The sequence below is a fragment of the Nitrosospira multiformis genome, assembly GCF_003050865.1.
In the GTDB taxonomy this organism is placed as follows: Bacteria; Pseudomonadota; Gammaproteobacteria; order Burkholderiales; family Nitrosomonadaceae; genus Nitrosospira; species Nitrosospira multiformis_E.
Window position 1 is genome coordinate 1 of record NZ_QAOK01000015.1, and the last position, 57,671, is coordinate 57,671.

Genomic DNA, 57,671 nt, shown 5'->3' on the forward strand with positions numbered 1-57,671 from the left:
ATCCATGCCGCACCTCCCTTCGTGCAGCTTATTATTTTCGCAGCTAAAGCTGACCGGCTAAAGCCGGTGGTTTAAACCTTGGGATGGAAAATTAAAAGGTGTTGCAAGCCTCAATTCCTGGAAGTCCATTTGTGATCATCTGGAAATAAAAACGGCAGGAGATTCTGCACGGAGAAGGCTTCAAAAATGGGTTGAAAGCAATCAGCCGTTATGGCCGCGAGTACCGGATACAGGTAGTTATGGCCTGTGACGTCATTTTTGCACCTGAATACTGCTGCTGAGGCAGGGTGAGAGTGACTTGCCCACCGGCGGTGATTAGGGGCGTTAATATACAGAGCCTACTATCGGGATTTTTTTCCCTGTGATATGTTCGATTAAGCGACTATCTGGAATCAATAGCGGCGATAATCAACTGACGCCCATAAGCCAGTATCCCTGGATCAGAGGAATAATTGTTGTTGTCGTCATGTCTTCCTTTCTCCTTTTTGACCGGGTTCCACCATGTTTGTCGATTCCCATTGTCATCTTGATTTTCCCGATCTCGCGAGCAGGCTGGATGAATTGCTGGCCCGAATGCGGGAAAATGACGTCAGTCATGCACTCTGCGTGAGTGTCAATCTCCAGGATTTTCCCCGAGTCCGCGCTCTTGCCGAGAACCATCCCAATTTATACGCCTCGGTCGGCGTCCACCCCGATTATGAAAATCTCGCCGAACCGCAGGCGGCACAATTGGCGTCTTTGGCTGATCATCCAAAGGTGGTGGCGATAGGTGAGACCGGACTGGATTATTTCCGCCTCAAGGGCGATCTCGAATGGCAGCGGGAGCGTTTCCGTCAGCATATCCGCGCTGCCCGCCAATGCTCGAAACCCCTCATCATCCACACGCGTGAAGCCGCTGCCGACACACTGAGGATCATGGCGGAGGAGGGTGCGGACAAGGTGGGGGGAGTCATGCATTGCTTTACGGAAAGCTGGGAAGTAGCGCGGCAGGCGATGGAAATGAATTTCTATATATCGTTTTCAGGCATTGTCACGTTCAAGAATGCCGTTGCGTTGAAGGATGTGGCCAGAAGAATCAGCCTGGACAGGATATTGATAGAAACGGACTCACCCTATCTTGCTCCCGTGCCGCATCGTGGCAAGACAAACGAACCCGCGTTTGTGAGAAACGTCGCAGAAGAAATAGCGGCGCTACGCGGCATCCCTATCGAGGAAATCGGCAGGATCACGACCGATAACTTTTTCAACTTGTTCAAGGCGGCCTGAATTATGAGTTCATCCAGAAAATTATTTATGGCTGGTCTGGTGCTTGCTGCCAGTCTCTCTCAGCAGCCTTATGCAATGGGTGGGGTTTATGAAGATTTGCGCTGGGCGGCTGAAGACAATAATACATCCGATATCAGCAAACTGCTCGCAAAGGGCGCTGATCCGAATACACCCGACGAGCAGGGAAATACGCTTTTAATGGCCGCTGTCCGTCATAAAAATGCCGATCTTGTCGATCTGCTCGTTCAGGCCGGCGCCCGACTCAACCTTCGCAACCGCTATGGCGAAACAGCGATCATGCTCGCAAGCCTGCACGGTCTGGAAGATATTGTCCGAAAACTGTACATCAAGGGAGCGGAAATCAACCATGAGGGATGGAACCCGCTGATTTATGCCGCAACAGGAGGCCACCCCCGGATCATCCAGCTCTTGCTGGAAGGAGGCGTGCCGATCAATTCCACATCCGATAATGGAACAACTGCGCTTATGATGGCCGCAAGAGGCGGGCATGTTGAAGCCGCAAGAGTTCTTCTGAAAAACGGCGCCGACCCCAATCTAAGGAATGAGTGGGACAAAACCGCGTTGCAGTGGGCGTTGAGCAAAAACCACAGTAACGTGGCAGAATTATTGGAAGCAAGCGGAGCAAAGGAGTGAGCCGTGGGAGTCATCGACTTCAATCACTATAATCTGCGTGCCCCACGAGAATTGCTCGATAGCCTCAAGGCTTTTTATTGCGATGTAGTGGGACTCGCGCAGGGTTTTCGCCCTCCGCTCGACAGCTTCGGGTACTGGCTTTATGCCGGCGATAAATGCGTACTTCATCTGAGTGAAGCGGCCGTGGATGAAGTGCGGCATACTCATATATCGACTACTTTCGATCATGCCGCATTTACCTGCACTGGACACCCTGAAATGGAGACACGGTTGAAGCAGCACGGCATCCTGTTCAGAAAAGGCCAGGTACCTGCGCTGGGCATTACTCAGTTATTTTTTAAAGATCCCGCTGGAAACGGCATCGAGCTGAGCTTTACCGATCAATCCGCAGAATAGATCCCGGAATTTTTCCCTGCAGTTTCAATTTGCGGAATAAGCGGGCAGACGAGAATCAAGCTATCGTTGCAAGAGGAAACAGAAGAAGAGGGAGGCGTTCATCCGTAACTATTGATCCAGCCAGGAATACTATGAATCTCGTCATTCCAGACCTGATTCTGAATCCAGTAAACCGGAATCCAGCCCAAACCAATAATGGCGTGCTCTGAACGTTACTAGATACCGGCTTCCGCCCGGGACGGCGTTTGTACTGTTTGCTCGCCGACTCAATAATCAAAAAATGAAATGAACAAACCGCTACACAATAAAGTCGCTATCGTCACGGGCGCATCACGCGGTATCGGTGCCGAAATAGCGCGCACATTAGGAGGTGCGGGCGCAAATGTAGTCGTGAACTATACTAAAAATAAGGAAGCGGCCGAGGCAGTCTGCACCGCGATCCAGCAGGCAGGCGCAGAGGCAATTACCATCAAGGCGGATGTCAGCAATTCAGCTGAAGTTTGCAGGCTCTTCGATGCCGCAATCGAACGTTTTCAGCGCCTGGATATCCTCGTCAATAACGCAGGCATGCTCCTGTCCAGAAAAATGTCTGATATCAGCGACGACGAATTCGACCGCGTTCTGGATGTCAATGTGAAAGGCGTTTTTTATGCTCTGCGGGAAGCTGCTGTCCGGCTCGAGGATGGAGGCCGCGTGGTGAATTTATCCAGCACTGTTACACGATTGATGCTTCCCAATTATGGCGCCTATGCGGCCAGCAAGGGTGCTGTCGAACAACTCACGCGCGTCTTCGCAAGAGAAGTTGGGGATCGCGGCATCACTTCAAATATCGTTTCGCCAGGGCCGGTCAATACGGAAATGTTCACTACGGGAAAAAGCGAAGAAACGATAAAACGGATGGCAGCGATGTCTTTCCTGGGGCGCGTAGGAGAGCCGGAAGATATAGCGCGAGTTGTCCTTTTTCTGGTGAGTGAGGAGTCCGGCTGGGTTACCGGACAGAACATCAGCGCCAGTGGAGGCGCGGCATAAAATCTGTTTCTCTGGTTGGAGATCCGGCACTGCAAATTGATTCTCCCGGGATCGTCGGCGCTTTTCATTCTCGTGCGCAACGCGCAACCGGAAAAGGTTCTGGCGGAGCTCACCGACGTTAAAGGTAAAGTCCTGCGAACGTCACTGTCTCCCGAGCAGGAGAAAAAACTCCAGGAAGCCCTGGCAGATTCGATACTCCCCTCACAACATAGCTGAGACGTAGAAACGTAGGGTGCAATAAGCAAAGGGCATTGCACGTCTATTGGGGAATTTTGACGGTGCCCGATTCACCGGCAGTATCAAGCGGCATCACGCTAAATCCTGCCAATTTGACAGGACCTGTCCTTCTCATCGCTGCCCCCAATTTACTGCGCACACAGTTACCTCGGTTTATGCCCCTCAGACCCCTCAATCATGCACAACCTGGATATACCCCCTATTTTTTAGTGTAATGGAAATATACCCCTGGCATTAACGTGAAACATGTAGATGGGAGAGAGGAGGGCCGGCTGAAGCGATTTCGGTTTACTATGAAGGGTTAAAAGGAGGAAGGATTCTGGAAGCTATAACGAACGCGGATGATTCCGTCACCATTGCTATTCATCTTTTGGCGTCAGTTCTGTCGGGCGGCGCTATCGGTCTTGAGCGAAGCCTGCACGGGCACCCCGCCGGTTTCAGAACGCATGCACTGGTTTGCCTTGCATCCAGTCTGCTGATGCTGGTCACGCTCTATCAGTGGAAGTGGCTGCCGCCAAACATAACAATCGAGGCCGTGCGAATGGACCCTACCCGAATGGCCCAGGGCATCATGACGGGTATCGGTTTTCTTGGAGCCGGAGTTATTTTCAAGGAAGGCCTGAGTGTTCGCGGCCTGACCACTGCCGCTTCCATCTGGATTACAGCCGGTATCGGCATACTGATGGGTATAGGCTTTTTCCTTCCCGGTATTTTGGGAACCCTGTTGACCCTCGGGATACTTTCGCTTTTCCGTCTGATCGAAGATCGGGTCCCGCGGCAATCATACGCTCAGTATCACGTAAGCTTTGACCGCCATAAGGTGATGCCGGAAGACCAAGTTCGTGCCCTGGCGATCGACCATGGGTTTGAGATTGCAACCATGAGTTACCGTATTACCCGAGCGGGCTTGTTCGAGTACCGCATGGATGTCAGGACGACGAAGGTCGGCAGAGCTGCGGGGCTTGCAAAAGCACTGCAAAATATCGAATCTGTACGTGAGTTTCGTGTCTCGACCACAGGTACATAGGGTGCCATAAACGTTCCCTTGTAGGAGAGATTGAATTCCGCTTTGAATCGTCAACCAACCGCAGGAGTTTCCCATGCAGCTGAACCCTTATCTCAATTTCAACGGTCAATGCGAGAGCGCTTTCAAGTTCTATGAAAAATGTCTCGGAGGGAAGATCACAGCAATGCTTACCTTCGGAAGTTCACCCATGGCGGAACAAACTCCGCCGGAATGGCATGACAAAATCATGCACGCGCGCCTGACGGTAGGCGAGGCTGTCCTGATGGCCTCGGACGCGCCGCCCGGACATTATGAAAAAACCAAGGGGATGTCGATAGCCCTGAATACGGACAAACCGGAAGAAGCCGAACGCATATTCGCGGCATTGTCGGAAAATGGAACCGTGCAGATGCCGATCCAGTCCACCTTCTGGGCTGCCCGGTTTGGCATGCTGGTTGATCAGTTCGGCATACCGTGGATGATCAATTGTGAGTAAAGACAATGAATTTCGTCCCCATGCCATTCGTCCTGAACTCCTTCTGCAAGCCCGGAACGGGCTTGCGGGGGTTCGAAGATACCGTAGAGGGTGGGGACAGTTACTCAAAGGCGCGCTAAAAGCTCAGGAAGATATTCCAATCACCCGCGCGCCAGATTGAATTCGGAAGAAACGCGGTTTGACTAACCCGGAAGCACCATCTATGTTTATTTCAGGACATCCCGAATAGCCGCGTCGCCGACTTCTGCCGGCTACTTGATAAGAGCAGCGAACAAGGAACCGGATATGGCAACCAAGTACCTCAGCAATTACTACAGCTATAAATTTGTCCCCCAGGTTCTGAAATTCGGGGTAATCGAAGTTGATCCTAAAGCAGCGCTGGAAAAACAGGTGCAGGAGCATCTCGCGAGTGGCCATCGCTATTTTTTCCAGGATGAATTTCAGAATGCGCTCAACGAGTATCAGACTGCCTACTCCCTGCTGCACAAGTTTCTTCATCCGCAATTTCCGGTGGGCGTTACTGCAATCGCAACTGTTGTTCTGAAGCCCCTGCAATTGACTGAAGCAATGGTTGCTGCCACTGCGCAGGTAGCGAAATACCGTGCCGCCATCACCGCCGGACCTATCGTCGCAACTGGAACCCCTCCGCGAGAGGTCTCCTCGGTTGTACAGAAATTCAGCGGTACAGGCAGCACGGCTGTCACCCCGCCTGCAGCCGTTCTTTACGAACAGGCTGCTGTATATCTTCAGGCGGGAGCAACTTCCGAAGCGCAGCCCATCATCCAGCAGGCACTCGAACTCAATGGGGGACGGGATCTGGAACTGGAATCCAACCTGCTGGTGGCATCCGGCGTTGCTGGTGTTCAACGGGGCGAATTTGACAATGCCCGGGATAATTTCGCGAAAGCGTTCGAATTGGCAAGGCGCGTGAGCGCAGCGCCCGGGACTGCGCCGGGGGCAGCGGGACCGGGGGTAACCGGTATACCGGGAATCACGGATGTAGCGGGAGAGGGAGCTGCAGCGGCTGTACCGCCCACCCGAACTGCGGAATTGGGCGCAATCAGCAATAACATCGGCGTGGTTTCAGCCTTGACCGGCGATGCGCGTAGCTCTGGCGCGGCTTTCCAGGCGGCGGGAGATTCAGTTCCGCTTTCGTTTGGAAGAATGCTTACACAACCGCTCAACCCCGGTACCGCCACTGCAATACAGAGGCCGATGGGCAGCGAAGGGCTCGGCTTCATCCTTAATTCACCCTCCGGTTCGAGTCAGTACATGAATGTGTCTCCCGCTGTTTCTGCCGCAAGCGCCGCACAGCAGTTCGGGGTATTCAAGGGAGACCAGATCGTGAGTGTCGATCTTCAGGGCGATGCGGTTGCAAACCTTACCGCAACCCTCTACCAGCCGCGTATCACCGCTACGGCACTCACGGAGCTCGCCACTTTCGAAATTCTTGAAACCAATTTCATCGCCTACATCCCTCATACCTACGGCTTCACCATTCCATTGAGCCTCGGTGACTGCCATCTTGAACTGGGCGATTATGAGGAAGCCATCAGTTGGTACGAAAAGGCGCGGGATTATACATATCTCAACCAGGCTATCGAGGCGCCCATGGTCTGGCTGAAACTCGCCAACGCCTATCTCCGCTGGGGACATTTCCTGTTTGAGGAGGGCCAGAAGGCCGACGCGAGAACGCGGTATGAGCAGATCGTGCGCCTGACCGACCCCATCCTCGATCCGGCTTCGCCCCTGTATAAATCACCCGTTTTCGACGGCCTTGCGGCACAGGCGCAAGCGATTCTGGACGCGCCGCAGCCGCTTGATCCTGAGGTGCACAACCCTTCGATTGCGTCAGTCGTGCTGCTGGCCAAGCTCAACATCCAGAATATCCAGGATGGCATCGACTTCCCATTGCTCAGCCTGGCACGCGAGCAGGTCCCGGTATTCCGCTTCGATTATCTGCAGAACGCCGCGCGTTATTTCGCGGAACATGCGATTCAGGCGGAACGGACTTATATCAATTTCAAGACCAGCGCCGAGCAGGAGGAATTCCAGCGCGCCATGTTGCAGAATGCGGTCGACCTGGAGGCCGCCAACGAACAGCTCGAGATCAAGAAAGTCGAGATTGCGCAGGAGCAGAAGGAGGCCATCGAGGCCAACCAGGCCTATGCGAACACACAGCTTGAAAACGCCCGGGACCTGAAAGAGGAATACGCGGATGTAAGCCTGGAGGAGATGGCGCTCGATGCAGAGATCACATACGTAGGCGCGCCTACCACCGAATATGACTTCTCGGGTTATGAGGAGTATGGAATCTCGAACGGGACCCATCGCGTCGATGAGGTGCTGCGGACCTTGACTCGCCGGCGCCGCGAGATATCGCGCGATTTCGAACTCAACAACATGGACCGGCGCATCAGCGAGCTGGAAGCAGCAAAGAGGGTCGCCGATGAGCAGGTGGATATCGCTACCAAACAGAAAGAAGCTGCCGATATCCAGAAGAACATCGCCACCCTGCGCAAGCAGCAGGCCGAGCAGCAACTGGCGCTGTTCGATTCGCAGGAATTCACGCCCGATCTGTGGAATCGCCTGGCAAACGAAATTCGCCAGATTTCCCAGTCATACCTCAGCCAGGCCATCGTCATAGCCCGGCTGATGGAGCAGGCATACGAGTACGAGGTCGGCAAGGCCGTGAATATCATCAAGCCATCGTATAACCGGAATGATCTGGCGGGCCTTCTGGCTGGTGATTTCCTGCTGCGTGATATTGACTCATTCACCTTCATGCGGATCATTCTCGGCGAGAAAAAGCAACCCATGAAGGAAATCATTTCGCTGGCAGATCGCTACCCGGTCCAGTTCCTGCGCGATTTCCAACGCACGGGGACCATGGGTTTCCGCACGGAGTTGAGTGATTTCGACCGGAATTATCCCGGCGCTTATCTCCAGCGCATCAAGGGTGTCGAGGTCATTATCGAAGGATTGATCGGCAGGGGAGGAATCCATGCCAGCCTCACCAACACGGGGCTCTGCCTTTCGCGCATGCGCAATGGCGGCATCAAAATGCGGCTGCTGCAACCGGAAACGCTGTTGCTGTCGCAATACCGCATTGCCGCCGACGCGGTAATCTTCACGCCCGATGTGGAAATGCTGGCTATCTTCGAACATAGCCCGGTCTCGACCTCATGGGTGTTCGAGCTCAATCCTGCTGCCAACGACATCATCCTGAACTACATCACCGACATCAAACTTGTGATCTATTATGAGTCGTTCTTCGATCCGAACCTCAAACTCAGGGTGCTTGAAGAGCTCGCAGTCACACAGGTCAATGCCGGACGCCGTACTGTCGCGCTTCGGTACGAGCTTTTCGACGAGTTCTTTGCGTTCCAGGATGCCGGTGAAGTGACGTTCACGCTTCGATCGACCATGCTGCCTTTCTATCACCTCGATCCGCGCGTGCGCGAACTCACGTTCCTGATCGAAACGGAGGAGGGCGTTTCTGCCGAAAATCTGACCGTCATCGTGTCTGCCGCGGATGGTACGACCGCCACCCAGTCCACTACAGCGGATGGCGCACTTTCGACAGGCGGATCCAGTCCGCTCAATGCATTCATTGGCAAGCCCTGGTTACAGGAGTGGAAGATAACCATTCCGGTCGCCCAGAACCAGGCTCGTTTCGATGCCGGTTTCGAATGGTCACAGGTACAGAACATTGTAATGACGACAGAGTACGAGTTCACCCCTCGCCGCATTCCGGGGCAACCATACCTTCTCCTGCTCGACCGCTTTGATGCCGATACGCTTGCAAATTTCGATGTAGTCGATGATCCGCAGGCGACAGTGTCTGCGCCGTCGCAGTGGGTTTTCAATACCGCAGCGCAGCGCATCGACCAAACGTCAGGTATACATGGAGGCGCATTCGAGCCCGGCGCCACGGGCCCCGAAAAACCGGGCACTTACCTGGTGCGCAAAACCACGACGGAACTCCCGGCGATTCAAAATCATATCGTTGCAGTGGATGGCAGTTCCGAGGATAACGGCGGTATTGGCGTCGTATTCCGCTGGCAGGATGTGGACAATTTCTATTACTTCCTCATGGATGGGCAGCGCAACTATCGCCGCATGGGCAAGAAGGTGGGCGGCGTATTCCAGGAACTGGATACGGCGGCCCTCGATGACACGCATGGGTATGAAACGGGTATAACCCACTCGCTGAGAATTCGCTTCAGCGGATCGGAGATGAGGGCCTATCTCAATGATGAGCAAATCCTTCTCGGGCAGGATGCCTCGCTGCCGAATGCAGGGCGTGCCGGTCTTTTCTGCTGGGGCAGCGCAGGCGCACACTTCGACAATTTCCGGATTGTCGCTCTCTGAAACCATGGACCTGAGGGGGTAGGCAGTGGCCAATAAATCTCCGGTCGAGCGCCAGGCCACTTCCAATCCCGCCGGGGGCGGCGACATGCGGGGTCTGGGCGAGACTTTCCAGCCTGACTTGAATTCAGGGGTCGGCAACTATCGGATTCCACTCGATCTGTTGCCCGGCATCCGTAATTTCCAGCCGAGTCTTGCGCTTGGCTACAGCACCGGCGCCGGCAACAGTCCCTGGGGTCTCGGCTGGTCCCTGCCTTTTGCCACCATCAGCCGCCGCACTTTTCGAGGCACTCCATCCTATACGGAAGACGACACATTCCTGTTCGCCGGGCAGACAGAACTTGTGCCCATCGGTCCTGACACTTTCCGGGCTTCGATCGAGAATGGGTTCGAACAGTTCAGCCGAACGGACAGCGGATGGCAGGTTACAGAGAAGTCCGGCATACGCCATACCTTCGGCACAACCGCTGAAAACCGCATCGAGTTTGACGATAACGGGACTGCACGCGTATTCGCGTGGCTGGTCGAGCGTACTGAAGACACTACGGGCAATGCCATCACCTACCGGTATCGCAGTGAACAGGGGCAGCGGTATATCGAGGAGATCCGCTATGCCATCTATGTCATCCGGTTCGAATATGAGGTCAGGCCCGATGCGTTCTCCGATTTCCGCAGCGGCTTCGAACAACGCACCACACTGCGTTGCACGCGGATCACGCTCCATGTCGAGCCCCTGGGGCCCGCCGCTGTGCGAAGCTGGTCACTCGCATATGACCTGGCGCCGCTGTCCGGGCTGTCGCTTCTGCGTTCGGTCACTTTCTCGGGCAATGATCCTGCAACGGGAGAATCAGCATCGCTTCCGCCGCTCCAGTTTTCCTATACGGAGTTTACCCCCTCCAGCCGCCGCCTGAGAAAGTTCACGGCTGAGATCGGCGCCGCCCCTCCCGGTCTCGACCAGCCCAACCTGGAATTGATCGACCTGGATGGACGGGGCCTGCCCGGCGTCCTGTCGATCGAAAACGGCATCGCGCGATACTGGTCCAATACCGGCCAGCTCAGGTGGGAACCACCCCGTTCCTTGCCGCAATTCCCGGCTGTGTTCTCCACGGCGGAAGATCGTGTGCAGTTTGCCGATATGGACGGAAATGGCGCAGCCGATGTGCTTGTCGGCAGCGGGACGCTCAGCGGCTTCTATCGTAACGAGGGAACCGGCGCTTTCGATGGATTCAACCAATACATCCGCTCACCGCAGCTTGCCTTTGAAACAGGCGGACTGCAGTTGATGGATGTCAATGGTGACGGGCTCGTCGATGCAGTACACGACGGGCGCACCGGTTTGCAGGTCTACAACAATCGCGGGGCGACAGGCTGGGAACCCCCGCGACTGGTACCAAAGGACGATCTGCCGACACCCGTTCCCAATCTTTCCTCCGGTGATCCGCGCATGCGGCTGGCTGACATGAATGGCGACAAGATACCGGATGTAGTGCTGTTCAGCAGCGGCTATTTCGAATACTGGCCTTCTCGCGGCGGCGGTCACTTCTCCGAATCGCGCAAAATGACTGCCGCACCGAGATTCCCTTATCCGTTCGATCCGGCCCGGGTGTTCATCACCGATATCAACGGAGATGGGCTGGCCGACGTCGTTTTTGTCGGTTACGACGAGGTAACCTACTGGATCAACCAATCCGGAAATGCGTTCAGTCCTCCGCAGACCATTCGTTACACCCCACCCACTTCACGCGCCGATACCCTGCGGGTCGCAGATATGAGCGGGACCGGAACGGCCGGGCTTTTGTGGACCAGCCCATATCCCGACTATCGCTATCTCGACTTTACCGGCGATGTGAAACCATGCCTGCTTGGCCGCATCGACAACGGTCTGGGCCGCGTTACGACTATTGAATATGCGAGCTCGACCGCTGAGGCAAGGCGCGATCAGGAGCAGAGAGAACCGTGGATGTCATTTCTTCCGTTTCCCGTACAGGTCGTATCCGCCGTTACCATCGACGACTCGATCAGCGGCCTGCACAACGTGACCCGTTACCGGTATCACGAGGGTCACTACGACGGATACCGCCGCGAATTCGACGGATTCGGCCGCTCGGAACAGATCGAGGAAGGGGATGCGTCGATTCCTTCCTGCCGAACCGTTTTTCACTACCATACCGAAGCTTCCGGGAAGCCCTCCGAGCCAGATCCGGAGCTGCGTCGCAGCCTGAAAAGAAAGCTGTTCCGGGTGGAGGTTTTCGGCGAAGATGCGGGTCCGCTGGCCTCGGCTCCCTACCGGGTCGAAGAAAGCCGGTGGGTGGTGCGAATCGAGCAGACGCTGTCCGATGGCCGTCGCGTGCTGTTTCCCTTCGTCGAAGAGACGGTCACATCGACATTCGAGCGCCAGTCCGCAGCCCGCATCGAACGAAGGATGTTCTCGTTCGATGCTTCCGGAAACGTCACAGGCGAGGAGCGGAGGGGAGAAGGAGGGGAGGGGGTTCCGTTGCTCGCGACGACTGGGGCCGAGTACGCACAGGACCCGACCGGCCGCGTCCGCGATCATGTGGCGCGTATCGTCCAGCGCGACGGTGATGGCAATCTGCTGAACGAGCTGCGGCATTACTATGACGGCCCCGCCTTCGAGGGCTTGCCTCTTGGCCAGGTTACCAAAGGATTGCTCACACGTACGGAGAAGGTTGCCCTGCATAAAAGCACGGCTACTTCCGTGTATGGTACTCATGAACCGGATTTGCCGGCACTGGGATATCGCGATGGAGAGGACCAGGATGGCGAACCTGCATGGCTATATGATCATAAACGACTCAGCCTCGATGAGCGCGGCAATGTCGTGGTCAGCCGGGATGCACGGGGGAACGACACGACCTACACCTTTGATGAGTTCAGATTGTTTGCGACCTCGATCATCGATGCGAAAGGTTTCATTGCAACCGTCGAGCATGATCTTCGCGTTGCAAGACCCAGACGCATGGTGAACCCCAACGGCGGAGTGACCGAGTCGCGCTATGACCCTCTGGCGCGCATTGCCGTAGTCGCCGTGCCTGGAGATACGCTTGCCCTTCCCAGCGTAACCTATTCTTACGAAACTTCAGTGCTGCCAGCGCTGCGTAGCACGCGTTATCGCGTGATTTCCGGGGATTCCCGCACCATCGCGGTCAATGAGTATCTCGATGGAGTCGGCGCGTTGTATCAGCGCCGCACAGAGCATGATGGCGCCATGGTTTCGGTGAGCGGGCAGGCCGTGACCAATGCACGGGGAAAAATGGCGGAAAAGCTGGAATCCTTCTATGCCGAGGGATTGGAGTTTGAATCATATCCGGCTGATCCTTCCGCACCGCGGCGCCGCTTTTTCTTCGATGCACTCGGTCGGGCAATTCGTACAGTGCACCCCGACGGGGGTGAATCAAGCGCGGAATACCGGCCGTTCGATACGCTTTTCTCCGATGGCGGAGATAACGATCCCGTAGCGGAAGTTTCGTTTGGAACGCCCCGGCGTGAACTCTACGATTCCTGGTACCGCCTGGTCGGAGTGGAAGAGCGCGACCAAAGTACGATCCGCACGACCCGCTATGAGCTCGATGGTGCAGGGCGCTTGCGGCAGATCACCGATCCCCGCGGTATTATCCTCAGCCGTATCACCCGCGATCTCACCGCGCAGGAGATCAGGATCGAACATGTGGACGCGGGCAACCGCCTGCTGGCCTATGATGCCTCCGGAAATCTCGCGCTTCAGGTGGATGCCGCAGGTGAGTCGATCAACCGGACCTACGATGAGTTGAACCGCATCACTGCCACCGCGTATGGAGGAGTAGAGCCGGAGCAGTATTTCTACGATGCAGGGAGCGGCGCAAACCTGACAGGCCGGTTGGCGCGGACCCTTGATCCCGCCGGTGAGACCGCTTACAGCTACGATGAGCGTGGCAATGTCACCCTGCGTTCCCGGCTGGCGCCCGGCCAGACCGAAGCCCTCGCGCTGAATTACACATTCGACAGGATCGGCCGCATGACCCGCGTGGGCTATCCCGATGGGGCCATTGTCGATTTCGAACACTATTCGGGATTCCTGCTGCGACGCATTCCCGGCGCAGTCGATACTATCGAATATACCGCCGCAGGGGTTCGAACCGCACTCCAGTATGAGAATGGTGTGCGGACGGAATACGGCTACGACCCGGCTTCTCTGCGGCTGCGGGAGCTTCGCACTCATCGGCCGGAGACGGGCGCGGTCTATTTTCATACCCGGTATGACATCGACAAGGTGGGGAATGTGGCGGCAATCGAGGATTTGCGGGCCGCAGCAGCCGGATTCGTGCGGACGCAAATCTTCGGGTACGACGCATTCAACAATCTTCTGGAGGCTTCCAGCCCCGATCCGACCGCCGGCTACTCGCACGTCTATGAATATGACCAGGCAGCGAACTTCCTTCGCAATCCTCTGATCAGCTCCAATCCGCTCTTCTACGAGAATGGAGGCAACAGCAACCGCCTGAGCGGCCACAATGATGGTATCAATGCCGTTACCCTGTTCGGGTACGATGCGAACGGCAATGTCACTTCCATGCCTGGGCGCACCCTGACCTTCGATGCCAAGCAGCAACTCTCAGGGGTGCAGATTGCAGGCGGCGCGGATGTGGTTTTCTTCTATGACCACAAGGGCGTGCTGAGCCGGCGCGAAGCAACTTTGGGGGGGTCGACCGAGACGACACATTACATGGATAACCTGTTCGAGTCGCAAACTTCGCCGGGCAGCGGGTCCACCCAGCGCTGGATACTCGCAGGCGACCTGCCGGTCGCCTGCGTTGCGGACGGAACGACTGTTTTCATACATAACGACCACCTGGGCAGTGCCGTCATCTATACCGATGCGGGTGGCAATCTTCTGACGGAAACCGCTTTTCATCCATTCGGCAGCGTGATCGTGGCTCCCTCCGGCGCACTTCCGCCGGCTTTCGCGACCAAAAAGCTCGATGCGGACATCGGGCTGTACTACTTCAACGCGCGCTGGTACTCGCCGCTAATGGGCCGCTTCATCTCACCCGATCCGCTCTATCTTTACCAGCCGGAACAGGGATTGCAGGAGCCGAAGCGCTTGAACCCGTACGCGTACGCGGGCAACAACCCGGTACGCTACGTCGATCCGAGCGGACTGGGCTTCTGGGACGTGCTGGGTGCCATTGTCATCGCCATTGCCGTGGTGGTGGCCGTGGTAGCCGTTTCCGTGCTGACTTTCGGAGTAGGCATGGCCATCGGCTTTGGCACGCTCCTGGCTTATGCGGCGGTGGCGGGGCTTGCAGGCGCGGCCATTGGAGCTGTCGTGGGCGGCATCGCCTATGGAAGCTGGGAAGGTGCGTTGCGCGGTGCGCTGATCGGCTTTACCGCAGGCGCCAACGCAATGATCGGCGGCATGATCTTCGGCCCGATCATCGGTGCGGCACTGGGTATCATCACCTTTCTGGCAGTTATCCCGCCGGTAGCGAAGAGCGATGTCTACCAGGGGATACTCGGCTGGACCAGCTACCTGATGCCCATGAGCTGGCCGGGCCACGCCATCGGCCTCGTCTTGTTCGCCCTGAACGTCGTCGGTTATCTCGTCACTTTCGGCCAGGTGGACCGGTTGCGAATCCGTGACATGCAGGTCGACTGGAAAACAGGCAACATTTTCACAGTGGGCGGATGGGTCGGTCAACTGGATGGCAGGGCGTTCAATTTTGGCGCTTTCAGCTTCGTGAATACTGCGCGCTATGTGGGAGGAGAGATTATTCCAGCCACATTCGAGCATGAATCCGGGCACATGTTGAGTAATGCCGCATTTGGATTCTTCCAGGCGACCCGGGTGTTCGAAGGGAATGGGCTGGACAGTTTCTGGGAACGCATTGCCGAAAGCAATGTGCCGCCCGGCCTCCGGGGCACTGATCCTGTAACGCCGGAACCGGATCGCCCTAAAATTCCGCAATGGGGTTAAACAGTTAGCGAACTCCCGAAGGCCGTTAAATGCGGCCAGCTCATCGGCATTCTTTACCCATCTATGAGTATCAAGTGTCAAGATTTGGTGTCGATCCACGTCCGTGTGCCGCTGTATACCCAACTTTTGCACAAGCTTGACGTGCCTTGTTTTTGCTTTCCGCGACAGTGCTTAAATTGCTCCTGTCTTCAAAACGATTTTTCCGATATGGGCGCCTGATTCCATCAGTGCGTGCGCCTCGGCAGCTTCCTCCAGCCGGAACGTTTTGAATATTTGCGGCTTTATTTTTCCCTGATGCAATAACGGCCAGACCTGCCGTTCCAGTTCCTGCGCAATCTGAGCCTTTTCAGCCACGGTGCGAGATCGCAGGGTCGAGCCGGTATGCGTCAACCGCTTTGCCAGCATAGGCATCAGGTTTAGTTCCCTGGCGGCGCCGTTCTGGATACCGATCTGGATAATACGGCCATTGAGCGCAGCCGCCTTGTAGTTTCTCGCCACATAGTCTCCGGCGACGATATCGAGAATGACATCGACTCCTTTGCCATCCGTAAACTTCCGGACTTCCTCGACGAAATCCTGCGTGCGGTAATTGATGGCGAAATCAGCGCCCAGGGCAACGCATGCCCGGCATTTTTCCTCCGAGCCTGCCGTTGTCAGGATAACGGCGCCGAAAGCCTTGGCCAGCATTGTGGCGGTGGTGCCAATGCCCGAAGTGCCCCCATGAATGAGTACAGTCTCGCCCGATTTGAGCTTGCCGCGCTGAAACAGGTTGGTCCAGACGGTAAAAAAGGTTTCCGGCAATGCCGCTGCCTCGATCATGTCAAGGCCCGATGGTATCGGCAGGGCGTTGTTTTCGTGCACCGCGCAGTATTCAGCATAGCCACCCCCTGCAACAAGCGCGCAAACCTTTTCGCCCAGCTTGAATCGGGTTGCGCCTTCGCCTGATCCAACAATTTCCCCCGCGACTTCAAGCCCGGGTATTTCCGAGGAGCCTGGAGGGGGAGGGTAAAGCCCCCGGCGCTGCAGGATATCGGGACGATTTACCCCGGCTGCTGCCACCTTGATCAGGATTTCACCGGGGCCAAGCTTGGGAACCGGATGGGACGCAGGCGCCAGCACCTCCGGTCCTCCCGGATGGTGTATTTCAATTACCAGCATCGTTGGCCGATTGTCGAGTTTGAAAGCGTTGCCAATACCTGCTATAGATTAACTGTTCCAATTTTCCGTTGGTGTTTCGATGTTTTTCACAAAGGAGATGAACATGAAAATTCTCATCGTTCTGACATCCCATGATCAACTTGGCGACACTGGAAAGAAAACCGGCTTCTGGCTGGAAGAATTCGTTGCCCCCTATTATGTGTTCAAGGATGCAGGAGCGGAAATCACGCTGGCTTCGCCGAAAGGCAATATGCCACCGATCGACCCGAAAAGCGATCTCCCGGAAAACCAGACTCACCTGACGCGCCGCTTCCGGACAGACGGCGCCGCACAGGCTGAGCTTGCGCATACGAAAGAGCTGACCTACATCTCGGCAGCCGATTACGATGCGGTCTTTTATCCCGGAGGGCATGGCCCGATGTGGGAGATGCCGGATAACCGGCTATCCATTTCACTGCTGAAGGATTTCATAGAAGCCGATAAACCGATTGCCGCAGTGTGTCATGCTCCCGCTGCGTTGGTCAACGTGTTGGGAAAAGACGGGGAGTATCTGGTCAAAGGGATGCGCGTGACCGGTTTTTCAAATACCGAGGAAGAAGCGGTCGGCCTGACCTCGGTTGTTCCATTCCTGCTGGAAGATCGGCTGAGGGAGCGCGGCGCCATATACAGCAAGGCAGACAACTGGATACCCTACGTCAAAGTCGACGATAAGCTGATAACCGGTCAGAACCCGGCTTCTTCCAGGCCTGCGGCGGAAGAGCTGCTGCGAATGCTCCATGTCGTCGCCGCCTAGAACTGCGGAACTGCCGGACATCCACCGGCAGGAGTCTATCGAGAGGGCAGGCAGGAGAAGCGCTCCCTGCCAACCAGGAAGCAAGATGAACAGGAAAGGAAATGCCGGCGTGGACAAAAGTGAATGGTATTTTCAGGTCGGCTATGTGGAAATATTGTATGCAGCAATGGTGATCGGCATTGCGGTTGCATTGTATTTCTTCCGCAAATCCGGCGAGGTTTCGGGCCTGATCTCAGACAGGATGGAGGAAAGCGGCAAGCTGCTGGGATTGCTGGGACTGGCGGTGGTGCTTTTCATACTCAACAGGGTGCTCGGGGATCTGTGGTAGGGCCGCAGTGGTTGATGCACGGAGCTACCAGCCCCACGAGGCTTAGCACATGACATAATCTTCGAATCGGGGTTCTCGAAGCTGCTTCGCATACTGAAAAGAGAATCCCGGATAAATTCCGATGATTTTTCCGGATTCTGTCTTGTACCAACTCCGGCATCCTGCAGCCCATACCGTTGTCGATAAAGTCCTTTGCAATTCCTCGTTATACCGATTCATGGCTTCGGGTTTCACTGAAAGAAAGCGCTTCCGCTGCCTGGCAACCTCCTGGATGCATTTCAGCGCATAGCTCACCTGGGTTTCTATAAAAAGGATTGCGGAGGTATGTCCTTGCCCCGTGTTTGGCCCCAGAAGTATGAAAAGGTTGGGGAAGCTAGCCACTGTGACTCCCTGGTAAGCCTTGGGTTCACCTGCCCACGCCTCGTTCAGGGTATCGCCCTGCAAACCCTGTATTTCTACCGACAACATATGTTTTACATTGAAGCCGGTCGCACAGATAATCGCGTCCACTTCACGTCTCTGCCCGTCGCACGTGAGGATACCAGTGCGGTTGATTTGCTGGATGGGAGTATCGATCAGCTCCACGTTGGAGCGCATGAAGGTAGGGTAGTAGTCGTTGGAAAGCAGGACGCGCTTGCAGCCGAAGGGATAGCTGGGACGTAACGTTTCCCGCAGGCGCGGATCGGTTACCTGCCGCCTGAGATGCCATTCTGCAAGCCCGCGCCCGATCCTTGCCATGAAACCGCCGGGATTAAAGGAAAGACGGTTCATTTCGTGAAGCCAATAGAGCAGAAAGCGGTTGGCTTTGATAACCGGCTTTAACCGAAACAGGGCTTTTTCCCATGGCGCGTAAACATGATTCAGCCTGGGGATGACCCAGTTAGGGGAGCGCTGGCAGACGTAAAGCCTTGCAGCAAGGGGAGCAATGCGGGGAATGATCTGGACCGCGCTCGCCGCCGTGCCGATAACCGCGACCCGCTTGCCATCGAGGGAATAATCGCGATCCCACCGCGCAGAATGAAAAAGACGTCCTTCATAGGTATCCATGCCCGGGATATCAGGATAGCGCGGCTCGCTCAGCGGCCCCGCGCTGCAGATGAAGAAATTTGCCTTCAGTTGCTCCCCGTTTTCAAGCCGTAACAGCCAGAACCCCTGTTCGGGATCAAAGCGCGCGCTCGTCAGGATGGCATTGAGCCTGATGTGAGGCAGGAGATCGAACTTCGTGGCAAAGCGCACCAGATATTCACGGATTTCAGGTTGCGGAGCGTAGACCTGAGACCAGTCGGGGTTGAGGTCGAAGGAGTACGAATAGAGGTGAGAGCGGACATCACACTCGGCTCCGGGATAGGTATTGTTCCACCACGTGCCTCCAATTCCTCCAGATTTCTCGATAATGAGAAATGAGGTGATGCCGGCTTTACGCAAGGTCCTGCCCATACAGAGACCCGAAACGCCAGCACCGAGAATTACAGCGCGATAGGTTTCCCCGTCAGCTTGTTCTGGGACAGGAGGTGTGTTCGACATTCAGCAGTTTCAGTAGCCAGGGAACAAATTCATATTTAATGTCATTTATTACAGTAGCATCCTCGTATTTTGTTTATCAATAATAAAAATTAATTTATCTCTTCATCTATTTTAGAGATATCTGCTCAAAAGTACCGGTGCGCACGCCAAACTCAAGGAAACTGGCACAAAACATATGCTGATATTGGAGCAATCCCTTGATCGTGTGAAGAAATATTTTCAGGATCCTTACGTCAAATAGGCAGCGTGAAAACTTCAAACTTCACTTGGTCGAATCAATAGATTCAGCAAAGGAGGAAATGGTGGCTCGCCGACGCCAAGCACCGTGCCCGGAAAGCGAAGGTAGCAGAGCTGGACCGCGAAGCCGAGGCAATTCGCCGCGCCTCGACGCTGTCGGATGATGGAAAGGTCGGCCTCGCTGAGTGTGTAGTACCGGATCGGGTCGGGGTGGTTGTCGGGAAACGCCAGAAGGTTTTGCCGCTAGGCGGCGGACAGGATCGAACAGCGGGGCATGCAGGTGCCTTCTTCTTATAAACGAGGGATTTCGAGAAACCAGGCCAGCATGTTGATACGGGATGCAAAATCAAGGCATTGCTATTCTCGAAAATAGTTCTTGAAATTCTATTCTTGATTGGCTATCATCTCAACGAGTTTCGATAAGGAAGAATACCGATGCGACCCTCCGTTGCGTTTGACCTCAAGCAAAGTGCAGTACGCGAAGCGACAAGTCACTTTTGTGCGGCGAACCCGCGTGTTTTCGGCTCGGTGCTGCATGACACCGACCAGGACGGCAGTGACATTGACCTGCTGGTTGATGCACTGCCCGGCACAACCCTGTTCGACCTGGGCGGCTTGCAAGAAAAGCTGGAATCGCTCCTTGGCATCCACATCAATCTGCTCACCCCTGCCGACCTGCCGCCGAAATTCCGTGCCAAGGTGCTTGCGAAGGCACTGCCGGTGCTGCTCAGGCAACTGCCTGCCGTGCAGCAGAATGTCGAAGACGAAGAGCGCAACGACGACCATTCGGAAGACAAGTCATGTTGATTGGTTATGCGCGTGTCTCGACGCAGGATCAGAACCTTGAATTGCAACGGGAAGCCTTGACCAAGGCCGGGTGCCAAAAAGTCTTTGAGGACAAGGTGAGCGGCAAGAGAATCGATCGTCCTGGCTTGACCAAGGCGTTTGAAATGCTGCGCGAAGGCGACACACTGGTCGTCTGGAAACTGGATCGACTGGGTCGCAGCGTCAAGCAACTGGTCGATCTGGTCGGCGAACTGCGCAAGCAAGGCACTCAGTTCAAGAGCCTCACCGATGCCATCGATACCGGCACCCCCTCCGGCCGGTTCTTCTTCCATGTCATGGCCAGCCTCGCCGAGATGGAACGCGAGCTGACTGTCGAGCGTACCCGCGCCGGGTTGGAGATCGCTCGGCAGCTCGGCCGCAAGGGTGGGCGCAAGCCCAAGATGACGGACAGCAAGATCGAGTCGGCCAGGAAGCTGCTGGCCAGCGGTGTCCCCCCCAAGGACGTGGCCAAGAACCTCGGCGTGTCTATTCCGACCCTGTATCGTTGGGTGCCGGCTTCGACCCACGCTTAGCGTGGCAATTTTTCCGTTTCGTGAACTGGTCCCACCCAGCGCAGGACCTTGTCAAAGGGGAGGGGAATGCGCACTTATTTGGTGTTATTGCCCGTGACAGGTTAGCGCCGCCCATCGTACCAGACTGACAGGTGCTTTTTGTCTTGCAGAGACCGGCGGGGACTCAGCATAACGCGTGCGATCTGGCCAAAAATCTCTCCCGCGGAGTAGAGCTGGACCTTTCGCGGCGAGGACTCCAGCGGATGTTTCGTCAGGATCGGGAATTGCAGGCCGCGCGTCCGTCCCCATTTTTTCAGCTTTTCGCTCAGGGTTATTTCATCAGCGGCATAAAGTTCCTGGTCGAAGCCACCAACATCACGAAATGCATCCGCCCGGCTGACGACAAGTGCGCCGGCCGCCCAGTGAAAGAGGACGGATGTTGCGGTCCAGAGTCGCAATACAGCACTGGCCCACCACGGCAGACCCTGCATTTTGATGGCGCTCCCGCAACCTACAATTCTGCCTTCTTCTATCAACCGCAGAATATCGCCAAATAATTCGGGATTCAAAATACTGTCGGCGTCCACAAATAATAGCCAGCCTCCTGTTGCCACGGCAGCTCCGGTATTTCGCGCCCGGCCAATCTGATTGACGGGCTCGAAAACGACCTGCGCACCAGCCTGCCTCGCAAGCTCAGCCGTTTTATCCGTGGAGTTGTTGTCGACTACAATAATTTCCGAGGTAAAGCCAGGCTTGGCATTCGCTGCGAGCGATGCATGAACAGATTTTAGACAGGCTTCAATCAGAAGCTCTTCGTTAAAAGCGGGAATGATTATCGAAAGATGCATGAACTAACTCGACTCATTTGTTGTGACTGAAATCATGATTATCGCGGAAAATATGCGGGGGAAACCAGATATCGACGACAGGTGAAACATAAGACCTTATGCTACGTTTAGGAGTGGCAGGCAGTGGAAACAAGGCGATAAACAGTTTAAAAGCTTTTTTGAAAAAACTGCCATCAGATATAGCGACAGGTAAAATTGAAAAATAGTGAAAGGGCTCTTGTGGTTGAAGCCGCAAGAGTCATATTGAATAGTGGGAGGTAAGATGAGTGAATTTGCGATCCTGCAATGGCTGATAATATCCGCACTCTTTTTCGTCGTTCCATTTTGGAGAATCTTCGAAAGAGCAGGTTTCAAACCGGCATTATCCTGGATTGCCTTGATCCCTGGGGGCATCCTGATTCTTCTATGGATTCTTGCGTTTGCCAAATGGCCGATACTGAAGGGAACAGAAATAAAGAAGGAATAACCTTCCGTCTAAAAAGCCAATCTTTGATCCAGGACGATGCAAACTATTCAACGTCCTCCGCTACCGTGTCGCGTCTCCTGCAGAGTGCCCAGGTGCCCCATGTGCCTTGGTCAGGTTTTAAGTTCCATTGCGCCCTAAACCAAGCCTCCGGCAAATTGACAATATTCGAACATGATGAGATTGTTATCGTGCGCGAAGCCTGTGACGAAATCCCAGACTCGCTTCTCCAGGTCGCGCAGACGCAGGTCGACGATCACGCAAATGACACCGCTAATGATGGCAGGCCGTACGTGGGAAGAACAGTAGAAACCAGGGCGAGCTGCTTGATGCGCACGGATTGGCACTGTCGCATCTGAGTCCAGTAGCGCCGCGACGCCGCATAATCGTTCGGCCCAGTCGCTTGGGCGAAAGGTCGATCCATCGTGCCGGATGCCCTTGATCAGCAGTTCTTTGATGGGTTCGATCGGGGTGGCAAGGATTGCGGGCCGGCGCTTGCGCCCCACGGGAGGATCATAACCCACCCAGTACTTCATGTCGGCAAACTGCTCTGATGTTTCATCAGGGTCATTGTGCAGAATGGGATGACTCAGATATTCTACATACCACCTACATACAACCTTGAGACAGGTAACACGACTGCTTGTTCAACTTTTATATGGTAAAGCAGGGTAGTTAATCATCGAATTCGAAAGCAAGATCCGGAGTGCGGGGGGCTTGCGGCATTGGTAAATTGGCGGTCGTTATCAGCATATAAGCGAATGCGATCATGAGTCCGAATACATCAATGAAAAAAGCACAGCTTGTCGATGCAACGCTCAATGACCCGCGTTGGGCCACTGTCAAGGCGCGCAGCACTGAAGCGGACGGCAATTTTTATCGTGCCGACCTGATCGGCGGGGATGCGGATTTTGAACAATTGGTGGCCCAGGTTGTCGCCTTTATCGAGGCGCCGGGTATCGGCCTGGATCTGCCGCTTGATGTGCGCGGCACTTCGTTTCAGCAGCGTGTGTGGCAAGCCCTGTGCGAAATTCCCGTGGGGCAGACGGTCCGCTACACAGATATTGCAAGACGCATCGGCTCGCCCCATACAGTGCGGGCAGTGCGCAACGACGGCGCCTTGGCAGGTTACCGCTGGGGGGTGGAGCGCAAGCGTTCTCTTCTGGAAAAGGAAGCGGGCGAGGAGGTGCAGGCATGAACACCAGGGCACGGAAAGTACTGAAAACCATGCCGGCCAAGAATATTGACTGCCATGTGCATGAACTCGATTGGGAACGGATAGAGAACGACCTGGAGGCACAGGGGCCTGCAGTCATCGAAACTCTCCTTATGCCGGTGGAGTGCAGTGCACTGGCCGCTCTTATTCGAAATTCATGACGCGGCCTGATAAAATTATGTGCCTGACGCATGTCTTGATCTGATTTCGGGGTGTGTATGGAGAATTGGGTCGATGATTTGAACGGGCGCGGCGCTAGGTATAAACCACTGCTTGAAGCAGCGGAAAAGCGTTACGGAATACCGTCCGATATGCTGGCGCGTCTGGCGTGGCAGGAGTCACGTTTTCGGGATGACATTGTTTCCGGGTGCACAGTATCCAGCGCCGGGGCAATGGGAATAATGCAAATCGTGACGCGCTGGCATCCTGGCGTAGACCCGCTTAACCCGGCCCAAGCCATCGATTATGCGGGGCAGTTTCTGGCCAGGCTGTATAAGAAGTTTGGTACGTGGGAACTCGCGCTTAAAGCCTATAACTGGGGTGAGGGGAACCTGGCCAAATGGTTACGCGGGGAGAAAATAGAGCCGTTGGAAACCCGGCTGTATTCCGCGCAGATTTTGAGTGACTTGGGGATGGCGTGATAGATAAGATGGGGGGAAATATCATGGCGGGGGACTGTGGTTGTTGGCCCAATGCAGCGCATGCTCGCGCTGTCGATAAGCCCGCGGGCCAATTGTGTCCATCAACGCATGACTCAGCTTCCAAGATATCATGATATCCATGAGCGGAGGCCAGGCATGCCCTTTAATGTTTCTTATGTATTGAATTTAACATAATATACATTATACGCAAATCAGGAAATAGTTCCGCTGAGTGGCAGCAAGCAGCTGTTCACCACGGCCTTCAAGCGCATCAAAGAGAAGCACACCAGTTTCGCCAACATAATAGCCCCGATCAGTAAGGTGCTGAAGAATGTAAGGCTGCTTCAGATTGCGAATAAACAGATGATCAATTTTCATTCCGGGCTTGATTGTCATTCGGGCGGAGGGGTCGACATAATTGGCATTGGTGGTCGAGGTCCTTCCGTTATATCCGCTGCCTGGACCAGGATGGGCATCGTTACCAGAGCGACGGACTGCCGGAACATTTTTCATGCTTTCTCCTTGTGAGCGAATGCCAGAGCAAAAAAATTCAATTTTATGTGCGCCTGCGCACAGAAACCATAATCAGACTAAGGGAAAATGATACTCAGGCATCCGCTTTTTTCTCCCTCTTGTAGTGGATGCCACTGACCCGGTAAAGGCCGACTACTCCTTGCCGGGTCTCTTTTTTGTATCCTTCACTTTCCAATCCTTCCTGATATCCTGATCTCATGCTCCGCTCAGATGCTTGTGGCACACCTGTGGAAGAAGCCTGTAAAAGAAAGAAGCGCCCTGGCGTGATAAATGGAAAAGTAAATACCTAAATTGCGGGGGTTTTTTTCTGAAATCATCATTCTATAATCCCTCAAGAATTCCATTCACTGAAAGGAGCTGATATGCGACTCATCGTTGTGGCTATCTCCATGGTGTGGATTACAAGTGCTTTCGCGGAGGATGTGCCCCTGACATTTCAACAATCCGACCCTCAAAGTAAATTCCGTGATGCACAACTTCATGTAAGAGAATTGATGAAAGCCGGCCGCTACAAGGAAGCCTCGGAATACATGGTGGAATATCAAAAACTTTCCTGCGAGGCTTCGGAGCAGAAAGCGGGGCGCAGCATAGTAGAAGGCGCGGCTATCTGTGCTCGCAAATACGATCATGGGGGAATGAGCGCCGGCAATGTGCTGCAACAGCAGGATCAATCCGTGGCAGGATCATTATCCTCAAATACTGTGGCTCCCGGAATTACGGTGATGCAGCGGCCTGTTCCCGGTACTCCCACAGTGCTGGATGGCTCGACACCCTCCCTTTTTCTTTTCGATCCCCGGAATGCTCCCGCAACGGGTAGCCAACATCGCGATGATGCGCCGACAGATCCCTGGACGGGGACACGCTGAAGCATGTTCCTGAAAACCTGAAAAGTCTGCGCCCGCTTTTTCCCGGAAAATTTTCCGTTGGAACCGGGGAGATTGAGGTATATTATTGCGCGGCTATTATTTACTGAGGAGAGTCGTTTTGAAGACAGCATATCTTGCGACAGCTTTTTTTATTGGCATCCTATTTTTCACCCCCCTGTCCGCCCTTGCGGAAAATGCCGGTGCCAGCGCAGGCGCCTCGGCAGCCGGCTCAGCGACAGGAATGCCAGCCAATGAAGGCAAGGTTCTCTCCACGCTGGATGCTCCGGGCTATACCTATATGGAGTTGGCGAATACCGAGAAACGTTTCTGGATCGCGGCGCCAACGATGCGGGTTAAAGTGGGTGACCGAGTACGTTTTGATCAAAGTCTTGTCATGAAAAACTTCAACAGCAAGACCCACAATCGTACCTTCAAGGAAATTATTTTCGCGAACTCGGCCACGGTGATCAATTAGCGCAGAAAAAGCGTGTTGACGCTTCCTGGCCTTCAATCTGCCTATCTCACCGCTCTTGGCAACTTCCCCCGGGATTTCGCCGCGTCCGTCCCTTTCTCATCCTCGGGTTCCACAAATCCTACGAAGAGCTTGTTTTTTAATTTTTTTAATTCATCCCGATATTCCGCCGCCTTCTCGAATTCGAGATTTTTTGCTGCCTCGTGCATCTGTTTTTCCATTGACTTGATTTCTTTTGCCAGCTGCGTCTCGCTCATGGCTTCATACCGCGCCTGCGTTTGCGCTGCCTTAAGCTGCTGCTGGGCTATTTCCATGCTGTAAACACCGTCAATCAAATCCTTGACGCGCTTATGCACGCTTCGCGGCGTAATACCATGCGCCTGATTGAACAGGGTCTGCTTGTTGCGCCGTCGCTCGGTCTCATCCATTGCAAGCCGCATGGAGTTAGTGATCCTGTCCGCATAAAGAAGTGCGGTGCCATTGATGTGACGCGCTGCGCGACCGATCGTCTGTATCAATGATCGCTCTGAACGAAGAAAGCCCTCCTTGTCTGCATCCAGTATGGCTACCAGCGATACCTCCGGCATATCCAGACCCTCACGCAACAGATTGATGCCGACCAGCACATCGAACTTTCCCAGTCTCAGGTCACGCACAATCTCCACCCTTTCCACCGTATCGATATCGGAATGCAGATACCGTACTCTGATGCCGTGGTCGGCAAAATAGTCGGTCAGGTCCTCGGCCATCCGTTTGGTGAGCGTCGTTACCAGCACCCGCTCGTCCTTAGCTGTGCGTAGCCTTACTTCCGACATCAGATCGTCCACCTGAGTGCTGGCCGGTCTAACTTCGATCTGCGGGTCTACGAGACCTGTGGGCCGTACCACCTGCTCGACAACTTGCCCGCTATGTATCTTTTCGAACTCCGCCGGCGTCGCGGATACAAACACCGTTTGCGGCATGATTTTCCTGAATTCATCAAACCGGAGGGGACGGTTATCCAGCGCTGAAGGCAGGCGAAACCCATAATCGACAAGATTTTCCTTGCGGGCCCGATCACCCTTGTACATTCCTCCGACTTGCGGAACCGTCACGTGGCTCTCATCGATCACCATCAGCGTTCCGGGCGGCAGATAATCCATTAAGGTAGGCGGTGGCTCCCCCGGTTTTTTTCCTGACAGATGGCGCGAATAGTTCTCGATGCCTTTGCAGAAACCCAGTTCGTTGAGCATTTCCAGGTCGAAACGGGTGCGCTGTTCGATGCGCTGCAGCTCCACCAGCTTGTTGTGCTGGTGGAAAAAATCCATGCGTTCCCTCAACTCGGTCTTGATTGTCTCGATGGCGCGCAAGGTGGTGCTCCTTGGCGTCACGTAATGGCTGGAAGGATAAACGGTATAGCGCGATACCTTTCTCGAAGTGCGACCGGTAAGAGGATCGAACAATGTCATGCTTTCCACCTCATCATCAAACAGGGAAACACGCACGGCGGTTTCCGAGCTTTCCGCGGGAAAGATGTCGAGCACATCTCCCCTCACCCGGAAGGTTCCCCGGCTGAACTCGAATTCGTTACGCTCGTATTGCATTTCTGTCAAACGCTGTATTGCCTGCCTTTGCGTGATCTTTTCATGCTCCCGCAGATGGAGGATCATTCCGTGATAATCCACAGGATCGCCTATCCCATAGATGCACGACACCGTGGCGACGATGATGGCGTCGTCCCGTTCGAGTAGCGCCTTGGTAGCAGACAGGCGCATCTGCTCGATATGCTCATTGATGGCGGAATCTTTCTCGATAAAAAGGTCCCGCGATGGGACATATGCTTCCGGCTGATAATAGTCGTAATACGATACAAAGTACTCGACGGCATTTTCCGGGAAAAACTCCCGCATTTCCGCATACAACTGAGCCGCCAGAGTCTTGTTTGGCGCCATGATAATGGCGGGACGTCCCAGCCGCGCAATGACATTGGCCATCGTAAAGGTCTTGCCGGAGCCCGTCACCCCCAGCAGTGTCTGGAATGCCAGCCCGTCCTCTATTCCCTCCACCAGTTTTTCGATCGCCGCCGACTGATCGCCTGCGGGCTGAAATAGCTGGTTGAGCTTATAAGGGCTATTGGGAAAGGTAATAATCACGGGTATAATCCAAATCCATCATAGTCTACTGTTTTTCAGTTAATTCCATGACTTGCAGCATTGTTTCTGCTTCGCCTGACTCCTCGTCAAACTGGAGAAGCGGATTGCGTATTTTTCGCAAGTATGCGCGGTGCAGGCGGTCAGATGGAGCTTTCCGGGAATTGCAGGAGAGAACTGGTTACCCTGCCCCACTTCATCATGTTTCAAATCTCAGCCTCATCAAAAGGTGGGCGTTTTTCCATCTCCTCCAACCAGCGCATGTAGCATCATTCGCGACTTGATGGCTGATTTTATCACGCAGCACAAGTGCCATTAGCATAAGGACATTAGTAAGGATATTATTGTGGAACTCTCAAAGCGCGTTCAGGCCATCAAGCCCTCCCCTACTCTGGCTGTCACTGCCCGAGCCGCACGCCTGAAAGCGGAAGGCAAGGATATTATCGGGTTGGGCGCCGGCGAACCCGATTTCGATACCCCACAGCACATCAAGGATGCCGCAGTTGCCGCGATTCACCGCGGTTTTACGAAATATACGGCTGTCGGTGGAACACCTGGCCTCAAGAATGCAATCATCGCCAAGTTCAAGCGCGAAAATGGCTTCGACTATACTGCGGGACAAATCCTGGTTTCGTGCGGAGGCAAGCAAAGCTTTTTCAATCTAACACTGTCTGTCATCAATCCAGGGGATGAGGTCATCATACCGGCCCCCTACTGGGTCTCTTATCCTGACATCGTCCTGATCGCCGAAGGCAAGCCAGTCATTGTCGAGGCGGGTATCGAGCAGGGTTTCAAAATTACAGCAGATCAGCTCGAGCAAGCCATTACACCGAAAACCAGAATGTTCGTTATCAACAGCCCCAGCAATCCCTCCGGGGGGGTTTATACTTTGGACGAACTCAAGGCATTGGGAGAAGTTCTACTCAGGCATCCCCATATCCTGATTGCCACGGATGACATGTACGAGCACATCCTGCTATCGGATGGCAAGTTCGTCAATATTCTGAATGCATGTCCGGCCCTGTATCCCCGCACGGTGGTGCTCAACGGGGTTTCGAAGGCGTATGCCATGACGGGCTGGCGGATTGGTTATTGCGCAGGTCCCGCCCACATCATCACCGCAATGGAGAATGTCCAGTCGCAGAGCACTTCAAACCCTGCCTCTATTTCCCAGGTCGCAGCTGAAACAGCACTGAATGGCGATCAATCCTGTATCACACCGATGGTGGAAGCGTTCCGCCAGAGGAATCGTTTCGTGACTGATGCCCTCAATGGTATCGCCGGCATCCGTTGCCTGCTGTCCGAGGGAGCGTTCTACGCGTTTGCCGATGCACGGGAAGCAATCGCACGTTTGCACGGTAACGGGATGATCAAGGATCGCAGCGATATCACCTTTAGCGAATATCTGCTGGAACAGGGGGGTGTCGCGGTGGTGCCAGGCTCCGCTTTTGGGAGCGAAGGTTACATCAGGCTCTCCTTTGCCACCGCAATGTCCAACCTGGAGAGTGCACTGGGCCGCATGGCAAGGCTATTGGGCTGAAAATGGCTGAAAACGCCTTATAGCCGATAAACGCGGCAAAAAACTTTCCATTTAAACGATTTCTCGCTGAATCGGGAAAGCGAATCGATAGGTCGGGTTCCGCTTCGCTCAACCCGACCTACTATCTCACCTGTTTCGCCTGGAGTTTTCTTACCAATAACCGGGTGGAATCATGTAAAGCCCTGTGTCCCACGCCCACTGGCGAACAGGGTTCTCGGTCATCGCGTCCCTGTCATCCGGCTGCGCCTTCCAGTGGAAATCACACACGCTCCCGTTATGTCCCACGAAGGTATGCAGACCGCCATTCGCTACTCCTACGAAGAATGGCGCCTTCTCCAGTTTTTCCAGTAACACCTCGGTTTTGCCGTCCGGTGTTACCCCACGGTAATCGGAAACGACCGCATCGCAGCGAACGCCGGCAGATCCCGAAACAGGGGACTTCCAGATGCGCGCACCCGCCTTTGCCATATTGAGAGCTCCGAGTTTCTCGCGCTCGTCCGCAGCAGAAAGGTCTTCGGATGTCCGCGGGCTATAAAATACGCCGGTCCACCCATCCTTTTGCAGTTCTTCACAAAGGACAGTACCGCGTAAGTCCGCCTCCTTTACCCGGGCATTTATTTCTGCAAAACGCGCTCCCTGGCCCACCCCCTCATAGGCGGCCTGAACATTCTCCATTACCCATCCGATACACGAACTTTCACGTAGACGCGTTGCCTCCCCTGAAGTTTTTTCTATCGTGATGTACCCGGGTTCAATCGATCCCATTCGCCAGTTGCCCATGCTCATGGCGTCAATCTGTGTCCGCAGCGCTGCCTGGTTTCCTCTTAGAATGTCGTCATGGAATTGGGAATGGTCGCCATAATACAAGCCGATGCCCGTGCGCTCGATCGCCGTTTTATGCGCATTGCTATTGTTCGTGATACTCCTGTCACCCAGTTCCGCAAGCATCTTCCAGTTTGTCGACTCACCCGTCCCAGGCTCAGCGCCTCCTGTTCCGGCAAACAACCACTCGGCAATCGCCACGGCGGGAGGATCTGAAATGGTATTGACGTTCCCGTCGTGATCATAATTATCGATAATCTCCCAGAGCCGCTCGAGGTTTGGAAGAGTGCCTTCCATCATTCCGTCGGCCGGCAACCCTCTCATGTTCAAATCGGGGTAGGACTGCCTCAATCCGCTAGTGTTGATCGATTTTCCCTTCAGACGACTAATAAAAGTGGCATGATCGAGCGTGCTCATTTTCCCCTCCCCTAATTGGCACGACTCCTACCGATTCTGGCGAAGACATCATTGATTCATTTCTGCTTTCCGTTTTTTTACTTTAGCAGCAGATAGGGAAAATTCAATCCGCGAGGTTGACGTGGGAAGTTGCACATTATAGATTGGCAGCACGTCGGATTCTTTTACACTTTCTTTGACGTGAGATTTGAATAATTGATGCGCCAATAATTAAGGAGCTTAAATTGAAAGCAACTCGCACAACGCTGATAAAGCGCTTGATAGCTTCAATCATCGCAGGCATGGCAGGCATGACGCCAATCGCTGGCGCACAGGCAGCACTTTTAACCATAAACGCAATCATACATGAGGAGGTTGGCTATCAGCCTCATCTGGGATGTTTCGGAGGCACGATCACCGGTAGCGGAGTGAGCTCGCTTCTGGGATCAGTTTCCATTGCAACCAACGACTGTATTACTTCAGTGGGAAATAGCCTCTCATTTGACGGACAGATGACATTTACCGTGTCAAGCGGGGATGAAATTTTTGCTGATTATTCCGGATGGTTCGTTCCTACCCTCTACCCATCCATATTCACGCTAAAGGACTCCTTTTTCAGCATAACGGGTGGGACAGGAAGTTTTCTCGGTGCGAAGGGGGGCGGAAAATTATTTGGAACGGAAGATATTTTAAGTGGCTGGGGTTTGATGCAGGCTACAGGAGAGATATCCGGTTTCAAAAAAAGCAAGAAGGGAACGGAATCGAGTCTCGAACTTCTCAACCTTGCAGGCCCTGCCGATGAAAACGCTATCGTTGCAATCAACGAGCTTCCGGAATCAGGTTCCCTGGCCCTGCTCGGTATAGGCCTTGCCAGCCTTGCCTTCGTTCGCCGTAGGGTAAGCCACTGAGCTCAACGGGCGTTTTGCGCCACCTCGAGCATGGTTTGCAACCCTTCGGTAATCAATCGCTCGATCACGGGAGTAAAGTGCGGAAGCGACAGCATGAGCGCCGACATTCCAACCATCAGGGTAATCGGAAAACCCACCGCAAAGACGTTCAGTTGGGGCGACGCGCGAGTCAGAATGCCCAACGCCAGGTTGACAATCAATAATGCCGCGACCACCGGCAACGCAAGTTGCAGGCCGACGCTAAAAATAATACTCCCCCACTCCGCCAGCCTTTTCCATCCCATATTTGAAAAGGATTCGGTGGAGATCGGGAAGGCGTTGAAGCTGTCGATCAGCGCAGACAGCATCAACAGATGGCCGTTGAATGATAAAAATGCGAGCGTTCCCAGCAGACCCAGGAAACGCCCCAGAACAAGACTGCTGCCATCGCTGTGAGGCGTAAAGAACGTAGCAAACCCCAGGCCCATCTGCAAGCCTGCAATCTCTCCCGCCAATTCAATCGCACTGAAGATGATGCGCATGGCAAAGCCCATTGCCAGCCCGATCATGATCTGCTGACCGAGGACCAGCAGGCCGGGAGCGGAAACCAGCTCGATTTTTGGCATGGGTTCGAGGGTGGGCGCCACGACCAGCGCAACGAAGATACCCAATCCCACCTTCACCCTGGCAGGAACTGCAAGATTTCCCAATACGGGCGCTACCGAGAGGAGCGCCAGAATACGGGTGGCAGGCCAGAAAAAGGAAATGAGCCACGCATTGAGATCGGCCGAGCTGAGCGTGATCATTTAACAATAATGAAATTCTGCTTTATCTCTCCGGTCCAGCGAGCACTGGAGGACGGATGTTACAGGCAAGATGCCGCTCTCGCCTGTCTTTTTCCGGGTAGTCCTGACAACTATCCGATCACTCCAGGAATTCCTTCCAGTACCTGCCTCATATAATCGAGCAGCACCGAAAGCATCCACGGCCCTGCAAGCACCAGCATGGCAAACAGGACCACGAGTTTGGGAATGAAAGACAGAGTCATCTCATTGATCTGGGTGGCAGCCTGAAAGATGCTGACCAGCAATCCGGTGACCAGCGCGGCCAGTAACAAGGGGGCGGAAACCATCAAGGTAACTTCCATTGCCTTCTGGCCGAGTGTCATTACGCTTTCAGGTGTCATGGTTCTTTTCCATCATTTCGTCCGTGGATAAACATGTTGCATCCTCAATAAAAACTCTCTGCCAGCGAACCGATCAGCATATGCCATCCATCGACTAGCACGAAGAGCATGATCTTGAAAGGCAGTGCGACGAGAGCCGGCGATACCATCATCATCCCCATCGACATGAGCACCGATGCCACGACCATGTCAATAATCAGAAAAGGAATGAATACTGCGAAGCCAATTTGAAATGCGGTTTTCAACTCGCTGGTAACGAAGGCCGGAACGAGCACCCGAAGGGATACTTCTTCCGGTCCGTTCAGTTGGGGCCTGCCCGAGAGTTTGACGAATAGCGCAAGATCGGCCTCCCGGGTTTGTTTCAGCATGAAAGCTTTGAGCGGCACGGTGCCCTTCTCCAATGCCTGCTCCATCGTCATCCTGTTTTCCACATAAGGTTGGTATGCGTCCTGATAAATCTTGTCGAATACCGGACTCATGACGAAAAAAGTCAGGAACAGCGCCAATCCGACGAGCACCTGGTTGGGTGGGGAGGATTGGGTGCCAAGGGCCTGCCGCAGCAGCGAAAGGACAATGATGACGCGGGTAAAACCCGTCATCATCAGGAGCACTGCTGGCAGAAATGTCAGCGATGTCAGCAGCAGCAGTGTTTGCAGGCTCAATGAATAAGTTTGTCCACCCCGGGATGCAGGCATGCTGCTAAAGGCAGGAAATCCTCCCTTTGCCTGTGCCAGCGCGACCACGGACGTAGTCAGCAACAAGGCTGCGAGCACGGCTCCGTAGGCAATACGTATGTTGGATCGAGATTTTTTACCTGACACGCTATCTACCATGTTTTTCTGCCAACCGTTTCAGCCACCCTGAAAAATTCGAATCTTTTTCGACATGTCCTGGCGTCCCGGAGAAATGGAGCATGCTTGCGCCAATGTCGCCTTTGGGCATGCTATGCAATACCGTTACATGCCCGGGTGCGACGCCAATGACAAGCCAGGTTTCGGCCACTTCGACCACAACGACGCGCTCGCGCTGTCCCACCGCTGATCCCCCGATTATCCTGACCACTCCTGCATGTCCACTGTATGCCCCACCCATGCGCTTGAGCAGCCATGCGCAACCTGCAATCACAGCGAGCACCACTCCCAGACCGAGCATGACCTGCAAGGGACTGCCGCTGGAAGTAACTGTGCTGTCGCTCGCCCCAGCCGCCATGACCGGTGAAGCGAAATGCCAGAGCGCTGCTGCTGAAAGGAGACTGCAGAACACCGCCCGAGGCAAAAACGGGTCCTGATATTTTCTTTTCACGATTAGCGGTTTAATTTGCGTATCCGTTCACTCGGCGTGATGATATCGGTCAGGCGTATACCAAACTTCTCATTGACTACGACAACTTCGCCCTGAGCAATCAGATAACCGTTTACCAGAACATCCATCGGCTCCCCTGCCAGCCCATCCAGTTCCACCACGGAACCCTGCGCCAACTGCAACAGGTTCTTGATGGCGATCTTGGTGCGCCCCAACTGCACAGTGAGTTGAACGGGTATATCCATGACTAGATCAATGTCATTCTGGACCTGTACCTTCTGCGTATTCTGGAATTGCTCGAATATCTGTCCCGAGGCAGTATCCCCGGCCGCAATTGTCTCATCTTGGTCCGCTGGCGCTTGAGCTGCAGAATTGGCTGGTGTTACAGACACTTTCATCTCCTCAGTTTTATTCACAAAGGGCCGCCTGGACAGATCGCGGCGTTCAACTTCACTCATTCACTGCTCCCGGAAGCAAGCATTTTCTCCATACGCAAAGCGTAGCGGCCATTCGAAATTCCATATCTGCATTCCATGATCGGCACTCCATCCACGCTTGCAGTAACGAATTCCGGAATATCCAGGGGAATAACGTCCCCAACCTTCATATTCAGGATCTGATCGAGTCTGACCTGGGCATGCGTCAGATTTGCCAGTAGTGTCACTTCAGCCGACTGCACCTGTTTTGAGAGGCGACCGACCCAGCGTTTATCCACCTCCAATGCCTCGCCTTGCAAGGCGCTCGACAGCAGATCGCGGATCGGTTCGAGAGTGGAATAGGGCATGCAGATGTGCATTTCCCCAACTACGGAACCAAAATTGACCTCGAAGGTGGTTGCAATCACGACTTCATTCGGTGTCGCTACATTGGCAAACTGGGTATTCGTTTCTGCCCGCAGGTATTCGAATTCGATCGGATAAACCGGTTGCCAGGATTTGCCGTAGCTGTCGAAGACCAGGTTGAGCAAGCGCTGGATAATGCGCTGCTCCGTCTGAGTGAAATCGCGACCTTCAGTCTTGGGAAGAAAGCGCCCATCGCCGCCGAACAGGTTGTCAACCACAAGAAATACCAGTGTCGGATCGAATACAAACAGCGAGGTACCGCGTAAAGGTTTTATATGCACGAGATTCAGGTTGCTTGGTGCAGCGAGGTTGCGCACGAATTCACTGAACTTGATAACCCTTACCGGTCCTGCGGTGACATTTGCGCTCCGGCGCATGAAATTGAACAGTCCGAGACGCAGAAGGCGCGCAAAGCGCTCATTGATGATCTCGAGAGTGGGCATGCGCCCCCGCACGATGCGTTCCTGCGTCGCCAGGTTATAGGGGCGGAAACCGGGATTGGCCGTACTCTGTTCGATTGCCGTGGATCCACTGCTCACTCCCCTGAGGAGAGCGTCCACCTCCTCGCGTGAAAGGAAATCATCTCTCATGGAGCTACTGAATCACGAACGAAGTAAAAAGCACGTTCTCAACCGATTCTGTCACATGCCCCTCGCTGAACTGGCGATTTATCTCGACAGTGAGTTCAGAAGCGAGCTTCTTTTTTCCCTCGATACTCGAAATCTGCGTGGCTGTCTTGCCCGAAAGCAACAGCAGCACGCGGTTGCGCACTTCCGGCATATGCAGTTTGATTAAATCCACCACGCTCTCATCTTCGACCTTCAAGGTAAGATTGGTCTGGAGATGCTGTTCGCTGTGCTCCGGCTGGAGGTTGACAGTAAAGGTTTCCAGATTGAGAAACACAGGAGGTTTAGGCTTCGGCAGCGCGCCTGTCCCGTTGTAGACCTGGCTGAAATACCATCCTGCGCCGCCGCCCCCTGCTCCCAGCAATAGGGCGCACGCCGTGATAATCAGAACGAGCCTGCCTTTCCCGGATTTCTGCTCCAATTTAACTTCCCTCGGGTCTTTACTTTGCTTATTTGGTCTGACTGCCATATTTGTGCCCTGTTAGCCGTTTTACGCTTGCTCAGGAGGCATTATTGAACTGATGCCCTGCCTTCAATGTGAGAAACAAACGGGAAAAAACAGGTTATCTCGAAATTTGGAGATTCCAGCCTGCGGCGTCATAAACAGGGATTCTCTATACCTGGCCGGCCACAAACCGCACTCAAACTATGCAAAGGTATCCACGAGCTGGTGCCCGCGAATATCAGCAGTACTGCGGCTCATTCCGAGGCTTGTCCCTGCCGAGGCTATCCGGCTTTCTTCCTGCCGATAATGAGACCTTCCACTATTTTGCCTTTCGAAATCTCCTTGCTGCCGGGATCCCTGGTCGCTGACTGTTGCATTGCCCAGATTGATTCCGCTTTCCGCCATCATTTCCTTCAGCCGGGGCAGCGCCGCTTCGAGTGCTTGCCGAACCTCAGGGTTCTGGGATACAAATGCTGCGCTGGCCTGATCGCTGTTTACGGACAGGACGACTTGCAGCGGTCCCAGATCAGGTGGGTTCAGATTGAGTTCAGCGATCTGATGTTGGTGAGATACCATCCAGAGTACTCTCTGACCCAGGGCATTATCCCAGCTCCCTGTGCCCACGCGCGGTTCCAGCCTGAAAGAAGGATCACCCAGATCTGCGATGCCAGGCACTGCACCTGGCTCGACTATCAGATGCCGTGGAGATGGGGACGAAGTCAGGAGTTCGTGGGGCACGACGGGTGCAGTTAATGTGGAGAGCGAAGAAGTATCGCTTCCTGCGGTCGAGGCTGGACGCAGATGTCCAGCATCCCGCAGGAAATCGCCAAGACTGCTGGAGATTCCGGCCAGCCTGCTCTCTGAGAAGGCGGAATCAGAATGAGACATCTCGTGCGCTGCAACCCCTGTGAACTTCATATCTTGCGGTAGTTTCCCGCCTGCCGCGGGGGCAGACACGATTCTGGAGGAAGCGGTTCGAACAGTCGTCTGTCCCTCCTGAGAGCCTCCCGCAATAGCAGAACTCAGATACATTCCGGCCCCCATGACCTGCGCTACGCTGATAACGTTCTCTCCCGGTGTCAGTCCTGAGGGATCGGGTAACTTTGCGTCTCCCCCCGCCTGCGCCTCGCGTCCTACCTCGTGTCCTATCGAGGCCGCAGATGAAGTGATCTGTCCGGCAGCAGACCGAGGCCGATCGTTTGCATTCCTTTGACTGAATGCAGCGTCAGGCTGCTGCTGGACCGGCATACCTGCAGGGATTCGAGTTTCAATTCCGCTTACGGTATCCGGGGTTCGGCCGGTACCAGGGAGGTGTAAAGCATCTGTAATACCTGGTATCTCCGTGACCGTGGCAAGGCGAGCGAGCTGGAACCCGCCGGCCAGCATTTCAGCTGTCATATTCCCTTCTTTGCCGCTGCAATCCTCTTCAGCCCCTGTCTCACCGTGCGTGTCTTCAGAATCTTTCAGGGACGGATTTCCGGGTATGCCAAGACCGTTTCCGGTGGCATCCGCCGCCATGCCCACTTGCGGATCGCTGGCGCCTGTATCCGGTGCTTTATCATCACCGCCTACTTCGGCAGCAAGCAGTTTGCGGAAATCGGGCGCGGATTCCTGGGTAGCGCTTCTCGATTCGGTCAAAGTATCCTTGACGGGATGCAAAGCGGTTCTCGATGATACGGATAGCATAGGTTGCTCTCGGAATTCGATTTTTCAGGAGTTTATTATCTTGTATGGCTCAACTATATCGAGCCGGGCCGGATAGCCGCACTGCTCGCCCACTCATCTGTTTCCCGCTGCTCGCGCCTTGCCTGGTGGGCCAACTGGGTCTGCCTGTGACGCTGCGCCAAGGTGTCATAAGAGTTAAGAACACGCCGCTCCGATTGCCACGCGGCTTCACTGGCAGCGACACGCTGCCGCATGTTCGCCAGGGTTTCCTGTTGCTGGGAAATCGCAGTGTCGAGCTTGTCGATGAATTCATGATAATTTCGCCACCCCGACGCCGTGAGGCCTTGCTGCATGGAAGCCCGAAAGCGGGCCCGGTATTCGTCCGAATACTGGGTCAGCAAAACCAGCTTCGCTTCCATATCCAGGCCTTGAGCGTTCAAAAATCCCAATCTTCGCGCCGCATCATCCATGCGGGTCTGTGCCAGTTCGATGAGGGTTTCCAACGCAGAAGTTTTTGGCATGATCAGGCAACGGCTAATTGAGGTTAATTGAGGTTTGAGGCCAGCAGAGCCTCCAGGCTTCGGGTACTCTCTTCATACCCCGCGCGCTCCACCATGGTTTGTTGAAGAAAACGTTCGAATTTTGGATACAAGGCAATCGCTCGATCCAGCAACCTGTCATTCCCCGGAGAATACGCTCCTACGCTGATCAGGTCGCGCGAACGCTGGTAGCGTGAAAAAAGCTGCTTGAAATTACGCACCTGCTCAAAATATTCGGGCGGGATCAGGCTGGTCATGGCGCGACTGATGGAGGCTTCGACATCGATGGCAGGATAATGCCCGCTTTCCGCCAGTTGCCGCGAAAGCACGATGTGGCCATCCAGAATCGCCCTTGCCGCATCAGCGATGGGGTCCTGCTGGTCGTCCCCCTCGGCTAGCACTGTATAGAAAGCAGTGATCGAACCGCTGCCCTTGACTCCATTCCCCGCCCTCTCCACCAATTGCGGCAGTTTGGCGAATACGGAAGGCGGATACCCTTTGGTCGCGGGAGGCTCCCCGATCGCAAGCGCAATCTCACGCTGCGCCATTGCATAACGGGTGAGTGAGTCCATGATCAATAGAACATTTTTTCCCTGGTCCCGAAAGTATTCAGCGACAGAAGTCGCATAGGACGCACCCTGCAATCTCATCAGGGGCCAGGTATCTGCGGGTGCTGCCACTACCACCGAACGCGCCAATCCTTCAGTACCCAGGATTTGCTCGATGAAATCCTTGACCTCTCTTCCGCGCTCACCGATCAATCCCACGACAATGATATCGGCGCTGGTATAGCGCGCCATCATACCGAGCAGGACGCTCTTTCCCACGCCGGATCCGGCAAAAAGGCCCATGCGCTGACCGCGCCCCACTGTAAGCAGGGCGTTTATCGCGCGCACCCCTACATCAAGGACATCGCTGATCGGTTCCCGGTCGAGCGGGTTGATGGACGAACTTGCGAGCGGAGCCGAACGTTCCACCTCTAATGGGCCAAGGTCATCCAGGGGACGCCCCGTGCCATCCACCACCCTTCCCAGTAGCGCTTCTCCCACTGGAAACCGGCTGATCTGATCAGATGCCCGGCGCCGCTGGCGGGACGCGCTGACCGGATTAGAAAGCACGCCGGCGTGGTCCCACGGCACGACCTTGGCGCCGGGAGCCAATCCGAACATGCCATGGGCTGGCATCAGGTAAAGCCTGTCACCATGAAAACCCACTACCTCAGCCTCCATGCTGTTGCCGTTGGGCATCAGTATGGTGCATCCACTGCCCACAGCCAGCTTGAGGCCCGTTGCTTCCATTATCAATCCGGTAACACGCGTGAGACTTCCGGAAACCTGGAAGGGCGATGACACTCCCGCGAGCCCGCCGCAGTTTTTGAGAAATCCTTGCCATCGATCGGCATGGGATAAGGTTTCCATCAATGACCCTCCAGCCAGTCATTATGTTGCCCCAGCGCCTGGGTTATGCGGCGCCAGCGGGTGGACACGGTGGCATCGATATCGCTGGGTCCCACCCTGATCCGGCACCCTCCCCGCTCCAGGCGAGGATCGAGGCTGATGGCGCAATGTTCGAGCTCCTGATTCAGGTGCGTGCGTACCAGGGCAGCATCTTCCGGGTGCAAAAATAGTTGTGCCGGCTGCCCGAGTACCGGCTCAGACTGGATACATTCGCGAACGACCGCGAAAACAAGTTCCGGTTTCACCCGCAACGCCTCACGCACCATCTCTTTGGCAACATCGAGTGCAAGGGAAAGCAGAGCATTGCAAATCTTCTGGTCAGCACTTGCCAAGGCTTCCTGGAGACCGCGAAATACGGCGGTCAATTGCCCAGCTTCAAAGCTGGCGAGCTCGCGGCCGGCATCGTAACCGGCTTTCATGCCAGCCTCCCTGCCAGTTTCATAGCCTGCGTCATAGCCTTCCTGCCGGGCCTCCTGATGTATTTTTTCGATTTCCTCGACTGTAGGCAGCGCAACCTGTATTTGCTCAGGCACTGTCTCGTCTTTGGCGTCAGCTGAAGCGTCCACCGGCCCCTCGAGCATTGCGCCTTGCTCCAGGACATCCATTTGCCAGCGACGATAGGTCGACAAATCTTCCTTGAGAATGATCTGGCTTGCCTGAGACGTCATTCTTGGTCTTTCGCCGCGACTTTTTGCCTGCGCACCAACTTTACTCATACGTAGCTTTCTTCGTTCTTGCTGCCGAACACGATTTGCCCCTCATCTGCGAGTCGCCGGACGACCTGTAATATCTGCTTCTGATGGTTTTCAACTTCGCTTACCCTTACGGGTCCCATCGCTTCCAGGTCTTCACGCAGGATTTCAGATGCTCGTTTCGACATATTCTTGAAAATTTTCTCACGCAGATCCCAGGCTGCGCCTTTCAGCGCGATCACCAGGATGTCAGATTGAATTTCCCGCAGTAGCGTCTGAATTCCACGGTCGTCAATATCCATGAGGTTCTCGAATACAATCATCTGGTCCATTATTTTTTGCGCCAGATCCGCGTCGAATTCCCGCAAATTATCAAGCACCGAGGTTTCCGCGGCGCTACCCATGAAGTTGATAATTTCCGCTGCGGTACGAATGCCCCCCACCGAGCTTTTGTTGATATTTTCACTACCAGACAACAAATCGGTCAGCACGGTATTGAGTTCGCGCAATGCAGAAGGCTGAATGCCTTCGAGCGTGGCGATACGCAGCAGGATGTCATTGCGAAGCTGCTCACTCAGTTGCCCGAGAATTTCACTGGCCTGGTGACGGTCGAGGTGGACGAGAATGGTGGCAATGATCTGCGGGTGCTCCCCCTTGATGAGTTCCGCGACTGACTGCGAATCAATCCACTTGAGTCCCTCGATCCCGCTCGTGTCGTGTCCCTCGAGAATGCGGCTGATGCTGTCTGTCGATTTACCTTCATCCAAAGCTCTTTCGAGCACCGTACGCGCGTAGTTTTCCGGATCGACATCCAGAAAAAGCGGCTCACGCATGACTCGGCCGCAGAAATCGCCCAGAACACTATCGACCTGTTCCTGGCTCAGGTTCCGGAGCTTGGCCATCGCAGCGCCGAGTTTTTGTACCTCCAGTTGATTAAGATGCTTCAGTACCTGCACCGCCTCGTCTTCGCCCAATGACAGGAGCAGGACTGCGCTCTTGTAGATGCCCTCCTCATTCATGACCGGCCACCCATTGCTTGACGACGTTTGCCACCAGCTTCGGCTCTTTTTTTGCGAGCTGGCGCGCGAGCGTCAGTCTTTGCTCGTATTCGGAAGGTTGTGGCGCGGGTTTCAGTGCGGGAACAGGTTGCACATGCTGCTCATCGGTCCCGGATTCGGCTAGAAGTGGAGGTTCTGGCTGGTTGATACGCTTGAGCGAAGGACGTAGCACACCCAGCACCAGATAAAGAATCAACCCGCCAATCAGAAGCGTTTTTCCGATCTGTTGAGCCAGTTCAATGACCTCGGGCTGTTTCCACAATGGGAGTTCTGGCACTGCTTCCCGTTCCACACCTGTGAAATGACTGTTGACCACGTTCAGTGTATCCCCGCGTTCCCTGCTGAATCCCACAGCCTCTTTCACCAGATCGGTAATCTGGGATTTCTCCACCTCGCTCAGCGGCTTGGCGCTGATGACACCATTCTCGTCCACGACTTTGCGGTGGTTGACCACGACTGCAACAGAAAGTCTTTTTATACCGCCGACTGGTTTGCGCACATGCTGGATTGTTTTATCGACTTCGTAATTGATGGTGGCATCCTTGCGCGTGCTGCTTGGGGCACGGGATTGGGACGCGGTTGCTCCGGGTGACTGCCCGGAATTTGCTCCGGGAGGTGCTGGCGGCGGCGTGGTAACCGGAGCGGTTGCCGGAACCGGAGGCTGATTGGAAAGCGCGCCCGGAACGCCGCCTTCATTCTGGGTGCCCACAGCCGTGGATTCCGAAGTCTGCTGGCTGCGGATCGTGGAGCCTGCAGAGTCCTGGTTGGGTCTGTACGTTTCGCTGGTTTGTTCGGAGTGTGCAAAATCGACCTCAGCCGCGACCTGGGCACGGACATTTTCCTGTCCCACAATGGGAATCAGAATCGCCTCGATCCGCTTGATATAGCTTTGCTCCAGCGCATGCAAGTACTTGAGCTGGGCTGGATCCAGTCCCGTATTGGCGTTCGATTCATCGATCCTGGTCAACAAATCGCCTTGTTGATCCACTACCGTCACATTCTTCACGTGCAGATTGGGGACGCTGCTGGAAACGAGGTGGACAATCGCATTGACCTGCTGGGGATCGAGTGTGCGGCCGGGGTAGAGGTTCACCAGCACGGATGCGCTGGGTTTCTGTTGCTCCCGCATGAATACCGATTGCTTCGGGATCGCCAGATGGACTCTGGCGCTGTCGACAGCTGCCAGCACCTGGACGGAACGGGCCAGTTCACCTTCCAGCGCGCGCTGGAAATTGACCTGCTCAAGAAACTGGCTGGTACCGAACTTCTGCTTTTCCATCAGTTCGAAGCCCACCAGGCCACCTCTTGGCAACCCCTGGGACGCAAGTTTGAGACGGGTGTCGTGCACCTGATTCGATGGGACGAGTATCGCTCCACCGCCTTCGGCAAATTTATAGGGCACATTCATCTGCTGGAGGGATGCGATGATTGCGCCGCCATCACCGTCAGAGACATTGCTGAACAGCACCTTGTAGTCCGGTGCCTGAGTCCACATCCATCCGGCCGCCAGCAATGCAGCCACAGAAGAAACGGTCAGCATGAGCACGATTTTCTGCTGGCTGGATAATCGCGTTAGAAAGCTTTGCAGTCGACCCTGAATGCTGCTTACCGCGCCATTGGCCGCGTTGCTTGCGGCACTGTTCATTGCGCCGTTCATTGTTACGGCATCCGTACCCGCTGTCACCTGTTTCTCCCCAGTCCTGCACTCCAGATCGAATCGCGTTTATTTTTCTTTGTCATATATGGATAGGCGTATCTTGGCAAACCTCTTGGCAGTCGCCATTATCACCATGGCTGCAGCTTTCAATACGGGAAAAAGAAACTGGTTTTACGGCCTTTTCAAAAAACGGAATACAGGAGAGAGTGCTATCTTGTATGTCTTTCAAAAGTACTTGCCGGAAACCATGGACATTTCAAACATAGATTCGATACTCACCCAGCTACGCGCGGGCGCTGCGCTTGCTGGTGGCAAAGTGGGTTCAGCCGGGACAATAGCGAATGGAGACGAAAATGGAAGTGAAGCGGGACGTGTCGATTTCGCAACCGTATTCAGGAGATCGCTGGATCAGGTCAATAACGTTCAGCAGCATGCATCGAAGCTTGCCAGAGATTTTGAATTGGGCGCGCCCGAGGCCAATCTGACTGAAGCCATGATCTCGCTGCAGAAAGCATCCATCTCGTTTCAGTACACGGTGCAAGTACGCAACAAGCTGGTCGCAGCCTACCAGGATATTATGAATATGCCGGTTTAGGAGCTGAACGGGATTGACGGGGACTCCTCGTTGTTCTGATCCCCGGCTTCCATCTTGTAAAGCCATGCGAGCAATTCCGCCACCGCGCGATAGAGCTGCGGGGGAATGTGCTGATCCAGATCCACCTGCATGAGCAAGGACACCAGTTCCGGAGATTCGTGAACGAAAACTCCGTGTCTTCGCGCTTCCCGGATAATATTTTCGGCAACCAGACCGCGTCCTTTGGCAACAACCTGCGGCGCATGATCGCCAGTGCGATACGCCAGCGCAATGGCAGCCTCAGACCGATTCAGCCTTTTCATCCGCCTCGATACCCATACTCGATAATCTGATTCCTGCGGAATCCAATCCTGCTAAGAGGTGTTCTGCCCCCGCCCGCAGGATCGCGGCGGACGATTCGGTTGCAGCAAGACGAACCTCGACTCCGGACTCACCAAGCCTCAGAACCGCGCTGATAAATCCCAGATTCGGCAGCGAAAGACGTACACTGGTTTTCCATACGGGATATCGAGTGGTGCTGTCACCTTCCGATTCATCCATCTTCTCCCCGACTGTATCCCACTCGATAGTCTGGCGGGGCCAGATTTCGCCTTGCCACTGAAGATGCCCGTTTTCCAGAACATCCAGTTGCTGCCGCAAGAGCGCTTGAGTATCGCGATGCATGGGATTCGAGTAATCCTGATGCGGGGGAACTGGTAAACGAAGCTCGCCTCCCGGTGAAGCCGGGAGCGAAGCAGTACCAGGCGACTGCGAGAGGTTTTTCGATAAACGTCCCTGCGGTTCCAGCAACAGGCTTGTCAATGATCTTTTGCCGGCCACCCATTGCGCCAGATGAAACTCATAAAACAGCCCGCTTGAACTGATTGCTTGCATCAGTCCTTGAGCCAGTTGCGTATGCTGGGCCGGCGTACCCTCACGGGGCGGTGCGGAAAGTAAGGGCGCTGCATCTGGCTGTGCAGACCGGCTGTCAGAAGGAAGCAGAAGCGGCTGCTGGAGCAGCGTGCTGATGAAACGCCCCGTCTCGCTCAGCTGCGAAGCCAATGGTGGAGAGTCGGGCACGAACCCGAACGTCGGCTTTGGCGCGCGGGATAGAAAAATCAGATTGAAAGTTTCGCCCGGATGCGCGCTCCGGGGTAATTTCATCTGTAGCATCTGCCTGTCTCGACCTTCCCGGCCGTGCAGCATTACGATGAATTCGTTATTGGGAAGCAGGGCTTGTACCTGCGCTCTCAGAGAACGCCCTGGCTCCAGTCCGGCGAGGAACGAAGTAAAATCCTCACGTCTTTGAAGTGAAGACTGAACCGGATGGATTGAGGTTATTGCCGCGATTGTGTCGGATGCACGCAGATCGAATTCTCCTGTTCCGATGGTTGACCCCTCTGCCGGGATATCGGGGCGAATTAAACAGGTCTATCTGTACCCATCAAATATTCCACGCTCCCGACTCATATGCCTGACGCACGCACCGCGAGCGGCTGGCAGTGCCGAGCAGAGCTTGAACCTGTCTTATCCAGGGTTCCGTGTACTCGCGTATCGCTGCGTCATCGGACAGAATCTTGTGAATCAGTTCAACTTTCCGCCGCTGCATATCCGGAGGAAGCCGCACCGGTTCTGCAGCCTCGAGCTGCGCCACCAGGGCTGCGCAGCGTCGCTCCAATCCCGCAAGCTGATCCCATTCACTCGCCTGGGCAGCTTCTCTCATCTCGCCCGTAAGATCGGAAAGGGACTGAAACACAGCAAGGTTTTCTGCACTTGTCATCATCATTACGCTTTTTTCAGATTGGCAATGCCGTCATGGGTGACGGATGAAATTATCTTTCCGTCTTCACCTGGCTGCGTGAACGATCCGATCGCTTCCCATGCCTCGTGTAGCTCGCCAAGAAGACTATTTACCTCTTCGATGTATTCCGGTTTGTCATGAACGTTGGCCTGCAACAGCCGGCGCCCCATGTACTCATAAAGTGCATTCAATTGCTGTGCGAGTTCTCCTCCTGCTTTGATGTCCAGGCTGGCTTGCAAGCCGGAGCTGATGATTGCAATGGCTTTGGAAATCGCTTCACCCCTGGCCGCGATCTGCCCGCTGCGTGTATGAGCAAGCGCCGAAGCCAATGCTATCCGCGCTCCCTCGAACAGCATCAGAACGAGCTTATGAGGACTGGCGGTGATTACACCCGTTTCAAGACCAACCCGGGCGTAGGCGTTTACACCGCAGCGAGATGCTGGATACATATATTTACCCCTTCTGTCATTTTTCGTTGAGAGTCGGCAACGCGGCCAGCTGTTGTTGAAGAAACTGGCTCGTCTGGGTCAAGCTGCCCAGCATGGCATCGAGCGCAGAGAACTGCGCCCGGTAACGCGCCTCAACCATTTCGAGTCGACGACTGAAATCCTCCTGGCGCCGATCGATATCCTTGATACTGGCGTTCAGCCCATCGACCCGGCTGGCGATCACTCCTTCAGTAGCGAGAAACTCTTCTGCAACCTTGCTCAATCGCTCGGCGTAACCTCGCGAGAACTCGACTGCACCCCGACTGCCGAGCGCACCGCCGTGAATGGCGACGCGCAGGCCTTCGGCCGCTCCTCCGCCAGTGGCAGTCAGCATCTGTCCCGATCCTGTAGCGGAAACACCATTGATGGAGCCTGCAACATCCATTCCCGTCGCTCCCACAGGATTGGCCCCGAGCAGATTGCCGGCACCATTACCTCCCGTGAGGGCGACACTGGAGGCGGATCCGTAGCGTGCCGACACGACACTCAATACACCCCCGGACTGGGAAACCGATACTGAAATTCCTTCGGTAGTCAGGCCAGAGAAACCATTCAGCTTGCTCTGCACTTCGGCCGCCAGTGCATCCGCGGAAGCATAAGTTCCCTCGGCTAGCGTAATACTGGCTGCCTCCCCATCCACATTGAAACTGAGTTGATCGTTGACCCCTGCCGTTATCGTCAGCCCTGCCGCCTGGTTTCCGCTGAGGCTGCCTTGCGTTGCAAGTTGTGTAACCGTAACGGCATAATTTCCAGCTATTGTCTTGTCCGTTGCGCCGTCGTATGTGATCAGGCTGTCGGTGGAGGTGCCACCTATCGTAAACAGCTTGCCGATCTGTTCAAATTTTGCGTCCATTGACGCTTGCAGCTTTGCGGCATCCACTGCCAGGCTGCCGTCTTTCTGCAAGGTAACGCCAATCTGGGAGAGGGAGGTGAAGCCGTTCCCGCTGCCGGTCATGGCCGTTAACGCCGCTCGAATTCCGCGCTGAACCGAGAACGCAGCCGAATCCCCCTGCAATATTGCGCCCCTCTTCGCTGCCGAGTTATAAGAACTGAGGTCGGAAAGCGTTTGATTGATGCTGTTGTACGATTTTACGAATGTTTCGACCGCTGTCTTGACAGCAGCGGTATCCTGCGAGACATTCAGTGTCGTCGGACTGCCTACATTCGTTTTGAGCAGGCTGAGTGTCACGCCTTCAATTGCGTCTGTAACCGTATTCGAGGATTTGGCGATATCGATCCCCTCGATCCGGAGCTTCGCATCCTGCGCGGCCTGTACCTGGGTGAGATTCTTGCCGGAGCCAGCTCCCGCGGTTGGGTCGAAGGCAAGACTGGAAAGCCCGGCTGCGTCGACATTGACGCCATCATCGTCGCTGACTGTAATCTTCAGGCTGTTTGCTGCGCCCATATCCTTTGCGGTCAGCACAAGTTTGTTGCTGGTCCCGTCATTCACAATCGTTGCACTCACCCCGGTATTGGCTGCATTAATGGCGTCTCGTACCCCGGAGAGCGTGTTGCGGGAGGGATCGATCGTTATCGTTTGCGCCGGTTTCTCGTCGTTGAGAGTAAAAGTATTCAGGACGTTATCATAAGTGCCGTACTGTATCGTCAAAGTCCCGCTGCCTAAGGTGCTTGACGTGCTGGCAAAACCGTCGGAACGGATTTTCTGCTGTTGGGCAAGCTGCTGTACTTCCACCGAATAATTACCCGGCACCGCCTTGCCGTCGCTATTCCCGGTTGCAGTCACCAGGGAGCTATCTGCCGCACTCGCGCTAATAGCCTGATACTTCGCAGCATCAGCCAGGCCCTGCATTGCCGTCTGAAAAGCAGACAAGACGCCTTTCAGGGTTCCATAAGCGGATAGTTTTGCCTGATAGTCGGATTCGCGCTTCTGAAGCAAAGCAAGCGGCGTGCGTTCGGCCGCCATCAACTGGCTGACCAGGCCATTTACATCCAGGTTCGAACCTGCCCCAGCAGCGGTAATCGCCATATTCCTGTCCTCTTCTGTTTTCCTGTTTTCGGCGGGGGTACTCTGCCCTGCCCTGCCATCAGGCTTTGGTGCGCAGCAACAAACCCTGCAGCTGATTCATGGCTTTTGCCAAGGCCAGCATTTCTTCCATGGGAATCTGCCTCACGAGTTCCCGAGTTTCGTTGTCTACGACTTTTACCACTATCCTGTTGGTGTCGGTATCAACGCTGAATTCCAGACTTGAGCCAGCGAATAGTGTTGCTTCCTTTTCCTTCTCAATTTCCTGTTTCACCTGCACGGTCTGCGGCGTTGGTGGATTTCCTTCCCCGGCCGACAGGTGAACATCGGCGTGCAGGAATTTACCTTCGGTTGTTCTGGAACCGATCCCTGGTTGAATGGCGGCTCCGGATTATTCGATTTTCATTATTGACTCCAGAGGGTTCGAATGGGAATCGAAAGCCTGCTTCCGATTCCCATTCATCACGCGCCCGGCCATTCAGACGAGGCCGTGTACCGGCGATTAGCCTCTCAGCAGCGTCAATACGCTTTGCGGCATTGCATTTGCCTGAGCCAGCATGGCCGTTCCCGCCTGCTGCAGCACCTGGTTGCGCGAAAGCGACGCCGTTTCCGCTGCGAAGTCAGCATCCATGATGCGGCTGCGCGAAGCAGACAGGTTCTCGGAGGCGGTTTGAAGGTTCGAAACCGCCGAGGAGAACCGGTTCTGGTAGGCGCCGAGGTCGGCGCGCGCCGCGTTGAGCGAGCTCAGTGCGGAGTCCATCGAGGCGATAGCGGTATCGGCATTGGCGGTCGTATCTATCGCCAGGGAAGCAAAGCCAGTAACCGTGGTGGCTGTTGCCGCAACTGGAGTGGTGTTCAAGCCCGTATTCGTTAGGGTGGCTGTTCCACTCATGCCTACGGTGATGCCGGCGCCGGATATGCCGGTGAGGGTCAGCGTGCCAGCCGCGTTGACAGCAGAAACGCCGGTTGCGCTCGATACCGCATTGATAGCAGCCGCGATATTGTTACCCTGAGTAGTAGCGTCAGATCCCGCCGCAATGGCTCCTACGCTGATACCATTGATAGTCAGATCACCCGCAGTAATGGCCGTCTGACCCCCGATAGCAGCTCCGGTCAGTGTGCTTGTGTAGGTGGTGGTGGTCCCCAGGGACGAGCTTTGTGCATTGACGATGCTGGTGATATTGATGGTCTCGCCCACGTTGGCACCGACCTGGAAGGGTTGGCCGGCAAATGTTCCGTCGAGCAGTTTGATGCCGTTGAACGTCGTGGTCGAAGCAACGCGGTCGATTTCCGCCTTGAGTTGCTGAACTTCATTGTTGAGCGCGGTACGGTCGCTTGCGCTGTTGCTGGCATTGCGCGATTGCACCGCCAGTTCGCGGATGCGCTGCAGGTTGTTGCCGATTTCGCCCAAGGCACCTTCCGCCGTCTGTGATATCGAGATGGCATCGTTGGCGTTGCGGATTGCCTGGTTGAAACCCCTGATCTGGGAAGTCATGCGCTCCGAAATCGCCAGCCCGGCAGCATCGTCCTTCGCGCCGTTGATGCGCAGGCCGGAGGACAGGCGCTGCAGTGTGGTGGCGAGTGCGTTCTGCGAACCGTTGAGGTTGCGCTGCGCATTCATGGAAATGACGTTGGTATTGATGATTGCAGCCATGTAAATCTCCTTGACTAATTTTTCATGAAATTACACCTACAGCCGTCAACTTTTGGTTCGCCTCAATTACCGAAGCTAATCAACTGCTGTTATGCTTATTAACGGTGGTCCAGGAGAAACATTTAATGGCATCGTCACGTTTTTTTGGCGCAGCTATCCCCCCACTCTTCCCGAGTTCATCCAGCACAGCTATCCGACTGGAGGAAAGATATCCCGACAGTGGGGAGGCAGGTGACGTTAATGATAAGAGGAGGCGGGGCTGCGCAATGCGCAGATTAACGGGGTGAACAGCGTCGTATATCTGACACTGCCCTATCCACTGCCGCAAACCCGGAATTTGGAGCAGAGACGATATTTTGACGCAGGCCGCGGAGAAAAAACCGGATCGGTACGCGGAGCGCAGGCTTCGACGCACTTAAAAAGGTAGCAGGTATGGTCCAGCAAGCGAAAGCGAACAGGCAGAAATCTCATTCCTGCTGCAACGCAAGAGATGCCCTGTTGCGCCCGATGAAGAAGCAGCGGATGAAAAAGCAGTGAACAGGTGTGGAGGATAATCCGGCGGTTTCAGGGAGCTGAGGAGGTGAGGGGGGCTCAGGCGAGGCCGTTCTTGATTGCGTAGTGGGTCACTTCCGCATTGTTCTTGAGCTTCATCTTTTGCAGGAGCCGGCCGCGGTAGACACTCACAGTCTTGACCGACAGATGCATTTCCTCGGCCACATCGGTGAGACTCTTGCCCGAAGCGATCAGGCGCAGGGTCTGGTACTCACGATCAGACAACATTTCGTGCGGCGGACGATCGTGATCAAGGCCAAGGCTTTCAGCCATGGCTTCCGCCATTGTGGGCGTCAGGTACTTGCGCCCCCTGGCGACCTGGTTGATGGCGGCCATCAGCTCATTGGGAGCGCTCTGCTTGGTTATATAACCGGAGGCTCCCGCCTTCACGGCCCGGATCGCATAAAGTCCCTCCTCGTGCATGCTCAGCATGAGCACGGGTAATTTGGGGCACTCTTTCCTGATCTGCTTCAACACTTCGATGCCGTTCCTGTCGGGCAGGGAAATATCCAGCACCACCACGCTCCATTCACCTTCACGCAGTTGCTGCATCGCTGCTCCACCTGATTCCGCTTCCGCGATGACATCAATTTTTCCGCTTTCAGTCAGAATCTGCCTCAAGCCCTGACGCACAATGGCGTGATCGTCGACAATCAACACCTTCATGAGCGGGTCGATTTCCGTGAAGGAGTCGCCGCAAGGACCGTTGCCCGCGCTTCCGCAGCAAGCGGAATCGAGAGATGCACCAGGGTGCCTTCACTTGCCGGCTCCGCTCCTGTCTGTTCCCGCTGAAGCCCTGACTGACCTTGCCGGGTCTGAGTCCGCTCATGCCCCTGCCCTGCGCTGACCGTCAGTTTTCCCTCGAGCAGGCTCGCGCGCTCGACCATGCCCCGAATGCCGAACGAATCAAGCTTTCTGAGATCGCTTGGGGCGATGCCGCACCCGTTATCCAGCACCTTGAGCTCCAGATGTCCTTGTCTCACGTCAAGCCAGACCCAGACATGCGAAGCATGGGCATGCTTGGCAATATTGGTCAGTGCTTCCTGAAAAATTCGAAATACAGCCACAGCCGTATCAGGTTCGAGTTCAATATCCGATTCGTTGCACGATACCTCGCAAGGTATGCCATAACGTTTCGCAAACTCACCTGCCTCCCATTCTATTGCCGCAAAAATGCCGAAATCCATGATACCCGGCCGCAGGTCACGGGAAATACGCTGTATTGAATGGATGGTGCGATCCACCAGATCGGAAACAGTACGGACTTTCGCAAGTAGTGCGGTATTCTCGGCGCTGCTGGCACCTGCATCGATCCGCCTCACCAGCCAGTCGAGATCGATCTTGATGGCAGTGAGGTTTCCCCCCAGATCATCGTGTATTTCTCTGGCAATGCGTATACGCTCGTGCTCCCTCGCCGCCATGACGTGCGCTGATACTTCCTTGAGCCGTTCATGGGATTCCTTGAGCTCTGTCTCCCGACGCCTGCCCTCGGTGATATTGATGATAATGCCTTCCCAAACCACGCCCGCGCCCTTCTTCCGCCTTGGACTCGCTCGCAGGCTGATCCACTTTATATCCCCATAGGATTCGATCCACAGGCGCCCTTCCCAATTCCACGTTGTCAGATTAGCTGCGGATTGCGCCTTCGAATACCGCAGGCTCTCCCGGTCTTCCGGGAGCACCAGATCCAGGAACAACGAGGGATTGGCTTTGAGTTCCGCAGCGGAAATCCCAAGCACGCTGGCGCACTGGTCGCTGATAAAAGGCAGGGAGGAAGTACCGTCTTCCTTCTGTATGTATTGAAAAACCATACCAGGAGAATTGGCGACGACATCCAATGGATACGCCTTCCCCATGTGGATGGAGTCTGATTTTTCCTTTTTTTGCTTCATGGAGTGCTGATACGTTATTGACTGCGCAAGTTATAATGCGACAGATTCCGGCCGGACATAGAGGATACGGCGCGATCACTCACCCTTGAAGATTCATGCATCCTTGCAGATATTTTCAAGAGCACGCTGAATAAGATCTGAATTCTCAGGCCGGACCAGGCGAGCCATTTCTTTTCCATCCTTCAAAAAAATCAGGGTCGGCCAGAGCTTTACTCCAAACGAGCGTCCTAACCGTCGACCTTTTCCATCCTCTATCCGGATATGGCGCACCGGTGAAGCTCCGGACAAGGCTGAGGCAATCAGCGGCCGCGCAGCCCGGCAGTATCCGCACCATGCTGCACCGAACTCGACAAGAGTTGGACCCTGCAGCGAATCGATCTCGGCACGGGTTGGCTCACTGCCATGAACAGTATCCATTCCTGTATTATAACCGCTCCAGCGTTCCCGTTTCCCGGCCTTCCAGGGAGGCAAAGTGGAATCCCTTTTCAGGTTGCCTCCCCCCGGCAACTCTTGACCCTCATATACGTGCGCATCCAGCATGCGGATGAACTTGCCAGGCGAGGGGAAATAGGACCTCCATTAGGTAGGCAACAAACTGTTGCTCCATTCAAATGCTTCCAGCTGGAATGGATAAAGCTCTTCAATCGGCAGTCCCAATCTGGCAAGCAGGGGCATGAGCAGTCGGCCGGCTTCGCCAGGTTTTTCGAGATATTCGGCAAGCTTTAGCAAGTCCCCATAGAACCCTGTCCGGTACAGCAAGGCTTCGGTGATCTCCTCGCTCAGAACGATCTGACGGAGAATTCTTTCCATGTGTTGTCCGAACAAAGCATCCAGCAGGGATAAAATGCCCACGGTAAAAGCAATATCAGCCATGCTTCTATTTGCGGGCTGAAGTTTTCGGGCGACGAGTTCAAGAAGTTTGCCGCGTGTCGCTGCCAACAGGAGAAGCGGCGACCCGAACTGGATCTGAGGAGCCGGCCCGACATAGATCTGAATTTGCAACCATCGCTGCAACTGGCGGCGGCCGAGGACCATCAAAGCCTCGCTTAACGAATGTATGCTTTTCGTAACACCCATGCCCGGTGTATTGACCAGTCGTAATAACGACAGGCAGAGCGATACTTCCTTCTTGATGCGTTGCTCGATTTCTATAGTGTCGGCGTCCCTGGCTACCAGAGTCATCAGTTCCATGATCGCCAGCTGCGAAGTTGCAAGCTTCTTGCCTGACAGAAGAGCTGGTTTTGCAAAGTAGTAGCCCTGGTAATAGTCAAATCCGAGTTCAAGGCAATTCTGGAATTGCTCGATCGTCTCTACTTTGTCAGCGAGAAGCACCTTGTGCGCCTGCTTGAACTGGCGAACGAGCATGGCCAGATCGGCACACGTCATGACGGACGTATCGATCTTGATGATTTCAACAAACGGCAGTAACGGTTTTATATATTCGGACAGGGTGATGACGTCATCCAGCGCGAAGCGATATCCTGCATCTGCCAGTTCGGCAACACGCCGGACGAGTTCGGGAGTGATCTTGTCCGTTTGAGGAAACTCGAACACAACTTTTTCGGGTGGTAGAAAATTAACCAGATCTCCCATCAACAACGTGGAATTCACGTTGAAGAAACCCAGCGCGCTCCCGGTCACGTTCTCAATGCCCAGTTCGGATGTGTGTGCGATGATCGAAGCAGCGCCGCGTGTATCCTCGGCGCTAACGGGCGCCCTGACTCCTGTGCGGCGGAATAATAACTCGTAAGCGATCAGATTCTGGTTGCGATCCAGAATAGGTTGACGGGCCAGGAAAAATTCCTTTACCTGCGCGACCGAAGAAATATATGGAGCCGTATCTAGAATCATCTGTCAGTCTCTATTCGACTGAAAACTCAGGTAGCGGTTACAGCCACCCGTAGTCAGAACCGCATCCGGATAGCTCGCCGGGAATGACTCGGAGCATGGTAACCATCATGCAGGAAATTTTTTTCCGGGCGAAGAATCCGTGCGTGAAATATCTTGCTGCCATCAGCGTATATAATCGAACAGGGAAAGGCTTTGCACTTTCAGAAATGCCTTCTGTGTAGCTTCCAGGTAGGTCCGCTGCTGAGTCAGGTCACTGATGGCTTCCACGTAGTCCACATCCCGTAATTCCGACAACTGCTGTTTGTACTGGATATTCAAATCTTCGCCGCGCTCATTCAAGGCGTCGATTTCCTTCATGCGCGTTCCTACCGATGCCTGCGTCTTGAGCACATTGTCGAGCGCATTGGACAGGTTTGCTTGCGCAGTATCCAGACCGGTGGCGAGGGCTGCCTTGCCCGCCGGGCCGGTTACCGGTGTTTCGAGTAAATCAGCCAGATCCGATAGCGTCTTGAACATGCTGTGGTAGCCGCCTCCCGCTGCGGGAATGCGTTCGAACACTTCTCGTCCTGACTCATTTACTGCAAGCTGCCGAGATGAGCTGGCTTGTATCATGCGCAAACCTTCGTCGCCGACATATTGCACCCCGCTCCCGGTATCCTCAAACGGCATGGTTGAACCCTGATAACCGGAAAAGAGATATTGCCCGTTTACATCCTTTCGGTTGGACAAACCCAGAAGTTCACCCAGACTCGTGCGCAATTCAGTGGCAATGGTTTCGCGTCCGCTGTCATTCAGGGTACCGTTTCCGGCAGCCACGGTAAGCTCCTGCGCCCTTTGCAGCAGGGCTGTAATGCCGCCAAGAGTACTTTCCAGCATGCTGAGGCTGCTCATGCCATTTTGCCGGTTCAACGCGTATTGACTGTTGGCAGAGTCTGCCTCGGCAACATCGAGGGCCCGAACATACGCCGCCGGATTTGCAGACGGCGTGAGCACGCTGCGGCCGGTACTTATCTGCTCAAAGGTCTTCATCTGTGCCGACTGCTGGTGGTGGATGGCGGCAAGTCCCGCCTCGTAACTGGTATTACTGCTGACGCGCATTTTGATTCCCTTTTCTATTTCTATCTCTATTTCTATCCCATGCTGATCATGTTCTTGCCATGGGCGGTGCTTGCCCTGATCACACCGCTTCAAGCGTTGTCAGGGCCCGCCTTCGCGCGGGTGCTACTTTGCAGCGCGCTTTTACCTCATTATCTCGAGCAGCGAATCGAACATCTGATTAGCTGTTTGTATCACCTTGCTCGCCGCCTGGTACGCCTGCTGGTAGCGCAGCAGGTTAGCCGCTTCCTCGTCGAGATTGACACCTGCTTCCGACTGCTGCAAAGCCCTGGTTTGGGTAAGCAGGGCAGCCTGCGCGTCGGCCGTGACCTCCAGTTCGCGCGTCTTGTTACCCATCTGGCTGACCAGTTGCCCGTATGCACCCTGGTAGCTGGCTCCGCCGGCGGCCAATGTATTGCTTGACTGCAATGCTCCCAGCAGCAAGGCATTGCGATTATCAGCCACTCCATCCGTGTTCGGGCCGACACTGAACGTATCGCCTCCCTTGGGCATTCCGGTAATCTGAACAGTCCAGCCATTGAACGTAATCGGGCCACCCGGAGTAAAGGGAACATTGGTTGGATTTCCTGTGCCGATACCGCTTACATCAAAAGTGGTGGCGCTGGTAAAAGTAAGCGTGACCGCCTGTTGCAGATTGGGATCGGTGGGAGGCGGTGCATTTACCGTGCCTGCGCTGATGCGCCCCGTACCGGTATTTGTAGCCGGTGCGCTTGTCCGGATCGGTGCCGCCGCGGCGATCTTGCCAGTATCCTGAACCGCAACCGCGATCTGGCCGGCGCCCTTGGCCGTTGGCCGAATAAGGAATTCATCTCCCGTCGCAATTGTTCCGGAAGCAAGGTTCAAGCGCACACCATCCACTGTCTGGGGGAAGGCAGCAAAAGTCTGAGCATTCCCTTCTACTCCATTCCTGATGGGTTTCAGGGTATAGTTGGCGCCATCAAAACTCAGGCGATAATCGCTGACGTCCAGATCACGATAACTGACGATTTCGGCGTCAATGGCTGCGCTGCCGGTATTTTCTGCCGACGCCACTACCACAGGACCCGGTGTGGTAAAAAAATCACCCCCCAGGTTACCCTGCGCATCTTGTCCCAGCCGGTGCTGTTCGTTAAAGGTTCCCGCCAGACCGATTGCCACCCGGCCCAGCCCGTTCCGTACCGTATCAATGATCTCGTTGCGAAATTGCAGCAATCCGCCGAGCTTGCCTCCATCCAGGTTTGCCTCCTTGAGCGGAATACTGCTGCCGCCAAGAACATGGGCAATCTCGAGGCGATCCGCATCCATTGCGGAGGGTCTGGCAGCAAGCTGAAACGCTTGCGAACCCATTACCAGGGGCTGGCCCGTCCCCAGGAAAACACTATACCCACCATCACTCTGCACCACCACTGTGGCGCGGATCTCGTCGTTGAGCTGCGTCACCAACTCGTCGCGCTGATCCCGCAAGTCGTTCGCCGGCTGGCCGCTGGCAGAACTCTCCGCCATACTGATGGTTTCATTCAATTTTGCGATTCGCGCCCCCAGGGTATTGATAAGCGAAGTGCTGTTCTCGATTTGCCTGTTTACCCCCTCCTGGATTTCATCCAGCTGGCTGTTCATTGAGTGAAACTGCCGTACCAGCACCTCTGCGTTCGACAGCATGGATTGGCGCGATGCCGCTTCAGCGGGATTTGTCGCGATTTCCTGGAGGCTGCCGAAGAAATCCTGCAAGGCGGGCGACAGTCCTGAACCGCCGATGGAATCGGCCAGCAGCCTGTCGACCTGCTTCATCTGGGAAAAATATGTTTCCAGTTGGCTGGATTCAGTTCCAGCCTGCGCAACCTGCCTAGAGAGAAACTGGTTATAAGCCCGCTTTACTGTATCGGTCTGCACACCCTGACCAATAAATCCACTGCCCGTAGCCCTGGCGTCGGTCGTCGACTGGATAACCTGCTGACGGGTGTAACCCGGAGTTGCGGTATTGCTGATGTTATGTCCCGTAACGAGCAACCCCCGCTGGGCCGCATGGAGCGCGCTGAGTCCAATGCCGAAAATACCATTACTCATGGTTATACCTTGCCATGGTTATACCCTGTCTGCCAGTAGCCTGATCTGAATGTCGGTGCATATATTGACGGCATCGGGTTGAAAATATTTAGGGGGACAGTGAAAATCCTCCGGGGGATTTATCGGGAATACTCGCCACTTATGACTCAGGACCAAAGGTCATTTTGATAATCCGGCCTAACTTGTCTCCATAGGCCGGATCCGTAGCATAGCCGGCCCGCTGCAGGGCATGGGCAAATCCTTCGGCATCGAGCCTCTGCACCGCTTGCCTGAGTACTTCCGTGTAGCGCGGATTGGTGCTCAAAAGGTTGGCGTAGTCGCGGAAAGCTTCGGCGTAGGATGGATAAGCGCGAAATTTCTCCACCTTCTTATGTGCAATGCCATTGATATATTCTGTCGTGACCGCTTCCACCACGGACCCCTTCCAGCCAGCACCCGCTTTTATGCCAAACAGGTTGTGGCTGGGGGTTCCATCCATAGCGCGCAGCTCGCGTTTTCCCCATCCGCTTTCCAGCGCTGCCTGCCCGAGCATGAACTGGACCGGGATGCCCGTTGCCTGGCTCACTTCCTGGGCATATGCACCTACCCTTGCCTTGAACTCGGACACATGCGCAGGTACTTCGCTCGCCT

Annotated in this window: 57 protein-coding genes and 1 pseudogene (1 of these 58 running past the window's edge); 22 read left to right on the top strand and 36 right to left on the bottom strand. The window is 54.9% G+C overall.

The genetic code is table 11. The features are described from left to right. The first annotated feature begins 501 nt into the window (after positions 1–501). From C8R21_RS09025 to C8R21_RS09065, 9 genes are all read left to right on the top strand, one after another. Positions 502–1,266, top strand: a complete 765-nt coding sequence (locus tag C8R21_RS09025; RefSeq protein WP_107762390.1) for a TatD family hydrolase — start codon at positions 502–504, stop codon at positions 1,264–1,266. 3 nt (positions 1,267–1,269) lie between these two features. After that, positions 1,270–1,920: an ankyrin repeat domain-containing protein gene (locus C8R21_RS09030; RefSeq protein WP_107762391.1), complete on the top strand. Its 651-nt coding sequence runs from the start codon at positions 1,270–1,272 to the stop codon at positions 1,918–1,920. Positions 1,921–1,923: 3 nt separating this feature from the next. Next, on the top strand, positions 1,924–2,316 hold the full coding sequence (locus tag C8R21_RS09035) for a VOC family protein (protein ID WP_107762392.1): 393 nt from the start codon (positions 1,924–1,926) through the stop codon (positions 2,314–2,316). A gap of 285 nt (positions 2,317–2,601) precedes the next feature. Next, positions 2,602–3,345 carry an SDR family oxidoreductase gene (locus C8R21_RS09040; RefSeq protein WP_107762393.1) on the top strand — a complete coding sequence of 248 codons (744 nt, stop codon included), beginning with the start codon at positions 2,602–2,604 and terminating at the stop codon, positions 3,343–3,345. Between the two features lie 36 nt (positions 3,346–3,381). Continuing rightward, positions 3,382–3,561 (top strand): DUF1269 domain-containing protein, encoded by a 180-nt coding sequence (locus C8R21_RS09045; protein ID WP_258192328.1) that lies wholly within the window; start codon positions 3,382–3,384, stop codon positions 3,559–3,561. A gap of 391 nt (positions 3,562–3,952) precedes the next feature. Then, positions 3,953–4,609: an MgtC/SapB family protein gene (locus C8R21_RS09050; RefSeq protein WP_107762395.1), complete on the top strand. Its 657-nt coding sequence runs from the start codon at positions 3,953–3,955 to the stop codon at positions 4,607–4,609. Positions 4,610–4,682: 73 nt separating this feature from the next. After that, positions 4,683–5,084, top strand: coding sequence for a VOC family protein (locus C8R21_RS09055; RefSeq protein WP_107762396.1), 402 nt, complete (start codon positions 4,683–4,685; stop codon positions 5,082–5,084). Positions 5,085–5,369: 285 nt separating this feature from the next. Next, positions 5,370–9,458 (top strand): Tc toxin subunit A-related protein, encoded by a 4,089-nt coding sequence (locus C8R21_RS09060; RefSeq protein ID WP_107762397.1) that lies wholly within the window; start codon positions 5,370–5,372, stop codon positions 9,456–9,458. Positions 9,459–9,483: 25 nt separating this feature from the next. After that, a complete protein-coding gene (locus tag C8R21_RS09065) occupies positions 9,484–15,426 on the top strand; it encodes a toxin TcdB middle/N-terminal domain-containing protein (RefSeq protein WP_107762398.1) in 5,943 nt (1,980 codons plus the stop codon). A 171-nt stretch (positions 15,427–15,597) separates the two neighbouring features. Here C8R21_RS09065 and C8R21_RS09070 read toward each other — a convergent pair whose 3' ends face one another. Next, complete coding sequence (locus tag C8R21_RS09070) at positions 15,598–16,584, bottom strand: NAD(P)H-quinone oxidoreductase (RefSeq protein ID WP_107762399.1); 987 nt, start codon at positions 16,582–16,584, stop codon at positions 15,598–15,600. A gap of 103 nt (positions 16,585–16,687) precedes the next feature. On the opposite strand from C8R21_RS09070, the gene C8R21_RS09075 reads away from it, so the two are divergent. Together C8R21_RS09075 and C8R21_RS09080 are read left to right on the top strand one after the other, a co-directional pair. Beyond that, entirely contained in the window at positions 16,688–17,377 is a 690-nt protein-coding gene (locus C8R21_RS09075; protein ID WP_107762400.1) for a type 1 glutamine amidotransferase domain-containing protein, read from the top strand. A gap of 85 nt (positions 17,378–17,462) precedes the next feature. After that, a complete protein-coding gene (locus tag C8R21_RS09080) occupies positions 17,463–17,705 on the top strand; it encodes a hypothetical protein (RefSeq protein ID WP_258192329.1) in 243 nt (80 codons plus the stop codon). 42 nt (positions 17,706–17,747) lie between these two features. Here the strand turns inward: C8R21_RS09080 and C8R21_RS09085 are convergent, their stop codons facing one another. Both C8R21_RS09085 and C8R21_RS09090 read right to left on the bottom strand, forming a co-directional pair. After that, positions 17,748–19,229, bottom strand: coding sequence for a flavin-containing monooxygenase (locus C8R21_RS09085; RefSeq protein WP_107762401.1), 1,482 nt, complete (start codon positions 19,227–19,229; stop codon positions 17,748–17,750). A 276-nt stretch (positions 19,230–19,505) separates the two neighbouring features. After that, positions 19,506–19,697: pseudogene (locus tag C8R21_RS09090) on the bottom strand (DUF4158 domain-containing protein); the annotation flags it as partial. Positions 19,698–19,901: 204 nt separating this feature from the next. Between C8R21_RS09090 and C8R21_RS09095 the strand changes: the two are divergent. Further along, a complete protein-coding gene (locus C8R21_RS09095; RefSeq protein ID WP_107762402.1) occupies positions 19,902–20,273 on the top strand; it encodes a nucleotidyltransferase family protein in 372 nt (123 codons plus the stop codon). Continuing rightward, a complete protein-coding gene (locus tag C8R21_RS09100) occupies positions 20,267–20,824 on the top strand; it encodes a recombinase family protein (RefSeq protein ID WP_107762403.1) in 558 nt (185 codons plus the stop codon). Before C8R21_RS09095 ends, C8R21_RS09100 begins: the two co-directional genes overlap by 7 nt. 101 nt (positions 20,825–20,925) lie before the next feature. Here C8R21_RS09100 and C8R21_RS09105 read toward each other — a convergent pair whose 3' ends face one another. Next, the gene (locus C8R21_RS09105) at positions 20,926–21,651 is read right to left on the bottom strand and encodes a glycosyltransferase (RefSeq protein WP_107762404.1); all 726 of its coding nucleotides are present in this window, start codon (positions 21,649–21,651) and stop codon (positions 20,926–20,928) included. 262 nt (positions 21,652–21,913) lie between these two features. Between C8R21_RS09105 and C8R21_RS09110 the strand changes: the two genes are divergently transcribed. Beyond that, on the top strand, positions 21,914–22,117 hold the full coding sequence (locus C8R21_RS09110; RefSeq protein ID WP_107762405.1) for a hypothetical protein: 204 nt from the start codon (positions 21,914–21,916) through the stop codon (positions 22,115–22,117). A 134-nt stretch (positions 22,118–22,251) separates the two neighbouring features. On the opposite strand, the gene C8R21_RS09115 is transcribed toward C8R21_RS09110, so the two are convergent. Next, the gene (locus C8R21_RS09115) at positions 22,252–22,650 is read right to left on the bottom strand and encodes a DUF3579 domain-containing protein (protein ID WP_107762406.1); all 399 of its coding nucleotides are present in this window, start codon (positions 22,648–22,650) and stop codon (positions 22,252–22,254) included. Positions 22,651–22,883: 233 nt separating this feature from the next. On the opposite strand from C8R21_RS09115, the gene C8R21_RS09120 reads away from it, so the two are divergent. Genes C8R21_RS09120 through C8R21_RS09130 form a run of 3 tightly spaced genes read left to right on the top strand, consistent with a single transcriptional unit; the run spans position 22,884 to position 23,971 of the window. Continuing rightward, positions 22,884–23,312 carry a methylated-DNA--[protein]-cysteine S-methyltransferase gene (locus C8R21_RS09120; protein WP_219906635.1) on the top strand — a complete coding sequence of 143 codons (429 nt, stop codon included), beginning with the start codon at positions 22,884–22,886 and terminating at the stop codon, positions 23,310–23,312. Then, positions 23,309–23,491, top strand: a complete 183-nt coding sequence (locus C8R21_RS09125; protein WP_107762407.1) for a hypothetical protein — start codon at positions 23,309–23,311, stop codon at positions 23,489–23,491. Before C8R21_RS09120 ends, C8R21_RS09125 begins: the two co-directional genes overlap by 4 nt. Positions 23,492–23,548: 57 nt before the next feature. Continuing rightward, a complete protein-coding gene (locus C8R21_RS09130) occupies positions 23,549–23,971 on the top strand; it encodes a lytic transglycosylase domain-containing protein (RefSeq protein WP_107762408.1) in 423 nt (140 codons plus the stop codon). A 201-nt stretch (positions 23,972–24,172) separates the two neighbouring features. Here C8R21_RS09130 and C8R21_RS09135 read toward each other — a convergent pair whose 3' ends face one another. After that, positions 24,173–24,484 (bottom strand): hypothetical protein, encoded by a 312-nt coding sequence (locus C8R21_RS09135; protein WP_107762409.1) that lies wholly within the window; start codon positions 24,482–24,484, stop codon positions 24,173–24,175. Between the two features lie 94 nt (positions 24,485–24,578). After that, complete coding sequence (locus C8R21_RS16420) at positions 24,579–24,704, bottom strand: hypothetical protein (protein WP_258192330.1); 126 nt, start codon at positions 24,702–24,704, stop codon at positions 24,579–24,581. 163 nt (positions 24,705–24,867) lie between these two features. On the opposite strand from C8R21_RS16420, the gene C8R21_RS09140 reads away from it, so the two are divergent. After that, the gene (locus tag C8R21_RS09140; RefSeq protein WP_107762410.1) at positions 24,868–25,371 is read left to right on the top strand and encodes a hypothetical protein; all 504 of its coding nucleotides are present in this window, start codon (positions 24,868–24,870) and stop codon (positions 25,369–25,371) included. Between the two features lie 118 nt (positions 25,372–25,489). Next, positions 25,490–25,846, top strand: a complete 357-nt coding sequence (locus C8R21_RS09145; protein ID WP_258192331.1) for an NrfJ-related protein — start codon at positions 25,490–25,492, stop codon at positions 25,844–25,846. A 41-nt stretch (positions 25,847–25,887) separates the two neighbouring features. Here the strand turns inward: C8R21_RS09145 and uvrB are convergent, their stop codons facing one another. Then, positions 25,888–27,975 carry an excinuclease ABC subunit UvrB gene (uvrB, locus tag C8R21_RS09150; protein ID WP_107762412.1) on the bottom strand — a complete coding sequence of 696 codons (2,088 nt, stop codon included), beginning with the start codon at positions 27,973–27,975 and terminating at the stop codon, positions 25,888–25,890. A gap of 343 nt (positions 27,976–28,318) precedes the next feature. Here uvrB and C8R21_RS09155 point away from each other — a divergent pair, with 343 nt between their 5' ends. Beyond that, complete coding sequence (locus tag C8R21_RS09155; protein WP_107762413.1) at positions 28,319–29,512, top strand: pyridoxal phosphate-dependent aminotransferase; 1,194 nt, start codon at positions 28,319–28,321, stop codon at positions 29,510–29,512. A 150-nt stretch (positions 29,513–29,662) separates the two neighbouring features. On the opposite strand, the gene C8R21_RS09160 is transcribed toward C8R21_RS09155, so the two are convergent. Beyond that, positions 29,663–30,751, bottom strand: a complete 1,089-nt coding sequence (locus tag C8R21_RS09160) for a hypothetical protein (protein ID WP_107762414.1) — start codon at positions 30,749–30,751, stop codon at positions 29,663–29,665. Positions 30,752–30,975: 224 nt separating this feature from the next. Here C8R21_RS09160 and C8R21_RS09165 point away from each other — a divergent pair, with 224 nt between their 5' ends. After that, the gene (locus C8R21_RS09165; protein ID WP_107762415.1) at positions 30,976–31,638 is read left to right on the top strand and encodes a PEP-CTERM sorting domain-containing protein; all 663 of its coding nucleotides are present in this window, start codon (positions 30,976–30,978) and stop codon (positions 31,636–31,638) included. Between the two features lie 2 nt (positions 31,639–31,640). Here C8R21_RS09165 and fliR read toward each other — a convergent pair whose 3' ends face one another. From fliR to fliF, 13 genes are all read right to left on the bottom strand, one after another. Then, positions 31,641–32,423 (bottom strand): flagellar biosynthetic protein FliR, encoded by a 783-nt coding sequence (gene fliR, locus C8R21_RS09170; RefSeq protein WP_107762416.1) that lies wholly within the window; start codon positions 32,421–32,423, stop codon positions 31,641–31,643. Positions 32,424–32,533: 110 nt separating this feature from the next. Next, positions 32,534–32,803: a flagellar biosynthesis protein FliQ gene (gene fliQ / locus C8R21_RS09175; RefSeq protein ID WP_074975681.1), complete on the bottom strand. Its 270-nt coding sequence runs from the start codon at positions 32,801–32,803 to the stop codon at positions 32,534–32,536. A gap of 44 nt (positions 32,804–32,847) precedes the next feature. Further along, entirely contained in the window at positions 32,848–33,636 is a 789-nt protein-coding gene (gene fliP, locus C8R21_RS09180) for a flagellar type III secretion system pore protein FliP (protein ID WP_107762417.1), read from the bottom strand. Beyond that, positions 33,626–34,105 (bottom strand): flagellar biosynthetic protein FliO, encoded by a 480-nt coding sequence (gene fliO / locus C8R21_RS09185; protein ID WP_107762418.1) that lies wholly within the window; start codon positions 34,103–34,105, stop codon positions 33,626–33,628. The genes fliP and fliO overlap by 11 nt, the downstream gene beginning before the upstream one ends. Positions 34,106–34,107: 2 nt before the next feature. Further along, the gene (gene fliN, locus C8R21_RS09190; RefSeq protein WP_107762419.1) at positions 34,108–34,563 is read right to left on the bottom strand and encodes a flagellar motor switch protein FliN; all 456 of its coding nucleotides are present in this window, start codon (positions 34,561–34,563) and stop codon (positions 34,108–34,110) included. Continuing rightward, positions 34,560–35,537 (bottom strand): flagellar motor switch protein FliM, encoded by a 978-nt coding sequence (gene fliM / locus C8R21_RS09195; protein WP_107762420.1) that lies wholly within the window; start codon positions 35,535–35,537, stop codon positions 34,560–34,562. Before fliM ends, fliN begins: the two co-directional genes overlap by 4 nt. Positions 35,538–35,541: 4 nt before the next feature. After that, on the bottom strand, positions 35,542–35,994 hold the full coding sequence (gene fliL / locus C8R21_RS09200) for a flagellar basal body-associated protein FliL (protein WP_258192332.1): 453 nt from the start codon (positions 35,992–35,994) through the stop codon (positions 35,542–35,544). Positions 35,995–36,219: 225 nt separating this feature from the next. Further along, positions 36,220–37,704, bottom strand: a complete 1,485-nt coding sequence (locus tag C8R21_RS09205) for a flagellar hook-length control protein FliK (protein WP_107762422.1) — start codon at positions 37,702–37,704, stop codon at positions 36,220–36,222. A gap of 53 nt (positions 37,705–37,757) precedes the next feature. Then, the gene (gene fliJ / locus C8R21_RS09210) at positions 37,758–38,204 is read right to left on the bottom strand and encodes a flagellar export protein FliJ (protein ID WP_107762423.1); all 447 of its coding nucleotides are present in this window, start codon (positions 38,202–38,204) and stop codon (positions 37,758–37,760) included. 23 nt (positions 38,205–38,227) lie between these two features. Then, entirely contained in the window at positions 38,228–39,640 is a 1,413-nt protein-coding gene (fliI, locus tag C8R21_RS09215; RefSeq protein WP_107762424.1) for a flagellar protein export ATPase FliI, read from the bottom strand. Further along, positions 39,640–40,395, bottom strand: a complete 756-nt coding sequence (locus C8R21_RS09220) for a flagellar assembly protein FliH (protein WP_107762425.1) — start codon at positions 40,393–40,395, stop codon at positions 39,640–39,642. The genes fliI and C8R21_RS09220 overlap by 1 nt, the downstream gene beginning before the upstream one ends. Further along, on the bottom strand, positions 40,392–41,390 hold the full coding sequence (fliG, locus tag C8R21_RS09225; protein WP_107762426.1) for a flagellar motor switch protein FliG: 999 nt from the start codon (positions 41,388–41,390) through the stop codon (positions 40,392–40,394). Before fliG ends, C8R21_RS09220 begins: the two co-directional genes overlap by 4 nt. Continuing rightward, positions 41,383–43,113 (bottom strand): flagellar basal-body MS-ring/collar protein FliF, encoded by a 1,731-nt coding sequence (fliF, locus tag C8R21_RS09230; RefSeq protein WP_107762427.1) that lies wholly within the window; start codon positions 43,111–43,113, stop codon positions 41,383–41,385. Before fliF ends, fliG begins: the two co-directional genes overlap by 8 nt. Positions 43,114–43,333: 220 nt before the next feature. Between fliF and fliE the strand changes: the two genes are divergently transcribed. Further along, positions 43,334–43,681: a flagellar hook-basal body complex protein FliE gene (fliE, locus tag C8R21_RS09235; RefSeq protein ID WP_107762462.1), complete on the top strand. Its 348-nt coding sequence runs from the start codon at positions 43,334–43,336 to the stop codon at positions 43,679–43,681. Here the strand turns inward: fliE and C8R21_RS09240 are convergent. The 14 genes from C8R21_RS09240 to flgJ all read right to left on the bottom strand — a co-directional run. Next, entirely contained in the window at positions 43,678–43,983 is a 306-nt protein-coding gene (locus tag C8R21_RS09240; RefSeq protein WP_107762428.1) for an EscU/YscU/HrcU family type III secretion system export apparatus switch protein, read from the bottom strand. The two genes, fliE and C8R21_RS09240, sit on opposite strands and share 4 nt — an antisense overlap. Beyond that, positions 43,961–44,824 carry a flagellar hook-length control protein FliK gene (gene fliK, locus C8R21_RS09245; RefSeq protein WP_181258889.1) on the bottom strand — a complete coding sequence of 288 codons (864 nt, stop codon included), beginning with the start codon at positions 44,822–44,824 and terminating at the stop codon, positions 43,961–43,963. Before fliK ends, C8R21_RS09240 begins: the two co-directional genes overlap by 23 nt. A gap of 280 nt (positions 44,825–45,104) precedes the next feature. After that, positions 45,105–45,446, bottom strand: coding sequence for a flagellar protein FliT (locus C8R21_RS09250; RefSeq protein WP_107762430.1), 342 nt, complete (start codon positions 45,444–45,446; stop codon positions 45,105–45,107). Next, a complete protein-coding gene (gene fliS, locus C8R21_RS09255) occupies positions 45,446–45,910 on the bottom strand; it encodes a flagellar export chaperone FliS (protein WP_107762431.1) in 465 nt (154 codons plus the stop codon). The genes C8R21_RS09250 and fliS overlap by 1 nt, the downstream gene beginning before the upstream one ends. A 16-nt stretch (positions 45,911–45,926) precedes the next feature. Continuing rightward, entirely contained in the window at positions 45,927–47,936 is a 2,010-nt protein-coding gene (fliD, locus tag C8R21_RS09260) for a flagellar filament capping protein FliD (RefSeq protein ID WP_107762432.1), read from the bottom strand. A gap of 58 nt (positions 47,937–47,994) precedes the next feature. Further along, positions 47,995–48,213: a flagellar protein FlaG gene (locus C8R21_RS09265; protein ID WP_219906636.1), complete on the bottom strand. Its 219-nt coding sequence runs from the start codon at positions 48,211–48,213 to the stop codon at positions 47,995–47,997. A gap of 222 nt (positions 48,214–48,435) precedes the next feature. Beyond that, complete coding sequence (locus C8R21_RS09270; RefSeq protein WP_107762434.1) at positions 48,436–49,587, bottom strand: flagellin N-terminal helical domain-containing protein; 1,152 nt, start codon at positions 49,585–49,587, stop codon at positions 48,436–48,438. A gap of 591 nt (positions 49,588–50,178) precedes the next feature. Further along, entirely contained in the window at positions 50,179–50,805 is a 627-nt protein-coding gene (locus tag C8R21_RS09275) for a response regulator (protein WP_107762435.1), read from the bottom strand. Further along, positions 50,802–52,031 carry a sensor histidine kinase gene (locus C8R21_RS09280; RefSeq protein ID WP_107762436.1) on the bottom strand — a complete coding sequence of 410 codons (1,230 nt, stop codon included), beginning with the start codon at positions 52,029–52,031 and terminating at the stop codon, positions 50,802–50,804. The genes C8R21_RS09275 and C8R21_RS09280 overlap by 4 nt, the downstream gene beginning before the upstream one ends. 93 nt (positions 52,032–52,124) lie before the next feature. After that, positions 52,125–52,571: a thioredoxin family protein gene (locus C8R21_RS09285; protein WP_308811385.1), complete on the bottom strand. Its 447-nt coding sequence runs from the start codon at positions 52,569–52,571 to the stop codon at positions 52,125–52,127. 39 nt (positions 52,572–52,610) lie between these two features. After that, positions 52,611–53,882: an EAL and HDOD domain-containing protein gene (locus C8R21_RS09290; RefSeq protein ID WP_107762437.1), complete on the bottom strand. Its 1,272-nt coding sequence runs from the start codon at positions 53,880–53,882 to the stop codon at positions 52,611–52,613. A gap of 162 nt (positions 53,883–54,044) precedes the next feature. Further along, positions 54,045–54,980: a flagellar hook-associated protein FlgL gene (gene flgL / locus C8R21_RS09295; RefSeq protein ID WP_107762464.1), complete on the bottom strand. Its 936-nt coding sequence runs from the start codon at positions 54,978–54,980 to the stop codon at positions 54,045–54,047. 141 nt (positions 54,981–55,121) lie between these two features. After that, positions 55,122–57,041, bottom strand: a complete 1,920-nt coding sequence (flgK, locus tag C8R21_RS09300) for a flagellar hook-associated protein FlgK (RefSeq protein ID WP_107762438.1) — start codon at positions 57,039–57,041, stop codon at positions 55,122–55,124. Positions 57,042–57,180: 139 nt separating this feature from the next. Next, positions 57,181–57,671 carry the end of a flagellar assembly peptidoglycan hydrolase FlgJ gene (gene flgJ / locus C8R21_RS09305; RefSeq protein ID WP_107762439.1) on the bottom strand. The gene runs 514 nt beyond the window's last position, so 491 of the gene's 1,005 nt are visible here — the last part of the coding sequence; its start codon lies beyond the right edge, outside the window; it ends in the stop codon at positions 57,181–57,183.

Bases quoted from the DNA above. Each gene is read 5' to 3' on its own strand.
- C8R21_RS09135 (WP_107762409.1), bottom strand. From the start codon at position 24,484: ATGAAAAATGTTCCGGCAGTCCGTCGCTCTGGTAACGATGCCCATCCT.
- C8R21_RS09140 (WP_107762410.1), top strand. From the start codon at position 24,868: ATGCGACTCATCGTTGTGGCTATCTCCATGGTGTGGATTACAAGTGCT.
- fliG (WP_107762426.1), bottom strand. From the start codon at position 41,390: ATGAATGAGGAGGGCATCTACAAGAGCGCAGTCCTGCTCCTGTCATTG.
- fliQ (WP_074975681.1), bottom strand. From the start codon at position 32,803: ATGACACCTGAAAGCGTAATGACACTCGGCCAGAAGGCAATGGAAGTT.
- C8R21_RS09055 (WP_107762396.1), top strand. From the start codon at position 4,683: ATGCAGCTGAACCCTTATCTCAATTTCAACGGTCAATGCGAGAGCGCT.
- C8R21_RS09130 (WP_107762408.1), top strand. From the start codon at position 23,549: ATGGAGAATTGGGTCGATGATTTGAACGGGCGCGGCGCTAGGTATAAA.
- C8R21_RS09285 (WP_308811385.1), bottom strand. From the start codon at position 52,571: ATGCTGGATGCGCACGTATATGAGGGTCAAGAGTTGCCGGGGGGAGGC.
- C8R21_RS09120 (WP_219906635.1), top strand. From the start codon at position 22,884: ATGAGTCCGAATACATCAATGAAAAAAGCACAGCTTGTCGATGCAACG.
- C8R21_RS09030 (WP_107762391.1), top strand. From the start codon at position 1,270: ATGAGTTCATCCAGAAAATTATTTATGGCTGGTCTGGTGCTTGCTGCC.
- C8R21_RS09240 (WP_107762428.1), bottom strand. From the start codon at position 43,983: ATGAAAAGGCTGAATCGGTCTGAGGCTGCCATTGCGCTGGCGTATCGC.
- C8R21_RS09110 (WP_107762405.1), top strand. From the start codon at position 21,914: ATGAGTGAATTTGCGATCCTGCAATGGCTGATAATATCCGCACTCTTT.
- fliP (WP_107762417.1), bottom strand. From the start codon at position 33,636: ATGGTAGATAGCGTGTCAGGTAAAAAATCTCGATCCAACATACGTATT.
- fliK (WP_181258889.1), bottom strand. From the start codon at position 44,824: ATGAAATTACCCCGGAGCGCGCATCCGGGCGAAACTTTCAATCTGATT.
- C8R21_RS09060 (WP_107762397.1), top strand. From the start codon at position 5,370: ATGGCAACCAAGTACCTCAGCAATTACTACAGCTATAAATTTGTCCCC.
- C8R21_RS09220 (WP_107762425.1), bottom strand. From the start codon at position 40,395: ATGAGTAAAGTTGGTGCGCAGGCAAAAAGTCGCGGCGAAAGACCAAGA.
- C8R21_RS09095 (WP_107762402.1), top strand. From the start codon at position 19,902: ATGCGACCCTCCGTTGCGTTTGACCTCAAGCAAAGTGCAGTACGCGAA.
- C8R21_RS09085 (WP_107762401.1), bottom strand. From the start codon at position 19,229: ATGTCGAACACACCTCCTGTCCCAGAACAAGCTGACGGGGAAACCTAT.
- C8R21_RS09040 (WP_107762393.1), top strand. From the start codon at position 2,602: ATGAACAAACCGCTACACAATAAAGTCGCTATCGTCACGGGCGCATCA.
- fliN (WP_107762419.1), bottom strand. From the start codon at position 34,563: ATGAGTGAAGTTGAACGCCGCGATCTGTCCAGGCGGCCCTTTGTGAAT.
- C8R21_RS09270 (WP_107762434.1), bottom strand. From the start codon at position 49,587: ATGGCTGCAATCATCAATACCAACGTCATTTCCATGAATGCGCAGCGC.
- C8R21_RS09275 (WP_107762435.1), bottom strand. From the start codon at position 50,805: ATGAAGGTGTTGATTGTCGACGATCACGCCATTGTGCGTCAGGGCTTG.
- C8R21_RS09125 (WP_107762407.1), top strand. From the start codon at position 23,309: ATGAACACCAGGGCACGGAAAGTACTGAAAACCATGCCGGCCAAGAAT.
- C8R21_RS09100 (WP_107762403.1), top strand. From the start codon at position 20,267: ATGTTGATTGGTTATGCGCGTGTCTCGACGCAGGATCAGAACCTTGAA.
- C8R21_RS09290 (WP_107762437.1), bottom strand. From the start codon at position 53,882: ATGATTCTAGATACGGCTCCATATATTTCTTCGGTCGCGCAGGTAAAG.
- C8R21_RS09280 (WP_107762436.1), bottom strand. From the start codon at position 52,031: ATGAAGCAAAAAAAGGAAAAATCAGACTCCATCCACATGGGGAAGGCG.
- fliR (WP_107762416.1), bottom strand. From the start codon at position 32,423: ATGATCACGCTCAGCTCGGCCGATCTCAATGCGTGGCTCATTTCCTTT.
- C8R21_RS16420 (WP_258192330.1), bottom strand. From the start codon at position 24,704: ATGAGATCAGGATATCAGGAAGGATTGGAAAGTGAAGGATACAAAAAA.
- C8R21_RS09025 (WP_107762390.1), top strand. From the start codon at position 502: ATGTTTGTCGATTCCCATTGTCATCTTGATTTTCCCGATCTCGCGAGC.
- fliS (WP_107762431.1), bottom strand. From the start codon at position 45,910: ATGTATCCAGCATCTCGCTGCGGTGTAAACGCCTACGCCCGGGTTGGT.
- C8R21_RS09115 (WP_107762406.1), bottom strand. From the start codon at position 22,650: ATGAAGTACTGGGTGGGTTATGATCCTCCCGTGGGGCGCAAGCGCCGG.
- C8R21_RS09205 (WP_107762422.1), bottom strand. From the start codon at position 37,704: ATGCTATCCGTATCATCGAGAACCGCTTTGCATCCCGTCAAGGATACT.
- C8R21_RS09075 (WP_107762400.1), top strand. From the start codon at position 16,688: ATGAAAATTCTCATCGTTCTGACATCCCATGATCAACTTGGCGACACT.
- C8R21_RS09160 (WP_107762414.1), bottom strand. From the start codon at position 30,751: ATGAGCACGCTCGATCATGCCACTTTTATTAGTCGTCTGAAGGGAAAA.
- fliD (WP_107762432.1), bottom strand. From the start codon at position 47,936: ATGGCGATTACCGCTGCTGGGGCAGGTTCGAACCTGGATGTAAATGGC.
- flgL (WP_107762464.1), bottom strand. From the start codon at position 54,980: ATGCGCGTCAGCAGTAATACCAGTTACGAGGCGGGACTTGCCGCCATC.
- fliJ (WP_107762423.1), bottom strand. From the start codon at position 38,204: ATGCCAAAAACTTCTGCGTTGGAAACCCTCATCGAACTGGCACAGACC.
- fliE (WP_107762462.1), top strand. From the start codon at position 43,334: ATGGACATTTCAAACATAGATTCGATACTCACCCAGCTACGCGCGGGC.
- C8R21_RS09080 (WP_258192329.1), top strand. From the start codon at position 17,463: ATGAACAGGAAAGGAAATGCCGGCGTGGACAAAAGTGAATGGTATTTT.
- fliM (WP_107762420.1), bottom strand. From the start codon at position 35,537: ATGAGAGATGATTTCCTTTCACGCGAGGAGGTGGACGCTCTCCTCAGG.
- flgK (WP_107762438.1), bottom strand. From the start codon at position 57,041: ATGAGTAATGGTATTTTCGGCATTGGACTCAGCGCGCTCCATGCGGCC.
- fliI (WP_107762424.1), bottom strand. From the start codon at position 39,640: ATGGAAACCTTATCCCATGCCGATCGATGGCAAGGATTTCTCAAAAAC.
- C8R21_RS09105 (WP_107762404.1), bottom strand. From the start codon at position 21,651: ATGCATCTTTCGATAATCATTCCCGCTTTTAACGAAGAGCTTCTGATT.
- C8R21_RS09070 (WP_107762399.1), bottom strand. From the start codon at position 16,584: ATGCTGGTAATTGAAATACACCATCCGGGAGGACCGGAGGTGCTGGCG.
- C8R21_RS09250 (WP_107762430.1), bottom strand. From the start codon at position 45,446: ATGATGATGACAAGTGCAGAAAACCTTGCTGTGTTTCAGTCCCTTTCC.